40 protein-coding genes and 3 tRNA genes (2 of these 43 only partly in view) are annotated in these 57,671 nt (G+C 59.9%); 23 read left to right on the top strand and 20 right to left on the bottom strand.

Going from position 1 to position 57,671, the window contains the following annotated elements; genetic code table 11:
- From KQI84_03495 to pgsA, 9 genes are all read left to right on the top strand, one after another.
- Positions 1 to 67 carry the 3' end of an RsmB/NOP family class I SAM-dependent RNA methyltransferase gene (locus KQI84_03495; GenBank protein MCB2153922.1) on the top strand. 1,361 nt of this gene lie to the left of the window's left edge, so 67 of the gene's 1,428 nt are visible here — the last part of the coding sequence; the start codon falls outside the window, past its left edge; it ends in the stop codon at positions 65 to 67.
- Positions 68 to 72: 5 nt separating this feature from the next.
- Positions 73 to 732: a phosphoribosylanthranilate isomerase gene (locus KQI84_03490; GenBank protein MCB2153921.1), complete on the top strand. Its 660-nt coding sequence runs from the start codon at positions 73 to 75 to the stop codon at positions 730 to 732.
- Positions 733 to 769: 37 nt separating this feature from the next.
- Positions 770 to 859, top strand: a tRNA-Ser gene (locus KQI84_03485).
- 143 nt (positions 860 to 1,002) lie between these two features.
- Positions 1,003 to 2,034 carry a hypothetical protein gene (locus KQI84_03480; protein MCB2153920.1) on the top strand — a complete coding sequence of 344 codons (1,032 nt, stop codon included), beginning with the start codon at positions 1,003 to 1,005 and terminating at the stop codon, positions 2,032 to 2,034.
- 49 nt (positions 2,035 to 2,083) lie between these two features.
- Positions 2,084 to 3,202 (top strand): cysteine desulfurase, encoded by a 1,119-nt coding sequence (locus KQI84_03475; protein MCB2153919.1) that lies wholly within the window; start codon positions 2,084 to 2,086, stop codon positions 3,200 to 3,202.
- An 18-nt stretch (positions 3,203 to 3,220) separates the two neighbouring features.
- Entirely contained in the window at positions 3,221 to 3,667 is a 447-nt protein-coding gene (locus KQI84_03470; protein ID MCB2153918.1) for a hypothetical protein, read from the top strand.
- A 347-nt stretch (positions 3,668 to 4,014) separates the two neighbouring features.
- Positions 4,015 to 5,718 (top strand): hypothetical protein, encoded by a 1,704-nt coding sequence (locus KQI84_03465; protein ID MCB2153917.1) that lies wholly within the window; start codon positions 4,015 to 4,017, stop codon positions 5,716 to 5,718.
- Positions 5,719 to 5,905: 187 nt separating this feature from the next.
- On the top strand, positions 5,906 to 6,994 hold the full coding sequence (locus KQI84_03460; GenBank protein MCB2153916.1) for an aminomethyltransferase family protein: 1,089 nt from the start codon (positions 5,906 to 5,908) through the stop codon (positions 6,992 to 6,994).
- Complete coding sequence (gene pgsA / locus KQI84_03455) at positions 6,994 to 7,614, top strand: CDP-diacylglycerol--glycerol-3-phosphate 3-phosphatidyltransferase (GenBank protein MCB2153915.1); 621 nt, start codon at positions 6,994 to 6,996, stop codon at positions 7,612 to 7,614. The genes KQI84_03460 and pgsA overlap by 1 nt, the downstream gene beginning before the upstream one ends.
- 1 nt (position 7,615) lies before the next feature.
- On the opposite strand, the gene KQI84_03450 is transcribed toward pgsA, so the two are convergent.
- The 3 genes from KQI84_03450 to KQI84_03440 are packed head-to-tail and all read right to left on the bottom strand — an operon-like array spanning position 7,616 to position 10,914.
- Entirely contained in the window at positions 7,616 to 7,963 is a 348-nt protein-coding gene (locus KQI84_03450) for a hypothetical protein (protein ID MCB2153914.1), read from the bottom strand.
- Between the two features lie 3 nt (positions 7,964 to 7,966).
- Complete coding sequence (locus tag KQI84_03445; GenBank protein MCB2153913.1) at positions 7,967 to 9,391, bottom strand: insulinase family protein; 1,425 nt, start codon at positions 9,389 to 9,391, stop codon at positions 7,967 to 7,969.
- Positions 9,388 to 10,914, bottom strand: coding sequence for an insulinase family protein (locus KQI84_03440; GenBank protein ID MCB2153912.1), 1,527 nt, complete (start codon positions 10,912 to 10,914; stop codon positions 9,388 to 9,390). Before KQI84_03440 ends, KQI84_03445 begins: the two co-directional genes overlap by 4 nt.
- A gap of 249 nt (positions 10,915 to 11,163) precedes the next feature.
- On the opposite strand from KQI84_03440, the gene KQI84_03435 reads away from it, so the two are divergent.
- Positions 11,164 to 11,646 (top strand): Lrp/AsnC family transcriptional regulator, encoded by a 483-nt coding sequence (locus KQI84_03435; GenBank protein MCB2153911.1) that lies wholly within the window; start codon positions 11,164 to 11,166, stop codon positions 11,644 to 11,646.
- A gap of 35 nt (positions 11,647 to 11,681) precedes the next feature.
- Positions 11,682 to 12,839, top strand: a complete 1,158-nt coding sequence (locus KQI84_03430) for an aminotransferase class I/II-fold pyridoxal phosphate-dependent enzyme (protein ID MCB2153910.1) — start codon at positions 11,682 to 11,684, stop codon at positions 12,837 to 12,839.
- 3 nt (positions 12,840 to 12,842) lie between these two features.
- On the opposite strand, the gene KQI84_03425 is transcribed toward KQI84_03430, so the two are convergent.
- From KQI84_03425 to KQI84_03415, 3 genes are all read right to left on the bottom strand, one after another.
- Positions 12,843 to 14,198: a hypothetical protein gene (locus KQI84_03425; GenBank protein MCB2153909.1), complete on the bottom strand. Its 1,356-nt coding sequence runs from the start codon at positions 14,196 to 14,198 to the stop codon at positions 12,843 to 12,845.
- A gap of 128 nt (positions 14,199 to 14,326) precedes the next feature.
- Entirely contained in the window at positions 14,327 to 15,322 is a 996-nt protein-coding gene (locus tag KQI84_03420) for a radical SAM protein (GenBank protein MCB2153908.1), read from the bottom strand.
- A 2-nt stretch (positions 15,323 to 15,324) separates the two neighbouring features.
- Positions 15,325 to 15,729 (bottom strand): YkgJ family cysteine cluster protein, encoded by a 405-nt coding sequence (locus KQI84_03415; protein ID MCB2153907.1) that lies wholly within the window; start codon positions 15,727 to 15,729, stop codon positions 15,325 to 15,327.
- A 170-nt stretch (positions 15,730 to 15,899) separates the two neighbouring features.
- Here KQI84_03415 and KQI84_03410 point away from each other — a divergent pair, with 170 nt between their 5' ends.
- Together KQI84_03410 and KQI84_03405 are read left to right on the top strand one after the other, a co-directional pair.
- The gene (locus KQI84_03410) at positions 15,900 to 19,895 is read left to right on the top strand and encodes a serine/threonine-protein kinase (protein MCB2153906.1); all 3,996 of its coding nucleotides are present in this window, start codon (positions 15,900 to 15,902) and stop codon (positions 19,893 to 19,895) included.
- 20 nt (positions 19,896 to 19,915) lie between these two features.
- On the top strand, positions 19,916 to 20,287 hold the full coding sequence (locus tag KQI84_03405; protein MCB2153905.1) for a hypothetical protein: 372 nt from the start codon (positions 19,916 to 19,918) through the stop codon (positions 20,285 to 20,287).
- A 4-nt stretch (positions 20,288 to 20,291) separates the two neighbouring features.
- Here KQI84_03405 and KQI84_03400 read toward each other — a convergent pair whose 3' ends face one another.
- Positions 20,292 to 21,272 (bottom strand): NAD(P)-dependent oxidoreductase, encoded by a 981-nt coding sequence (locus KQI84_03400; GenBank protein ID MCB2153904.1) that lies wholly within the window; start codon positions 21,270 to 21,272, stop codon positions 20,292 to 20,294.
- Between the two features lie 187 nt (positions 21,273 to 21,459).
- Between KQI84_03400 and KQI84_03395 the strand changes: the two genes are divergently transcribed.
- The 3 genes from KQI84_03395 to KQI84_03385 all read left to right on the top strand — a co-directional run bounded on the left by KQI84_03395 (position 21,460) and on the right by KQI84_03385 (position 22,425).
- A complete protein-coding gene (locus tag KQI84_03395; GenBank protein ID MCB2153903.1) occupies positions 21,460 to 22,203 on the top strand; it encodes a class I SAM-dependent methyltransferase in 744 nt (247 codons plus the stop codon).
- 44 nt (positions 22,204 to 22,247) lie between these two features.
- A tRNA-Gln gene (locus tag KQI84_03390) sits at positions 22,248 to 22,323 on the top strand.
- Positions 22,324 to 22,347: 24 nt separating this feature from the next.
- Positions 22,348 to 22,425: transfer RNA gene (locus KQI84_03385), tRNA-Glu, on the top strand.
- Between the two features lie 73 nt (positions 22,426 to 22,498).
- Here KQI84_03385 and KQI84_03380 read toward each other — a convergent pair.
- The 5 genes from KQI84_03380 to KQI84_03360 form a co-directional block, all read right to left on the bottom strand.
- A complete protein-coding gene (locus KQI84_03380) occupies positions 22,499 to 23,482 on the bottom strand; it encodes a cytochrome c (protein ID MCB2153902.1) in 984 nt (327 codons plus the stop codon).
- 212 nt (positions 23,483 to 23,694) lie between these two features.
- Positions 23,695 to 24,480, bottom strand: a complete 786-nt coding sequence (locus KQI84_03375; protein MCB2153901.1) for a formylglycine-generating enzyme family protein — start codon at positions 24,478 to 24,480, stop codon at positions 23,695 to 23,697.
- A 120-nt stretch (positions 24,481 to 24,600) separates the two neighbouring features.
- Positions 24,601 to 27,249 carry a hypothetical protein gene (locus KQI84_03370; GenBank protein MCB2153900.1) on the bottom strand — a complete coding sequence of 883 codons (2,649 nt, stop codon included), beginning with the start codon at positions 27,247 to 27,249 and terminating at the stop codon, positions 24,601 to 24,603.
- Between the two features lie 156 nt (positions 27,250 to 27,405).
- Entirely contained in the window at positions 27,406 to 28,755 is a 1,350-nt protein-coding gene (murA, locus tag KQI84_03365) for a UDP-N-acetylglucosamine 1-carboxyvinyltransferase (GenBank protein MCB2153899.1), read from the bottom strand.
- A 206-nt stretch (positions 28,756 to 28,961) separates the two neighbouring features.
- Positions 28,962 to 29,627 (bottom strand): hypothetical protein, encoded by a 666-nt coding sequence (locus tag KQI84_03360; GenBank protein ID MCB2153898.1) that lies wholly within the window; start codon positions 29,625 to 29,627, stop codon positions 28,962 to 28,964.
- A gap of 185 nt (positions 29,628 to 29,812) precedes the next feature.
- Here KQI84_03360 and KQI84_03355 point away from each other — a divergent pair, with 185 nt between their 5' ends.
- On the top strand, positions 29,813 to 29,980 hold the full coding sequence (locus tag KQI84_03355; GenBank protein MCB2153897.1) for a hypothetical protein: 168 nt from the start codon (positions 29,813 to 29,815) through the stop codon (positions 29,978 to 29,980).
- A gap of 51 nt (positions 29,981 to 30,031) precedes the next feature.
- On the opposite strand, the gene KQI84_03350 is transcribed toward KQI84_03355, so the two are convergent.
- The 4 genes from KQI84_03350 to fusA form a co-directional block, all read right to left on the bottom strand.
- On the bottom strand, positions 30,032 to 31,795 hold the full coding sequence (locus tag KQI84_03350) for a nucleoside kinase (protein ID MCB2153896.1): 1,764 nt from the start codon (positions 31,793 to 31,795) through the stop codon (positions 30,032 to 30,034).
- A gap of 153 nt (positions 31,796 to 31,948) precedes the next feature.
- On the bottom strand, positions 31,949 to 32,509 hold the full coding sequence (lepB, locus tag KQI84_03345; protein MCB2153895.1) for a signal peptidase I: 561 nt from the start codon (positions 32,507 to 32,509) through the stop codon (positions 31,949 to 31,951).
- 57 nt (positions 32,510 to 32,566) lie between these two features.
- Positions 32,567 to 35,473: a hypothetical protein gene (locus KQI84_03340; protein ID MCB2153894.1), complete on the bottom strand. Its 2,907-nt coding sequence runs from the start codon at positions 35,471 to 35,473 to the stop codon at positions 32,567 to 32,569.
- A gap of 206 nt (positions 35,474 to 35,679) precedes the next feature.
- A complete protein-coding gene (gene fusA / locus KQI84_03335; GenBank protein ID MCB2153893.1) occupies positions 35,680 to 37,785 on the bottom strand; it encodes an elongation factor G in 2,106 nt (701 codons plus the stop codon).
- Between the two features lie 366 nt (positions 37,786 to 38,151).
- On the opposite strand from fusA, the gene KQI84_03330 reads away from it, so the two are divergent.
- Positions 38,152 to 39,465, top strand: coding sequence for a hypothetical protein (locus tag KQI84_03330; protein ID MCB2153892.1), 1,314 nt, complete (start codon positions 38,152 to 38,154; stop codon positions 39,463 to 39,465).
- Here the strand turns inward: KQI84_03330 and KQI84_03325 are convergent.
- Both KQI84_03325 and htpG read right to left on the bottom strand, forming a co-directional pair.
- The gene (locus KQI84_03325; protein ID MCB2153891.1) at positions 39,462 to 41,447 is read right to left on the bottom strand and encodes an FG-GAP repeat protein; all 1,986 of its coding nucleotides are present in this window, start codon (positions 41,445 to 41,447) and stop codon (positions 39,462 to 39,464) included. The genes KQI84_03330 and KQI84_03325 overlap by 4 nt on opposite strands.
- A gap of 37 nt (positions 41,448 to 41,484) precedes the next feature.
- Positions 41,485 to 43,344 (bottom strand): molecular chaperone HtpG, encoded by a 1,860-nt coding sequence (gene htpG / locus KQI84_03320; protein ID MCB2153890.1) that lies wholly within the window; start codon positions 43,342 to 43,344, stop codon positions 41,485 to 41,487.
- 243 nt (positions 43,345 to 43,587) lie between these two features.
- Between htpG and KQI84_03315 the strand changes: the two genes are divergently transcribed.
- The gene (locus KQI84_03315) at positions 43,588 to 50,109 is read left to right on the top strand and encodes a right-handed parallel beta-helix repeat-containing protein (protein ID MCB2153889.1); all 6,522 of its coding nucleotides are present in this window, start codon (positions 43,588 to 43,590) and stop codon (positions 50,107 to 50,109) included.
- 62 nt (positions 50,110 to 50,171) lie between these two features.
- Here the strand turns inward: KQI84_03315 and hisC are convergent, their stop codons facing one another.
- Complete coding sequence (hisC, locus tag KQI84_03310) at positions 50,172 to 51,284, bottom strand: histidinol-phosphate transaminase (GenBank protein ID MCB2153888.1); 1,113 nt, start codon at positions 51,282 to 51,284, stop codon at positions 50,172 to 50,174.
- 79 nt (positions 51,285 to 51,363) lie between these two features.
- Positions 51,364 to 52,656, bottom strand: a complete 1,293-nt coding sequence (gene hisD / locus KQI84_03305) for a histidinol dehydrogenase (protein MCB2153887.1) — start codon at positions 52,654 to 52,656, stop codon at positions 51,364 to 51,366.
- A gap of 338 nt (positions 52,657 to 52,994) precedes the next feature.
- Between hisD and KQI84_03300 the strand changes: the two genes are divergently transcribed.
- From KQI84_03300 to aroF, 4 genes are all read left to right on the top strand, one after another.
- Positions 52,995 to 53,591, top strand: a complete 597-nt coding sequence (locus KQI84_03300) for a UvrB/UvrC motif-containing protein (protein MCB2153886.1) — start codon at positions 52,995 to 52,997, stop codon at positions 53,589 to 53,591.
- Between the two features lie 5 nt (positions 53,592 to 53,596).
- On the top strand, positions 53,597 to 54,658 hold the full coding sequence (locus KQI84_03295; GenBank protein ID MCB2153885.1) for an ATP--guanido phosphotransferase: 1,062 nt from the start codon (positions 53,597 to 53,599) through the stop codon (positions 54,656 to 54,658).
- A gap of 169 nt (positions 54,659 to 54,827) precedes the next feature.
- Positions 54,828 to 57,344: an ATP-dependent Clp protease ATP-binding subunit gene (locus KQI84_03290; GenBank protein MCB2153884.1), complete on the top strand. Its 2,517-nt coding sequence runs from the start codon at positions 54,828 to 54,830 to the stop codon at positions 57,342 to 57,344.
- Positions 57,345 to 57,529: 185 nt separating this feature from the next.
- Positions 57,530 to 57,671, top strand: partial view of a 3-deoxy-7-phosphoheptulonate synthase gene (gene aroF, locus KQI84_03285; GenBank protein MCB2153883.1) — the 5' portion only. Its footprint extends 875 nt past the window's final position; 142 of the gene's 1,017 nt are visible here — the first part of the coding sequence; the start codon lies at positions 57,530 to 57,532; its stop codon lies off the right edge, out of view.

Here is a 57,671-nt window from a genome sequence, read left to right as displayed (position 1 = left end):
GCAGCTTTATCCGCATCGCCATGGAACGGATGGTTTTTTCCTCTCAGTCCTGACAAGGCGGAGCTGATTCGCATGACGCCGATTCGCGTCAAGAGCTGCTGCATCATGTCGGTCGAAGAGGCTCGCCTCGCGATCGATGCGGGCGCATCGGCGCTTGGACTCGTTTCCGCGATGCCGAGTGGCCCCGGCGTGATCGACGAATCGACAATCTCCGCCATTGCGCGAATGACTCCTCCCGGCGTCACATCGTTCTTGCTGACAAGCCTGACATCCGGTGACGAACTCATTGCGCAGCAACGCCGTTGTTGCGCCGGCGCGCTGCAGCTTTGTCGACGGATCGATCCGGCGCATTATGCCGTGTTGCGTGAGGAATTGCCTGGCATTCGACTCGTGCAGGTTCTGCACGTCGAATCTGAGCAATCCTTGCGCGACGCGGAAGCAATCGCACCGCACGTCGACGCGTTGCTTCTCGACACGGGGACGCCCTCGGCGACCACCCCGGAACTCGGCGGAACCGGTCGCGTTCACGACTGGACGATCAGCGCGCGAATCCGTGAGTCGGTGGACTGTCCCGTGTATCTGGCGGGCGGCCTGAATCAGGAAAACGTGGCCGAGGCCATCTCGATCGTTCGCCCGTTCGGAGTCGACGTATGCAGCGGTGTACGGACCTCCGGCCGGCTTGATCCCGAGAAACTCCGAGCATTTCTCGCCGCGGCGGCTCAATTGGCTTGATCGCCGCGGGCGTTGTTGGCTACGACTTCCCCTCCGCGGAGGCGTGGCCGAGTGGTTGAAGGCAGTCGCCTTGAAAGCGACCGTGCCCGAGAGGGTACCGGGGGTTCGAATCCCTCCGCCTCCGCCATCGATTTCCCTCCTCATCGAGGAGGGCTCTTTTTTTGGCGAGGCCCGATTTTGAAGGCTTTTCCACGCAAACCGAATAATGTGATCATGGGTTATCGGGGAAGATGACTGACCAGAAGGTTCAGATACCGATGGAGGCGTACTATGTTCAAATGCTGCCGCTGCTGTGATTCCAGCCGAACCCTTGGCTGGCTTATCGCCGTTATTGTCGTTCTGCTGTTTGCGTCCGGGTGTTCAAGCAGTGTGACCACTAAGGGTTTCCCCGATCGGCCGATTCCCAATGATGATGGCAAGGTTCCCCTGTCCGTCTGGCAGGACATCGCGCCCGATGAAGACGGCGATTTTCCGCGCCAGGAGAAGGAGATCCTCTGGCTTCTGCCGGATAACCTCTACAACAAAACCAAGGTTTTCAAGTCCGCCGATGAGCTTGAAATCACATCGTTCGGCTACAATGGGCTTGGACTTCCGTTCCTCCTGCTTCCCATCAGAGCAAGCCACACGCAGACGATCTACACACCTGATTCCGCCTCACCCGAGGCGAAGCAGAAGGTGTACTGGTCGCCCTTCTGGGCTGGAGCGAGTCACGAGAATTGGCCGGATGACCGCACAAAGGTTGAGGCCTGCGGCATTCCGCTGTTCTTCGGCAAGATCAAGGGAACAGCCCCAACCGACGTGGACGAGAAGGCCGATTTCGGATTCTGGCAAGTTCTGTGGAGTCTTGGTCCCGCTTACCTGACATTCGATGTGAGGGACACCGACATCATCGATGATGAAGAAGTTCCGGACCAGGTGAAGGGGTACATGGGCGCCCCCCTCGCGCTCGGCGGCATGATCGGGACAGTCCTTTGGTTCGATCTCGGTGTCGACGTCGAGGACAGCGACGACTCCGTTTCGGTCGGCCTTCACGGTCCGCTCTTCGGTTCTCTCGGCTTGATCAACGTGCATGTCTTGGAGCGGGATGAAGGCGACGAGGCCCGCATTCGTTTGCTGCTGTCGGGAATTCTGTGGACGGATCTGGCAGAGCGCGAAGACGGAGCGAAGCACTGGACGGATTCGCGCCACGGTCCACTGTGGGGTATCGTTGGCTGGGGCCGCAAGAACGGCAAAGCGAACGTCCGCCTCCTTTGGGTTCCGATCACATTGCCCTTCCAGGGCGACGGAGATTCGAGCGACTGACAACAAAGCGCCTTGCGCGGCGCGCCATTGGCCTGAGAAAAGGTCTGTTATGGCAACCGCACGCGCATACTTCGATTACGCGGCCACCACGCCGATGGATCCGCGAGTTTCCGAGGGCCTCTGCACCGATCTGGCAGAGGCCCTCAATCCGTCCAGCATTCACCAATCCGGCCAGCGCGCGCGGCGTCTGCTTGAAGATGCGCGAGAGCGGCTTGGCTCTCTCATCGGCGCCAATCCCGGCGATATCATCTTCACATCCGGAGCAACGGAAGCCGCGAACCTCGCGTTGCGCGGATTCGTCGATTCGACGGATCGGCCGCCGCGAGTTGCCTCCTCTGCGATCGAACACTCCTGCGTGCGCGATACCGTGCAGACGCTCGCTGAAGCTGGCCGTGCGGAAGTCATCGAACTGTCGGTGCAATCGGACGGGCGAGTTGACTTACCCGATGCCCCTGTCGACCTGCTGTGCCTGATGCACTCGAACAACGAGACAGGCGTTGTTCAGGATGTTCAAATGGCGCAGCAGTGGCGCAGATCAACCGGCGCAGTCTGGCTGTGCGATGCCTCACAGAGCCTCGGCAAGCTGCCGATCTACTGCGAGGAGCTCGGCGCCGACCTTGTGGTCTTCTCGTCTCACAAAATATATGGACCCCCGGGAGCCGGGTGCCTGGTCGGGCCCCTGGTACATCGGCTCGTCTCCCAATTGACCGGTGGGCCGCATGAGCACGAACGCCGCGCCGGGACCCCGCCGGTGGCGCTGATTCGAGCATTCGTTCACGCAGCCGAACTGGCGGTGGGGGAGCAGCAGGAGCGTGCAGAGAGGCTGCGCGAGCTGGAGACACGCCTGTTGGAGAGACTTTCCGCTCGCGGAGTGGCCTTCCTTCGAAATGGAGAGGGCGAATGTCTGCCGGGGTTTCTGAACCTCTCCTTCGCTGGATTCGAGGGGACCGATCTGACGATCGCGCTCGATCAGCGCGGGATCGACGTTTCGCCCGGATCAGCCTGTTCCACGGGCGTCGTTTCCGTTTCGCCGGTACTGGAAGCAATGTTTCCGCTCGACAGTGAGCGTGCCGCCGCCGGATTACGCATTACAATGGGGCACAAAACCTCGGAAGCTGAAGTGGACCGGCTTGCCGATGCGCTCCGCGACCTTGTTGTGCCGACCTGAGATAGAGGAGTCCGCCACATGAGCGCATCCATAGTCTTCATGGGAATTAACATCGGCTCCCCCCTGTATCTGGCGATCGTCTGGGGGCTTTCTGCGGTTCTTGTGGCCATTGGCTGCCTGATTTTCCGCAAGAACATCCGGGTCAAAGGATTCATGTCCTGGATCGTGCTGCTGGCGCTGGCCGGGGTGGGAGGACTTGTGACGATGCCGCTGATCGACCTGATGAACATCGGGATCTGGTACGCCATTCCCTACTTCGCGATCTCCACCATCATCTCGATCCCCTGGATTCACTTCGGAATCACCAAGATCGCCCCTGATCTGAATATCGACGTCTTTGCGGCCAGTTTGATGTTGGGGCTCCTCGTTGGGATTGCCGTTGTGGTTGCGGGATATTCGGCCGGTGAGGTTCTGGAACTGGGGCCGATCGATCTCTTCAACTGGGGTGGAATTCCGCAGGATTGAAGCGGAATTCCGCCGCTATCCATAGCTTTGTCCTGAACAGGCGTTTTTCTGTTTGCTTTGAACTTGACGCCAGCCCCGTTTTTACCCATCAATTGAATCACAGAAGGAAATGCCAAGAAGTGTGGAAAACTGTTGAGGGAGGGACGCTTCTTGCGTTAGTAAACCCCTAAAAGGGCGTGGTTCTATATGAACCGCGTATTGTCTTGTTTCGGATTGACGGCTATTCGCCGTTGGGCGAGGCTGGGGACGTGAGAGCGTACACAGAAGCAGGACGTTCAATTTCAGTGGTTTCAAACAGGGTCGGATCTCGGCTCTGACTCGAAACATCGACTCAGTTCGAGGAGAAAATGATGACAGGATCGGCTCGCAAGATCACCAAGCTACTGGCCCAGGCGGGCGTCGTAGCTTTGGCCGTCAGCTCGATGGCCTCCGCGCAAAGTTTCTCATTCGGTACGACGTCCATGTCCGGCGCGCCGGGCGAGACCGTCAATATCCCCATCTACCTGGATGCAGCCGGCGACGTGGCGGGCGCCAATTTCACCGTCCGCGTGTCCCAGGCCGACGATGACAAGCTGGATATTCTGGGCTCGACCAGTTCCTCCGGCCTTGCCTCAGGAAACTTCGTTTATGCCAATAACGCCCTGAGCCGTTCGGGCGCCACCGGTGGTGCGATCACCGGCGACGTCGTCGAGCACCGCGGCGTGTTGTATTCCAGCGTCTCTCCGGCGGAGACTTTTAACGCCGCTTCGCAGACACAGATCGCAACAATACAGGCGACCATCGATCCAAGCGCGACCGGTTCGGTCACGCTGGAATTGGTTTCCGCGATCGACAACAACACCGGCCTCCTTGGCATCTCTGACGCCAGCGGCAATTCGGTTGTCCCCGGTGGCCAGACGCGCCCGGGCGGTGCAACCCTGATTCTGGACATCACTTCCAGCGGATTCCCGATCAGCACCGACTTCCAGACGACCGGTGCCGATCCGAACTGGACCTACGAGGCTATTCTTCCCGTCGGTGGCAGCCTGCCGGTTGGTACTGCCGTGGCCGGTGAAGGTGCGAAGATCGAAGGCCAAGTGATGGACTCCTTCGGCTTCTGGTACGGGCACAAGGACAACCCCGCTACCGTCTGGCGTACGCCGAACACCGGCATGATCTACGTCACCGACTTCAAGATGAAGTCCGACGCGACCGGCTTCAATGTCCCCCCCATTCGTATTCGTACGGACTCCGGCGACAGCTTCTACGCCTCCTACGCTCTGTTCCAGGATCTGCCCGGTAACGGTGCCGATGGCGTTCAGGTCGTTCCGGAATCCACCCCGAAGACGATGCGTCTGCTCAACCACGTGCAGGCCACGAACAACAACGGCGTCGGCCCCGACGGCTTCAACGTCGCCGCCGACCTGTTCCTGTTCCTGCTTGGTGCGCCGAATGAAGGCATCTACCTGCAGAACCTGAATGAGAATGTCGTCGATCCGGCCACGCTGACGGGTGAGACGGTCATCTACGATCACACCTTCACCGGTGCGGACGTTGACGTGTTCCAGCACGAGGCCGATAACCTGACGGGCAAGCAGGTCACCTACTCGAACGCCGACGGCCTGGGCATCCAGACCGGCGGTACCTACGAGTCCGGCACGGGCATCTTCTCCTACGGCTCCTGGTTCTCGACATTTGGCCAGCTTTCCAGCCAGGGTCTCGTCGCCAACCAGAGCAAGTGGTACAAGATCGAAGCCACGGTGACCAGCGATGCGACCGCTGCTGCCCGCACACCGGTTATCCGTCTCCGTCTCGCCACCGAGAATCTCGAGTGGATGTATTACTTCACGATGACGGCGGCCGCCGGCGATGCGACCGACGCGGCTTACAATGCCTCCGGCGCAAAGACCTACACGAGTTGGGCAGCCACGCCGCCCGAGGTCGACACCCTGCCGATGGCGATCGCCTTCGAAATGTACGACATCTATGCAAACGTTCCGGACGAGAACCCCACGGTTCGCCTGAAGACCCTCAAGATCACCCAGTACGACTCTCCGTTGGCTCTTCCGTGATCAAACCGAGCCGATCCGGAATGCCTGCGGGCCGGGGATTTCCCCGGCCCGCTCTTTTTTTGTCCCCCGCCGATAGAAGCACCGAATAGGGTTCAAGTGGACTTGCGCCCGGCCGTTCGTTTGGGCACACTTCCTATTCAGGCCTCCGGGCCGCGCACGATTCTCGTTCGCAAGGATGGCGATTATCATGGCTGGCCGCAGGACTCCCCTTGGCAGTTGGCATGAAGCGCACGGAGCGCGATTCATCGAAGAAGGCGGCTGGGAAATCCCCGCTTATTACAGCTCCGTGGAAGCTGAGTACGATGCGCTTGGAGACAGCGCTGGACTGATCGATCTTTGTCACCAGGGACGATTCAAAGTCAGTGGCGAAAAGCGCGAAGAAGCGCTCAATCGCCTCGTGACAATCGATCTCAAACGTCTGCCGCAGAACAGACTCGCACACTGCTTCATGTGCAACGAGCGCGGTGGCATCATCGATGAAGTCGCGATCTACAAGGGCGACCAATTCTTTCTAATTCACAGTCACGGTGGCGCTCGCCAGCAGGTGCATCAGTGGCTGCGCGACGAGATGGAGGAGTTCGACGTCGAAGTCGCCGACTCCAGCGTCACTCAGGGGGCGCTCGATATCCGAGGTCCTCTTGCGCGTTCCATTCTCGATGCATCCGTCCTCGACGGATCACCCCCACCGGAACCGAATACCACCTCTATCGTGCAAATTGGCCAGGCCCGTTGCCTTGTCTTTAACCGGAAGATCGGCAGCAGCCAGTCCTTCGAAGTCTATGCGGGTTCGCTCTACGTCGAGAGCGTGTGGGAGCGCATCTACTCGGTCGGTTCCAAGATGGGTCTTGTGCCTGTCGGTTGGTTGACATTGGACGTTCTTCGTCTCGAAGCCGGCGTGCCGCGCTATGGCCGCGAAATCGACGACGACACGACGCCGATTGAGATCGGCGCCGCGATGCGCGTGGACTTCACAAAGCGCAAGTTCCTTGGAAAGCGCGCGTTGCTCCACAGCACATGCGGCGAGTTCAGCCGGCGTCTCGTGACATTGCGCTTCGACGGCGTGAAGATCCCATCAAAGGGCGACCCCATCGAGGTTGACGGCACACCCGTTGGTTTCGTTACAAGCGGAGCGCGCAGCCCGCGAATCGATCGCGCTATCGGGATGGGATTCGTCGACGCGCTCAAATCCACCGTGGGAACACAGCTTCAGGTGCGGATCGAGGATCAGACACACCTTGCCGTTGTGACTGAGTCCGCCCTTGGACAGGCGACTTAATGACATTACCGAATAAACTTAGTCTCAGCCGCATCTTCATCATTCCGTTCTTCCTGGTCGCGCTGCTTGTTGGCGGTGCGTTCCCCGAGGAGCCTGGCTTCTATGCCTGGTTTCGGCTCGTGGCCTTACTGTTTGTGATCGCCGCGTCGATCACGGATTGGCTGGACGGCTACATTGCAAGGAAGACGGGTGAGGTTTCGACGCTCGGAATCCTATTGGATCCGCTCGCGGACAAGCTCCTCGTCACGTCTGCATTCGTGGCTTTCGTGGAACTTCAGCTCTTTCCCTCGTGGTTGATCATCATCATCCTCTGCCGCGAGTTCCTCGTCACCGGTCTGCGGACTGTCGCCGCGAAGAGAGGCATTGTGATTGCCGCCGATCGTTGGGGCAAACACAAGACCGGGTGGCAGCTTGCGACGATCATCACGACGCTCGTCTTCCTGACGGCGCGCGAGTTTTTGCGGCACTACGGCATGTGGGAGAATCCGCTGGTCAGCAATTGGGCCGCGGACCAGATCTTCCACTGGACCTTGCAGGCACTGCTGATCATTACGGTCATCCTGACCTTGATATCCGGTACGCTTTATCTGGTAAGGAATCGCCAACTGCTCGAGGAGTGATTCAACCGATCGGGAATCGTGCGCTGGCAAGAGTGCTCAAGAGACCCAGCGCCCACACGATCATTCCCCAATCGCGCAGGCGCCGAAACGTCCAACTGATCCAAAGATAGTAGATCAACTGAATGCTGAGAAATGCCACGCCGGCGAATTGCAGATCGGCGTGGATCGTGTTCGTTGCGAGGTCTTCCAGTCGCTCCGGCGAGGCGGTCATTCCGATTGCTGCGTAGATCGCATTCGCGATGGTGACAACAATCAGAATGATCCGCCACGGCCAGAGAAACAACTCCTCGCGCCGCAGCCGCTCGGGGCTCTTCACCGGTTCCGTGGGCAGTGGCGCGGGAGTCGTCATTTCTTATTCGGGCTCACTCACAGTCACATTGCCAAGGCTCTCGAACTCGGATTCGAGCTCATCCGCGGGGCCAACGAGGACCGTCAGCATCTGGTCCGGATGCGTCAGTTCCTGGGCGACGCGCTGAACATCTGCAGCCGTCACGGCATCCAGACGATCCAGGTACGTCTCCAGGTAGTCCGCCGGATAGTCATCCATGTCCAGGTCCATCTGGCGGTTGACGATTTCGTGAACGTTGTCGAACTGGAAGACGAAGGAGTTGCGAAGCGAATCCTTCGCCCGCTGCAGTTCCTCCTCGGTCACCGGAGCTTCGCGCATCGACTCCATGACATCAACCATCACGTCGAAGGCCAGTCGCGCGGTCTCGTTCTTCGTCTGTGTCAGGGCGATGTAGATTCCGCCGCCCTTGCCGTCGAACAATGCGCCACCGACGCTGTAGGCAAGGCCGCGATTGCTGCGCACTTCCTGCATCAGGCGAGAACTGAATCCGCCAAGGCCGAAGATCTCGTTGTATACCTTGATCGTCAGCTCATCCGGATGGTGCAGCGTCACGCCCTGGTGACCCATGCGGAGCGTCGTTTGCGTCAGGTCCTTGTTGATGACCGCAACGCCGGGATTCACGGACTTGATCGGCTCGGGATACTTGAATTCGATCTGATTCGAGCCGTCCCAATTGCCATAGACCTTTTCGAGCTTCTGCATCAACTCGTCGGGATCGAAGTCGCCGGAGAAACCAATGCAGGCGTCTTTCGGGCCGACGTTTTCACGGTGCCACTTCACGATGTCATTGCGGGTGATCGAATCAAGCGATTCCATCGTGGGTTCCCACGCAAACGGATTCTCGGGGCCGTAGAAGCGTTGACGGAATTCATAAGCCGCCAATTCCATCGGATCGTCCGCGCGGCGGCGAATCTCGTCTTTGATGCTCTCCTTGGAGAGCGTGATCATCTCTTCCGGGAACGCCGGATGCATCACGACGTCCGCCATGATATCCAGCACGCGATCGGTGTCACGAGACAGGGCGCCCATATTGATCTTGATCGTGCGGGCGCTGACTCGCGATTCCACGGAAGCGGCCAGGAACTCCAGCTCTTCATCCAGTTCGCTGCGCGGAATATTCGTGGTGCCACCCATGCGCATTGTCTCGCCGACGATGCGGCCGAGGCCCTTCTTGGCCTTGGGATCCGCCAGTTCACCGGCCGGGATCACGAGCGTACCATTGATCAAAGGCAGTTCATCATTCGGCAACAAGTAGACACGCATGCCGTTCGACAGCGTACGAATTTCAGGAGACGGAGGAGAGAACTCCAACGGCGGCGAGACGATATCGCTTGGGCTGCTCGGAATCGAGGAGCACGCAGCCGTCAGCACCGCGGCCAGCATGAGCATTGTAATGCCGGCGTTCTTGATCAGTTTCGTCATCTTCATTGCATTGCCTCCATTCCATCCGCCTGGCCTTCAGCGGTTTCCGACTCGCCTGTGCGGTAAACAACCACGCGGCGCTCCGGAGTCAGATATTCCTTCACAACCTGCTGAATCTCTTCCGGAGTGATGGAACGCAAGAGCTCCAGTTCCTTCTCGATTGCATACGGGTCCTTGTACAGCGTGTAGGAGCTGGCAAGGCGACGGGCCAAGCCGTTGTTCGAACGCAGGCCGCGCAGATTGTAGGCATCGTACTGATTCAACACCTTCTCGATTTCGCGCTCGGTGACGCCTTCTTCGGCGATGCGATCGAGCTCTTCATAAACCGCCTGCTCCACATCGAAAATCGTGTACGGTGGAAGCGGGCTGAAGCCGATGATGAACGCGTTGTCGTACTTCGATCCTGGGCCGATGAACGAGTAGATCTCGCTGGCCATGTGATCTTCCAGGACCAGCTTCTTCATCAGTCGCGAGGACCGCCCGTAGCTGATGATCGAATCCAGCAGCGAGAAGGCGGCGTCTTCGCGCGTCGGGATACCGGGCTTGTTCCATCCGATATACATCTTTGGCTGAGCATCGCTCTGCAGTTCAATTCGCCGCTCACCGTTCTTCACGGGTTCCTTGGTCGGAACGCGGTGGGGCTTTCCGGGGGCATCCCAATCGGCGAAGTACTTCTCTGCCAGCGCGATGACTTCATCCGGATCCACGTCACCCACGATGGCGGCAACGGCGGCCTTCGGTCCGTAGCGTTCTGCGCGGAACTCGCGAGCCATCTCAGTCGTCAGATTGCGAACATCCGTCGGCCATCCGATGATGGGCTGGCCGTAGGGATGCGCGTCGTACAGCACAGAGCTGAAGACTTCAAACATCTTGCCGTCGGGATCGTTGTCGGTGCGCATGCGGCGCTCTTCGACGACGACGTCGCGTTCGCTGTAGAACTCGCGGAGCACCGGGTGCTTGGCGCGTTCGCTCTCCATCCAGAACCACAGCTCCAGCTTGTTGGATGGAAGCGAGATGTAGTAGTTCGTGGCGTCCCAACCCGTCGATGCGTTCAGGCCCGTTCCGCCGGCCTGCGTGTAGATCGCATCGAACTCGTCTTTCACGATGTACTGGCTCTGCTCTTCCTGCAGTTCGGCCAGCCGTGCGCGCAACTCGTCGAGTCGCTCCTGGTTCGGCTCCAGCTTCTGCAGTTCCGCCTGGGCCTCGTCCTCCACGACATCCATCTCGGCCATGATGGCCTTCTCGGCTTCGTAGTCGTTCGTGCCGATTTTCGGCGTTCCCTTGAACGCCATGTGTTCGAACATGTGAGCGATGCCGGTCTGGCCGAGCTGCTCGTCCGAGCCGCCCACGTCGAAGGTGATTACCGTGCTGAACACCGGTGCGCCCTCGCGCGGGTAAATCAGGAACATCATTCCGTTGTCCAGTTGGTGGACAACCAGGTTGTCGGAAATCTTCTGCGCGGGTGCCGCGGCGACCCCCAGCAGCAGAAGCACCCCCATCCAAAGCGGGGCAAATCGTCTGCTTCTCATTCGTGACCTCCAAGGTTCATACGGTAGGAATGGTCTGGCGCGCGGCCAGGCCATATGACAGAGCAACCGTGGTTATACGGCGCTGCCGACGCAACCCTTCATCCAAGATGAGAAATCCTGATTTCGGCGCCGAATCTCTTTCGGCGACACCTGTTCGGGCAATCCTCTGTCATCTATTCCGATCTCCCATTGCCGCAGGTCGGGTAATCGGGCTAGGACGCGGAAAATCCCGACGCGAGGGCCAGGTCCATGCTGGAACGCATCATCAAACTGCTTCACGAGAATGCTCGATTGAGCGAGGAAGAGATCGCCCAGCGTGTGGGGGCCAAGCCCGAGGAAGTCGCCCGCCTGCTGGAAGAGGCCGAATCCGGGGGTCTGATCAAGGGTTATCGCGTCATCACGGCAGATGAGGCCCAGCCCGACGATCGCGTTGTCGGCATGGTCGAAGTCGGCCTCTCGCCCGAGCGCGATCGCGGCTTCGACCGCATTGCAGAGCGCATCGCTCGCTTTCCCGAGGTGCTCTCCTGTACGCTGATGAGCGGGACCTACGATCTGCTCGTGACGGTCAACGGCAGCGATCTCCGCAGCGTCGCCGCCTTCGTCAGCGAGCGCCTCGCCACAATCGAGGGAGTGCGGTCGACGCGGACGCATTTTGTGCTCAAGCGCTATAAGGAAGACGGAGTCCTGCTGTTCAAGGACTCCGTGCCGGAACGCCTTCCGATCTCGCCCTGACAGACAGCTAACTCATTGAAAGCCAGTTTCCTGCGATGACAAACCGACTTGCAAAGACTGTTGTAGATTTGCCGCCTTCCGGTATTCGCCGCTTCTTCGACCTGGTGGCCGCGCGCCCCCAGGTGATTTCGCTCGGTGTCGGCGAGCCCGATTTCGTGACTCCCTGGTCGATTCGAGAGGCCGGCATCTTCTCGCTCGAGAAGGGCGCAACCAGCTACACGGGGAATCGTGGCCTCCCGGAGTGCCTGGACGCGATCGCTGCCTACCTGAGCGGCCGGTTTGGCGCAGAATACTCGCGGGACGAGCTTCTGATCACCGTCGGCGCCAGTCAGGCCATCGACATCGCGCTTCGGGCGATTCTCGACCCCGGCGAGGAAGTCGTCGTGATCGATCCCAGCTATGTATGCTACGAGGCGCTGATTCGCCTGGCCGGCGGTGTGCCTGTTCCCGTGGCCGTGGATCCGAAGCGCGACTACTGCCCCGATCCCGCTGCCATTCGCGCCGCCGTGACGGATCGCACCAAGGCGATCTTTCTCAATTACCCAAACAATCCGTCCGGGGCGACCTATTCCAAGGAACTGCTTGAGCAAATCGCCGCCATCGCGCGCGGCCGGGATTTGCTCGTGATCAGCGATGAGATTTACGCCGAACTCACCTACGAGGGCGAACACGTTTGCTTCCCAACGCTGCCGGGCATGCGAGATCGCACGATTCTCGTCTCCGGCTTCTCGAAGGCCTTTGCCATGACCGGTTGGCGGCTGGGATACATCGCTGCCCCGGCGGAACTCGTCGCGGGTATGCTGAAGATTCACCAGTACGCCATGTTGTGCGCCCCGATCACGGCCCAGATGGCGGCGATTGATGCGCTGGGTCGCGTGAACACCGATGTACGAGAGATGCGCGACAGCTACTCGCGTCGTCGTCGCATCCTTGCCGACGGGCTGAACGAAGCAGGTCTGCCCACCCCCATGCCGCGCGGAGCGTTCTACTGCTTCGCGGATGTGCGCGAGACGGGTCTGGACGACGTGGAGTTCTGCGAGCAGCTGCTCGAGGCCCAGGAAGTCGCCATGGTGCCGGGATCGGCTTTCGGCGCCGGCGGACGCGGATTCGTGCGCGGCAGCTTCGCGACAGCGGAGCCGCTTCTCGTCGAAGCCGGCCGTCGAATCGGGAAATTCACCGCAACGCTGAAGTAGAATCTACTCGTCGAGTTTGTCGTCGGATTTCGCAATGGCCGTCTCGGCCATTTCGAGCGCCCGCGCCAGCACGATGTCTTTCACGCGAAAGTCGCCATCGACTTCGACGTCCGGCGCGATGCCGACGCCTTCCCATGGCGAGCCATCGGGCGTCAGCGTTTGCCAGCGCGGGAGAACGACCATTGTGCCGTTGGGCAATGGCCACGAACGCGGATTGGCGGAGCTTCCTCCGCTTGTTGCACCGATCGAGACGGCTCGCGGTGCCTGGCGCATCATCAACAGGAATGCCTCGTTGCTGCTCAGGCACACAGGGCCCTGCAGCACAAACACCTGACCTTCGTAACGGCGCTCGGGCGGATTTGCGCGCACCCAACGCTCGCGCACGTCGGTCCAGCCCGTTGGCGATTCCGGATCGCGATTGCGGTGACCGGCATAGTGGCTGTCTTCCTGCAGAAACCAACCTGCCATTGCGCGCGCGTCGGTTTCCACACCGCCGCCGTTCCCACGCACATCCACGATTAACGCATCGGTTTCCTCGCACATTTCCTTCATGATGTGCGCGATGATCTCCAACTGCTGGTTGTCGTTGTTCCACGCGTGAACTGCCAGGTAACCCACGCGCCCCTTTGTGGCGCTCCAGACGATATTATTATGCTCCTGGAGATTCGGCAACTGGCGCTTCAGATCCTCGATGTTGCCGTTGTACTCTGCGTGACGGCGATACGTGCTGTAGCGCTTCCCGCCAGGATCGCGCAGGTACAAGTGCGCGTCCTCTGCAGGCGCCAGCAGAATCGACACGCGCAGCAACCATTCCTCGGTGGTGGGGGAGCGTAGAACCCACCCTTCGGCATCATCGAAAACCGATTCCCAATCGGTTCCCGTGCGTTCGTAATATGAGTAGCGTTCACGGAAGAGGCGGCGAAACTCCTGCCACGACTTGTAGTTGTCGCCGCGCGCCATGACCATCTCATCGCCGCACGACGTTGTGAACCGAAGGAGGGTGGGCTCGACTGCCTGACCCTCCGTGGAGCGGAAGCCCTGAGCCGACGGGCAATTGATGTTGATGAAGTACATGCGCTCCGGCTTCAGCTTCACCGGCAGCACGGCCGTTCGGTCGTCGCGATAGGATGGTTGGCCTGCGAGTTCAGGATAGTGCTCCCCGCCGCCGCACCAGGACCAGGAACCAGGAGCCATGGGGCGATCGAACCGCACGACGATTTCGGAAAGAGACGGATCAACTTCGCGCGCTTCCATCGTCGGCGTTGTTGCCACAACGACGGGTTTTGTTGCTTCTGCCCGAGCGGTAATCGGCCCGAGCATCAGAAGCGCGAGCAGCGAGAGCAAACTACGAAGTCCCATTACCATCCCTCCTGCCGTGATTCTCATACGACATCACCGGGGGAGCAATTTGAAAGGGGATCGCTATCCTGTTCTTATCGCAAAGGCGAAACAGGCAGCCGGATTGTGGAACGTGGGTACTCCGTGATTCACCGCGTAAACGGTTCGTCCTGAGTGAAATCCGGGCGGTAGTACTCCGACGAAATCGGTTCCTGCGTCAGGACGTTCTCGAGTCCGAAGCGCTCGCAGGCGCGGAGCGCGCGACCGTATTCGCGCATCGAGATGCGACGTGATAACAGCACATGATTCATCGCCTGATGCGCCGGAAAGTACTGTGCCATCAGCGAGATCGAAACGTGCGGGCTCAGTTCCGTCGCGATCCACTCCAGGCAGTCTTCTGTGCCTGACAACTCGTTCGGCAGGACCAGGTGGCGGATGATCATGCCCCGCCGAGCAGCGCCATCGCCATTCAGCAGAACTTCATCGCCGACCTGGCGGAACATCTCCTTCAGTGCAGCGCGGGCATGCGTCGGATAGTCGCGAATGTGCGAGTACTTCCGCGCCGCATCCGGATCGGCGTACTTCAGATCTGGCAGGTAGATATCCACGATGCCTTCGAGTTGGCGCAGTACATCCAGATGATCATAGGCGTTCGTGTTGTAGACGATCGGGATATGCAGCCCGCCGCGGGCAGCGATCAGCAGCGCGCGTACGATCTGCGGCACGAAGTGCGTCGGGGTAACTAGGTTGATGTTGTGGCAACCGAGGCGCTGCAGCGCGAGCATCCGATCGGCCAGTTGTGGGATCGTGCATTCGTGGCCGCGCGCTTCGGCAACGTCCTGGCTGATCTGGTAGTTCTGACAGAACTCACAGCGTAGATTGCAGAGGCCGAAGAAGATCGTTCCTGAACCGTGTTTGCCGGAGATGGGAGGTTCTTCGCCGAAGTGGGGGCAATAGGAAGAGACGATGGGATTGATGCCGGCGCGACATCCGCCCGTTTCCCCTCCGGGGCGATTGCTGTGGCACTCGCGCGGGCACACGCAGCAATCCGCCAGCATCTCCTCCAACGCCTGTGCTCGGCGTTCCAGTTCACCACTCTCCAGCAGGGCCAAATAGCCCGGCCGCCACCCATCGTCCCGCGCCATATTCAGTCCTCGGACATTGTGCGTTTGTTCGCCGGGGGATGGCCCGCCGCGGCGCGCCATCCCTCGCAGAAATCCATGATGTTTTCCGGACGCCACCGCGCCGGGAAGTCTCGGCATTGCTGCGGCTTGACCGGATTGATTCGACAGGAATTGTCCTGCGCCAGAAAGATGCAGCTCTTTAGGTCATCCGACTGGTCGATCAGGTGCCACTTGTGGGTCGGGCGATCATATTGACAGTAGGTGTCGAGGAAGGACTCTCGGCTGAGGCCGAGGAACTCGGCGATCTCGTCGATGTTCTTCTTGTTCAGCTCGACGTAACCTTCGCCGCGGCAGCAATTGCCGCATTGATGACAAACGAATTCGCCAACTTCGTAGGGCCACTCTTCGGCCCGCTCGCTGGTGCTCATACCACTCATCCCTTGTTGACCGCGGCGCTAACAAGCCCGCTCGCGTGGGAGAAAATGTGCGGAGTCTGCCGACGTCCTGTCAATGCCGGTGGGGGCAAATCCGCTTGCTCGTGTCTCCGCCAAGCGCCCATCATACGCATCAAACGATCAGCCGCCCCAGGAGGGGATCAATGGCCAAGGACCCTGAAGAGCTCAGCGAGGCTCCGACGGAGATGCCGGAGGAGGAACTGCCTTTGTCGCCCGAGCAGATGGCGACTTTGACGCAGTTGAATCCCAGCCAGACATTGTCCTTCGAAGCTCCGCGCACCGAAACCGCCCCGGCGGGATTCGACGCGTTGGCCTCGTTGCCATCGCGTCACACGATCCAGCAGCCGTCCGGCGAATCCAACGCCATGACGGTTTCGAAGAGCGAGATTCCGACATTCGGCGGCAAGGCCACTCCGCCGACAATGGGACCGGGGACCGAAACGGCCGGCGCGGAGGGTGAACTGCCGGAACGGCTCGAAGAACGCAAGCCGCAGCAGGATCGTCCGGACTTCGTGCTGAAGGAAGTCATTGCCCGGGGCGGCCAAGGCGAAATCTGGCGCGCGTGGCAGTCCTCACTCGCGCGCGAAGTTGCGGTGAAGTGTCTTTCCGCCGGCGAGGTTTCCGCTTTCCTGCAGGAAGCGTTCACCAGCGGCGAACTGGACCATCCGAACATCGTTCCCGTCTACGATCTTGGGCGCACGGCGGCTCGCGGCAAAGAGGAACCGCTGCTGGCGATGAAGCTGGTTCGCGGCACGCCGTGGCACCATCTCATCGTCGCCGATCGACGCGCGGCGGACTTCAACCTGGATGCCTACCTGGCTCGGCATATGCGCATCCTGATCGACGTTTGCAATGCCGTTGCCTACGCGCACGCGAAGGGAATCATCCATCGCGATCTCAAGCCGCAGCAGGTCATGATCGGCGACTTTGGCGAAGTCTTTCTGATGGACTGGGGCTTGGCCGTCAGCATCCAGTCGGAAGTCCCGATGCACTCGAGAGAGAACGTGCCGAAGTTCCTGTCTTTGGCGACGGCCACGAATCCGTGTGGCACGCCGGCGTTCATGGCTCCGGAGCAGACATGCGAATCGCCGGATGGGCTCGGATTTCACACCGACGTTTATCTACTCGGCGGCATCCTCTACGCGATCGTAGCCGGAAAGCCTCCCCACACCGCCCCCACGGCACAGGGCGCCTACCTGCAGGCCGTTCACAATCAGATTGAAGAACTACCAAGCTGGTGTCCGCCGGAGTTGTCGACCCTGGCGTTCAAGGCCATGGCCACGAAGCCGGAAGACCGCCCCGCTTCGGCGCGGGATTTTCGACTCGCGATTGAGGAGTATTTGAGCGGTGCAGGTCGGCGGCGCGAGAGTGTGGAGATCACGAACGAAATCGAGAACATCCTCGAAGGCACCGGCGCGTTGATCATCGCTTACGAGCGACTGACGGAACTGGAGCAGCGACTTGTGCGGGCGCTGCAATTGTGGCCCGGCAACGAACGCGCAGAAACAATGCGCCAGCAGGTTCTCGAGCGCCACGCGCACCAGGCATTGTACGCCGGGGATCTTCAGTTGGCACGGACGCTTGCCGGTGCCGTGGAAAACGAGGAGAAGCGCGAGAAGCTGATCAAAGGCGTTGAGGCGGAAGAAGTGCTGCGTCTTCAAAAAGACCGGCAGCGCAAGCTCTTCCTGGTCGCCAGCATCATCCTGATCATCCTGATGAGCGGTTCGCTCGTCGTGGTGTTCGGGTTGCGACAGGCAAACTCGCGCAAAGACCTTGAGCGTCGACTCGCTGCGCAGCGATTGGAAGTTCACCAGGAGCGCGCAAGCAAGCTGGCACAACTAACTGCTTTGCGAGAGCGCGAAGAAACGCTGGCACCACGGCTTGGACGACTAGCGCCATTGCCGGATTCTATCACCCCGAGCGCTTCCACTACGCTCGATGAAGAAGCACTGGCGCCGCTCTTCACGGAACTGAAGGAACTTGAAGCAGAGCATTCTCGCCTGGCGGAAGCCGGTTATTCACTCGGCCCTCCACCATATCAACTAACGCTCGCAGAGGCGAATGTTCTGCTCGCGCGCAGTAAGTCCACGGATGAGATCACGCGCGCCTATGGCCTGTATCGTGACGTGCATGATCAATTGCCGGCGCTTCCCGAGCCACTAATCGGAATGGGCGTTGCCGCGGCACGGGCAGACAATTTGACATCCGCGACGCAATTGCTTGAGCAGGCAGTCGATCGCACGCGCCAACTGCGCGGGGCCGATCATCCGGATACGGCGCGGGCCCTGGCGCTGACGGCTAGTGCTTACCAGAAACTCGATCCCGATGCGGATGCCTATCGCACGTTGTATCGCCAGAGTCTCAACATTCTCGAGCCGCAGTGGGCGGAGTTGTCGCTCACACTTGCCGATCAGTGGGATGCTCTCGGAGAGCCTTATCGAGCGGCGGAGTATTCCACACCCACTTTGCCGCTTTATCAGCGACTCTATGGCGAAGAGTCGCCTGAGGCGGCGCGTGCTTACAAGGAAGTCGGCGATGCGTTGAATGCGGCCGGGCGCGCTGCCGAGGCGATGGCGTACTTCCAACGCTCGCTGCAGTTGCGCGAAGAATTGCTTGGTGAGCAGCATCCTGAAACCGTTGAAGCGTTGGCAAGCGTTGCCCAGCAACTCTTCGGCGAAGGGCGGTACGATCTTGCAGAGGAAGAGTTCCTGCGTCTGCTCGAGCTGGAGACCGAGCTGTATGGTCCCGACTCCACCACCGTTGGTGCGACGAACCACAGCCTGGCACAGTTGTATCGATTCCACCGTCGCCCAGACCTGGCAGAACCGTACGCGCGACGCGCTTACGAGATTGCGCTCAAGAATCACGGCCCGGATCACCCGGAAGTCGCCGATGCGACACACACGTTGGCCATGACGCTGGGTGCGCTTGGGCGATACGACGAGGCAGAACCGTTGGAGTATCGAGCGCTCGCGATTTATCGCGCTACCAAGGGCGAAGATCACCCGGACATCGGCTCCTTGTACCATGACGTCGCCTGGGAGTTCTTCTTCACGCGCGGACGTCTGCCGGAAGCGGAATCCATCTGGCGGCACGCGCTGCACATTCGTCTGAAGCGGCTCGGCCCCGATCATCCCGACACCGCATCGCTTTACAACGCGCTTGCGATTGCAATTCTCGACCAGGGGCGCCTGGCCGAAGCGGAGCCTTTCTATATTCGGTCCATCGAGGCACAACGGACGGCGTACAAGACTGACACTCCGGAAATGCAGGCCGCGTTCTTCAATCTTGGCGAGAACCTCTGGCGCCAGGAACTTCGCAAGGAAGCGACGCCGATCTTCCTCTGGTCGTTGGCGCTTTCGCGTGAGGTCCGCAGTCACGAAGGCGTCTTCAATGGGCGCGTGATCTACTACCTTCTGAGAAACTTGATCGACGAGTCGCTCGCAGGCGATCGCGACAACGGCCGTAACATGCTGATCTTGAGCAAGTGGCTGCAGGATGATGCGTTCAACACTCCTGTTTATCCGCCGCGATACTTGGCGATGGAGTTGACGAGTCGATACCAGGGCATGATCGAGGCGCTGCGAAGCAACGATCTCAATCGGCCGGACCTGGTTGTCGCGCCGATCCTTCGAAGCGAGTTGATTCTGCAAATGACCGATGCTCCCACAACGCATCCGTATCGGCTGCGGCGCGTTGATCCGTATGTCGAGCAATTCGGCCTTCAGGGCAAGGTCACCGCGTTGCCCGAGCCACCATTGGAAGAACTGACCACTGACGAAGGCGATTTCCTCACGACTGCTGTCCTCGCATGGCTGGACACGGTGGCGCCCCTTCCGGATTGGCAGAAGGAATTCCCTGGAAGTGGACTGACACTCGATGACCTGCGCCCGGCGGGGGAGGAACTGCACGAAGCGATGGAGCGCGTGCTTGCAGAACGAAAGGCAAGCTACCCGCCGGAACTCCTGCATCCGCCGGAGTGGATGCAATTGCTGCACGACGCCCGGGCGTTGGCGCTGACACACGCTTACCCCGAAGCACGCGCGATATATCTGCAGGCCATCGCCGCAGCCGAAGCAGCGGGCGCCTCGGCGGAAGATGTCAACGCCGCACAGGACGAACTGGCGGCAGTGCCGTAGACCAGCTTTGAGGATGACCTATGAAGACCTGTCCTTCCTGCTATCGCAAGCACCCTGACGAGGTGGAATTCTGCGACTGCGGCACGGACTTGCGGTCTGTCGCTCAGATGGCGAGTTCGCCCGCACCTTCTCCAGGCGGTGTGTACGGAAAGCGTGGGCCTTGGATGTATGAGTTCGTGCTTCCGCTCTGTCGAATCCTTGTCATGTTGGGAGCGATTGGCTCGACCGGCTACGGAGTGCTCGCCTTCTTGAAAGGCATGTTCGGAAATCACCAAAGGGGCTTTGGCGAGTCGCTCGTCGTCCTGCTCTTCTATCTCGTGATTGCGGTTTTGCTGGCGGGGTTGAATTGCGTCTTCTACGTTGTCCAGGACTACCTGGAGGAACGCTGCTAAGCGCTTACAGCCAATCGTTTTCGCGGTACCAGCGAATCGTCTGGCGCAGTCCTTCGGGCAGCGCCCATTGAGCTTTCCACCCGCATTCGAGCGTCAGCTTTCCACTGTCTGCGATCCACGATCCTGCGGCCAGTTCGCGCATCTTGTCGCGTCCGAACGGAGAGAGCGGCCGACCGGCGATTCGTCCGGCGGTATCGAGAACTGCACCCACTGCCCAACCCGCAGCCAGCGGAATACGAATCTGTCGAATGCGCCGTTCGAGCGCGTCGCCCATCAACTCCATCACGCGCGAGTAGGGCCAGGTCTGCGGATCGTTGACGAAATACGTCTGGTTTGCCGCGGCGGAATCGTTCGCTGTGACCACGAGCGCAGAAACCACGTCGTCGACGTGCGTCATCTGAAGGTCGATATCCGGACCGGCGGACACAGAGATGCCCGTCTTCTTCAGCGGCTTCAGGATCTCGTAGATTTCGTGCTCCCGCGGTCCGTAGATCGCGCCGGGGCGAAGGATCGTCACGGGAAAGGCCTCTCGTGCGCGTGCGGCGAATTGCTCGCCCTTCAGCTTGCTGCGCCCGTAAAGGCTGACCGGCGCGGGGAGATCATCCTCGGTACGCGGCTTGCCTTCGACTGCCGGGCCTGCCGCCGCGAGGCTGCTGAGGTGCAGAAACCGCCCCTTGAAGCCCGCCTCGTGCGCGCCGAGCAGGACATGCTTCGTACCCGAAGCGTTGACCTTCATAAACTCCTGCGGGCGGACCGCTTTCGTCAGTCCCGCCAGGTGGAAGATCGCATCCGCATCGGCCGTCGCACGTCCAATGGCTTTCTCGGACTCAAGCGTGCCCTGAACAAACTCACACCCGATCTTCTCCAGAAAATCCGTCCGGGAGGTCTTTCGGACAAGCGCGCGAACCTCCCACTCTTCGCGGCGCAAGCGCTCGCAGAGATTCTGGCCGACAAAGCCGGTCGCTCCGGTAACAAACGCAATCATGACGACCTCCGCCGCGATGGAAAGACGCATCGCCCAACAGTGGCAAGCGGAAGCGGACGCCTTAGAGCGGAATAGAGGCATCGCAAGAGCCGCGGAAAGTCTTCTCTTGTAACCTCCCGCGCTTGATCCTCTCATCAGGGGTTTCGGAACGATAACATGCCAAGACCACGAATCAGGACCAACCCTCATGGCCGACTTTCAGAAAATCTACGCCACCCAGGCAGACGACTACGACCTCCTCGTTTCGAGGGAGGACTTCCAGGGCAATCTGCTCCGCGCAATTCGAGAGATCGCCGACCCGGCAGGATGCGACGTCGTCGAATTCGGGGCCGGCACCGGCCGCCTGACGCGCCAGATCGTTCCGCTTGCTCGATCGGTTCAGGCATTCGACGCCGCAGATGCCATGCTGGCCGTCGCGCGCGAACGCCTCGCGGGCCTTCCCGAGAACTGGACGCTTGCCGTGGCTGACAATGCTGCTTTGCGCTGCGAGGACAACTGCGCCGATCTCGTCCTGGCGGGTTGGACGTTCGGGCACCTGGCCGGGTGGTATCGCGACGCCTGGGGCGAGAAACTCGCAGCGGTCATGGCGGAGATTCGCCGCGTTCTGCGTCCCGGCGGAGGAGCCGTGATCATCGAGACCCTCGGCACCGGAAATACCGAGCCTGCTCCTCCGGTGCCGTGGCTGGCGGAGTTCTATCAAGCCTTCGAAGAGGAGTACGGCTTCTCTCGTCATGCCATTCGGACCGATTATCGATTCGAGTCCGTCGACGAGGCTGAACGGCTGACGCGATTCTTCTTCGGCGACATCCTGGCCGATCGAGTCCGCGACGAGCAGTTGGCGATTTTGCCCGAGTGTACCGGCATCTGGTTCCGCCGGTTTGGCGAAAAAAACGCGGATTCTAGCCTTGACGAGCCGCAAGGGTCTCCGTAATGACCTTCACACGCTTGCGGCAAGGATGTCGCAGGCCCTCCTGCTGGGGAGTGGTGCAGCTGGTAGCACGCTTGACTCTGGATCAAGATGTCGGGGGTTCGAATCCTCCCTCCCCAGCCAACAAGTTTCTCTTCATAGGATTGGGGTCCCATCGTCTAGCCCGGTCCAGGACGCCGCCCTCTCACGGCGGAAACAGGGGTTCGAATCCCCTTGGGACTACCATCGGAAAGTAAAATCGCCCCCGGCCGAACGGTCGGGGGCGATTGTATTCTCAGGGCGTGAATGATGGCCGCGCTTACTCCACGTCGCGGTATGCGATATGGCATTCGAGACACGAGAACTTCAGTCCCTCCCATGCCTCGCCGATCGCCTGCCTGTCCTTGATTTCGACAGCTTCCTGAAGCGCACGCGCCTTCTGCGCCGCTTGCTCCATGAGCTCTCGCTTGTGTGCGTCCGAATCCCCGCTCAGCAGACCAAGGCGTTCGAGGCTCTGCGCAATGCTCTGTGCTTCCGCCGCGGGGGAGGTCTCCGTGTAGTTCGGAGGCGCATCCCATCCGAAACGCGCCGCCTCGCGCAGCACGGCGAACGACTCGTTCATGTGCTGCATCCACCAGATCGTCGGGGGCATTCCGACCTTCTCGGGAAAGTCCTCCGGCACCCAATCGATTCGAGCCCGATCGATGTAGTAATAAGGCCCGGCAATATCGGCCCACACGGCGGACCTGGAGATGGGATAGCCCGCGCGGCGAAGGAGGAAAAGCGCTCGTTCGGAACTGCGATTTTCCAGCCACCCCGCCGTGATTGCCGCCACGGGCAGCGCGCGGATTTCTCCCGGGGCGGCGTGAATGTAGTAATTGCCCTCCATCCAACTGGCGACTCGGAGCAGATTGTACAGCTCGCCGCTGTTGATGTGCCCGTACCTCATCGGGACGTGGACGTAAGCCATTCCATGCGCTGCCGCCGCATAGAAATCCGGCGGAGCGAAGTCGATGCTGATCAGCGTGCGAACGCCTTCCTTCCGCAGTGCACGCAACGCCTCTTCATTCGGAGGAGCCGATCCGGCGATGACCAGTTCGTTCATCCGCCAGACTTCAGCGATCCCCGGGACGTCCAACTGCAGCGGTGGGCTCGTATCGGTCGCGGCCACCATCAGCCGATCGACCTCGGCCCCCGACGGCACACGAAACAGCGGCAAATGGACCTCGGGGGCCGCCCGTGCCTCTCCCCACACCGCCATGACGGCGACGAGCAGAATGGCCTGTAAGGTGCGCAAAATCAACGAGTTGCGGTCCTCGCGCGGAGGGTCGGTCAAACAACGGACCGCACGGTCCGGGCAGATGTTAGAATCCAATCAGGCCCGAAGCGCAACCCCGACGCGCGAGTTGTGTGGCTTGCTATCAAAGGTTCCGGTGATTTGGAGAGCCATCTACGCCTGGGTTTCGACCTCGGAGAGGCCGGCTTCGGTCTCGATCTCCTGCCAGTATTCCCCGGCTACTTGACCGCCGATTCCTTCATCTCCGCCAAGATGCGAAATCCCATGTGGCTATTCGAGTCGCCTGCGTGCAAGGCCCATGTCGTGTCGCAATTGAGGTGGAGATCATTTGGCAGCCCCCATTCACCCCCTTTGCACTGTCGGATGTCTTGGCCCTTGAATTCCTTCATCCCCATTCGCATCTGATCTTGATCCAGACACCATTCCTGCACATTCCCCAGCATGTTGTAGAATCCCTTTGGATTCGCAGGCTTTGTCCCGACCGGATGAGGACCATCTGGGCTATTGGGTTGATACCATGCCCAGAAAGGCGCTGGCGCCTCCTCGAAATCCGGATATCCGGTACAGTTGCAGGCGCTTTCCCATTCTGAGACAGAAGGAAGCCGAATTCTGACAGGAAGGTCCTTGAAGGAGTCGCAGTAGTCGTTGGCATCGTACCAACTGACGTTCGTTACGGGCAACTCAGACCCCGTGTGCTCCGAAGGGCAATCCGCCATCACCATGAGCCACTGAGCTTGACTAACTTCCGTGACTCCAAGCCACTTCGCGTTCTCACCGGCTTCCGGCGTAGATATCCTACGGAAGTAGATCGCTGATCCTGAAGAATGAATCAGGACTGCTCTCTCTCCGAAATCCTGCCAACTGAACTGCCCAGTTGCTTGCCCTCCTGCGGCAATCGCAGGCGTTGATTGGCGATCGTGAGGCTCGGTGGAAACCGCCTCGTCAGCGTGAGCGATCACGCAGGTAATAAGAAGAAAGGCGACAGTAGTTAATTCTGTGTGCATGCAAGCGCCTCCAGCCAGCCAAGAACTCTTATCACACCGCCATGACGGCGACGCGCGGAATGTCAGCATCGATGCGCATCGTCCCGGGCATCTTATCGATTGCCCGGGACGACTTCGCGTCTATTCGTAGAGCATCCACCCGTTGGGATCGGCTGACGCAACGGCCGCCAGTTCGGCAACGGATACTGATCCGCCGAAGGCTGCGAATAGAAGGCCCGACGGGCTTCTTCGAGCGCTGGGAGGCTGGTACTCAATGACTCCAACGCTATCGAGGCCCTCTTCGAGCAGAGTCCAGGAATCGCCCGCATCGGTGCTCTCGTAGATCCTCGATCCCGTTGTGAAGAAAATGTGGGACGAGTCCGATGGGTCGATCTCGATGTCACGAATGACCTCGTAGACCTGACCTTCCTCCAGCGCCGGGCCGATGTCTTCCCAGGTATCCCCGGCATCGACGGATTTCTCAAGGAACAAGACGTCTGTGGACTTGCTGCGTTGTTGCAGCATCAGCGTCTCATTCCCGGCGACGCCTGCAAACACATTCCTGGAGCCGGCTGTCAGCGTCTCGCGAACCATCAATCCTGCCTTCGACCATGCTGTTACATCTGCAAATCCGACAAGGCGAGCCGTGATGACGCCATCGCCCGAGAGCTGTTGATAGGCATAGTGGAACGCATCCTGGCGGCCGTAGATTTCATGCCCATACGCAGTGATTTCATACTGTCCCGCGGTCTCGATCACTCCACCGGATTTGGTGTGCTCCCCGATGTCCATGTTGCTCCATGGCGCCGCCGTTGCCCATGTGACGTTTTCGAAGGTCGCGGTCGTGGAGACATTGTCGAAATTGGCAGAGACCGCGAGACCGACATAGACATCGCTCGGCAGGTCCATATTCAGGCTCCCGTAATCCTGCCACGTTGAGCCGTCGCTCGACAATCTCGCGGTGAAATCGTTGCCAGACCGTTCGAGCTGGAGCCAGATCGGGAGTTCTCCGGTCAGGCCGGCCCACCAATCACCGCCATCGGTGTACCCCCCGCTTCCATTGCCGGCATAGACCACATTCCCATTGTTTGGATCCACCGCAATGCTGTGGCCATAGAAGTAGTACATCTCGCCCTGGTAGCCGGAGAGAACTTCCCACGTATCTCCCTCATCCATGCTGCGCAAGATGCCGCCGGGATACCCGTAGATCGACTTGCATCCTGCGTACAGAATCCGCGAATTCCCGACCGGACCCCATTCCATCCAACTGATTGTCCCGATTCCGGCGGGAGCAGCAATCGTGTAGGGCGCCGTCCCACTGCTTCCGGAGGTGAGCAGCTTAGCCACTTTGCTGTCCCAATCTGCGCCGGCGAAGATCACACGACCGGGGTCGTTCTCCGAGGCATAGATCGAGTTCAAGTAGGTCGTCTTGTCGCCGGGTCCCGCATTGTAGATGTTACTCCAGGTCTCACCATAGTCCAGGCTCTGATGAATCCAACTGAACCCAGTGCAGAGCATCTCGCCCCCGGTTCCCGGCAGCGCTGTCAGCGTCGTGGCCTCGTATCTGGAATCCGTGACGATCTCCCAGTCGACCGGATCGCCTTGCGACCAGGTGCCCATGTCGGCGCGGAATGCTCCGCGCTGTGTCCCGAGGAAGACCAGATCGGGGTTCTCCGGATGGACATAGACATCGGAGACGTTGATTGCCGAAAGGCCCTCGTTCATAAGTTGCCATGTCATACCCTGATCGGTGCTCTTGCTCACGCCGTTGTCATGGTCCATCGCAGCCAGCAGTGTCCCAGTCGTGGGCATGGCGGCGGCACGAACACGCTGAGCCAATTCCGGCAGGTGCGTACACTGATCATCCCAGGTTTGGCCGCCATCGTAGCTGAGATGCACTGTCGAATTCAGGACATCGGTTCGATCAGAGAAGGCATAGAATCGGCTCGCGACATAGGGATCTGGCAGAAGGTACATGATGGCCCCATAGTGCGTTTCCGTCCAGGAGTCCCCCGAATCCTCTGAAAGATAGATTCCTCCGCCTCCTCCCCAGACGCTTGCCAGCAACCGTGTGGAGTCGCCTGGATCGATCACGACTCGATCCAGCAGCGATTCATGAAGGATGGAATGCAGCGGAGTCTTGGCCCAAGTGTCCCCACCGTCGATTGACTTGAAGACGCCGAAGTTATCGATCGCCCCGACCCCTTCGTAGCTCAACAGAGTACAATACAGAACGTCCGTGTCGTTCGGATCGAGCGCGATTGACGTGGGAGTTCCAACCCCACTTTCTGGCACTGGGCCGACTTCATCCCACGTGGCGCCGCCGTCGGTTGTACGCATGAAGGGGTAGTATGGTTCGCGCCAATCGTAGTGATTCTTGCGATACATGATGTCGGGATCGCTCGGGTGAATTGCGTAGATCGGAGTCGAAAAACCGTGATACTCCCACGTTTGGCCGCCATCGGTGCTGATGTGTCGCCCGACATAGATGGTGTTCGGATCTCCGGGAAGAAAGTGTACCTCCCGAAACGTCCCGCTCCAATCCGTCACACCGACATCCATGACCTTCTGCCAAGTCGCCGCCCCATCCTTGCTCTCGAAGAGGTAGGGCGGCCATTCACCCCCGATTGTGGCGACAAAGTAGATGTGGTTCGGATCGGATGGGTCTACAACGAGGTTATCCCCTCGCACAGTAGCACCCGTGATCTCCAGGTCCTCCCAGGTCATCTGCGCCCATGCGGGCGCGATCGTGACAAATAGAAGAGCGGTCATGCACGACAGGAACTTCATGTCTTTCTCCTCCCACCAAGATACTTGAGACAATATGCAGATGGCAGTCTTCCGCCGAGAGGTCAAGCTAGAAGCCGGTGAGGAGTCATGAGGACAAAGAACGCCCCCCGGGGAAGCGGGGGGCGAGATTGCTTTTCGTTCTGTGTGGCAGGGGGCCTACGCCTGGGTTTCGACCTCGGAGAGGCCGGCTTCAGTCTCGTTCTCTTCCCAGATATCCAGGCCGGGGTCGCGTTCCTGTTCTTCGGCGCGGCGAATCTTGGCTCCCAGAGAAGCGAGCTTCTGCTCGAAGCGCTCGTAGCCGCGTTCGACGTGGTAGATGCGGCGAACCTGGCTTTCGCCCTTAGCGGAAAGGGCCGCCAGCACCAGCGCCGCTCCGGCGCGCAGGTCGGACGCCATCACCGCGGCGCCCTCGTATTGCTTTGCGCCCTCGATCGCCACCATCGAGCCTTCGCGGCGCATGCTGCCGCCCAGGCGGTTGAGCTCTTCGACGTGCATAAAGCGATCGAAGTAGATCGTCTCGCGAACCGTTGACGAGCCGGGGGTCAGCCCGAGCAGGGCCACGAGCGCCGGCTGGACATCCGTCGGAAGGCCCGGATAGGGCTCCGTAACCAAGTGGAGCGGGTTGCCGGGCTCGCCCTCGGTGCGACGGACCCGCATCGACGTTTCCGAGGTGTGCGTGATTTCCGCGCCCCAGTTACGAAGCGCCCACAGCGTGGAGGTCATGTCGGTGCCGTTGATATTCTGCAGCAGGACATCGCCGTCGGTCATCAGCGCGGCAGCAGCGAACGTCGCGGCTTCGATGCGATCGGGCATCACACGCCACTTGACCGGTTCCAGGTGTTCGACGCCGTCGATCGTCAGAGTTTCGGTGCCGACGCCGTCAATCTGGGCGCCCATGGCGGTCAGGAAATTCGCCAACTCGACCACTTCCGGTTCGCGGGCGGCGCCATTGATTACGGTGCGGCCCTCGGCCAGAACGGCGGCCATCAGAACGTTGCAGGTGGCACCGACTGAGGAACCATTCGGGCCCAGCAGCGACATCTCGGCGCCCTTCAGGCCGTTGTGGCGGGCATGGACGTAGCCTTTGCGTTCGACCATCTCAACGCCGAGGGCGCGGAAGCCCTTAAGGTGGAGGTCGATCGGGCGGTTGCCGATGTTGCATCCACCCGGCTTCGAAACCGCGGCCCGCTGGAGCCGGGCGATCGTCGGTCCGAAGGCGTACATGGACGCACGCATCTTCCGCATCATTTCGTACGGGACCCAGTCGGTATCGAACTGGCGCGAATCGATCACGAGGCGACTGTTCTTGAACACCACCTTGGCGTTCAAATGCTCCAACAGCGAGATCATCGATCGGATGTCGCGGAGATCCGGAACATTCTCCAGAACGGTCTGGCCATCCGCCAGCAATGCCGCACACATCAGCGGCAGGCAGGCGTTCTTCGAGCCGCTGACGAAGACTGTGCCGCGAAGCGGCTGTCCTCCTTCGACGACGTACATATCCATTGGGTGAGGTGCTCCTTCGGCCACGAACGAATTGGCGGCAGCCGGGCAATATCGGGCAGGGCCGCCATCCCCGCCGGGCCCTGCGGATGGGCAGGGCTAAGCGCCACTCGATCTGTTTCAGCGGAACACTGTCAAGAAAAGCCAATCGGCAAGAAGCAAGAAAGTGATTCTGTGAGGCCGCGCCCATGCGATCCCAAATCCCAGTCTCAAGACATGTACTGCGAGAGGTTGGGTTTCTCTTTGATGCGGTCGGGGCGGCAGAAGCAGTACTCGAGGTTCCCCGACTCCACTTTGTGGCAGAAGTGCAGCAGCAGATCGATCCGTTCCTTGGCGGCGAGAGCGATGTCAGCATCGAATGCCTTGATGTATTGAGGCTTCATCGAATTGGTCACGAGACGGGGCACGGCGCAGAAGATCCTCTTGATGGCGCCCTCTTCGCCCATCTCACTCCCGGCCTTGGTAATCAGGGATTTGAGGAGCAAGAAGAGGTTCGTGTATAGATTCACAACTGTTGGGGAAAGGAAGGGCTCCGCGAGGAAGACTCGCGCCAGGAAGATCCGGGCATCTTCATGAAAATCCTCCGGCGACGCCTCCCAAGACTCGTTTCCTTGCAGCAGAGCATGCTCCGCAGCTACGGCACAGTACCATGTGAACATGGCATTCATCTCGGCCCGTTTGCCCGAGACGATGCGATCGAACCCCGAGACGATGCGGAGGGCACCGCCATCCTTCTGGGTTCGGAACTCCTTTAGGACGTAGCTGATGGCTGTCGCGAGCGCGAAGAACTCCGGCGGTGCGAAGATCTCGTCGATCTTTTCGCCCGCGTGGTCGCCGTTCGTCTGGTAAATCGGTATCGTGGGTGCCGAGGCCATCGAGTTCTCCTTCTTTCCCCCAATCTGCCAGTACCTTCAGCCTTGGCGGACACTCTTCACCGTCGCAAGAAGAAACGAATCGACCACCCCATTGCCGGCACATGCCGAATTGCGAGATTCCTGTCGCCCCAGGACTGAACGCGGCATCTCATTGAGCCAGCCCATTGTGAGGAGAGGAAAGGGCCATGGCTTGCGAAAACTGCACACTGCGATCGAAGTACGACGACAACCCAGCGTCCATTCTTGCGAGGCTCTGGAAGTGGCATACGAAGTGGTGCCCCGGCTGGAAGAAGTACATCGCTTCGCTGTCGGAAGAGGAACGGCAGAAGGTTCTCGAGAAGTACGCCAAATAACAAGGCGCCCCGTTTCCAGGGCGCCTTTGATTCAGCGTTTGTTCGTTTGCATCAGTACGTGAAGCACGATCCACCGATGAACTCGCGCAGCAGTGAATGACGCGGGACGAAGTCTGGATCGATCTCGCGGAAGTAAGACAGGAATTTCATCAGGCGCGCAGCCTCGCTCATTTCCGGGTCGCTGCGCTTGACGCGCTTGAGGACGGCCTGAGCAAAGGTCTTCAGTGCGGCGATCTCGTACGGAAGTGCCGAGTTGAAGATCACGTCGGCGTTTTCCTGGTACGGGAAGATGTTCTTCTCTTCACCACGGCGCACCGACGGCCAACGCTTCAGTGTCTGCACCGCGTCGTAACCACGATAGTTGAAATCGCGCACCAGTCGACGGATCAACCGCGCGTCGCTGGAAGGGATTCGGTTGTGATCGTCGATGTTCAAGTGCGTCAGAGGGCTTGCGTAGATCTTGAACTTCAAGCCATCCGGAATCGTCGGCAGCAGGTTGTCGTTTAGGCCGTGAATGCCTTCGAGCAAGATCAGTTGATCCTCATCGATTTGCATGGTCTCGCCCGGACCGCTGCGACCTTTCTGGAAGTTGAACTTCGGCAGTTGAACCCTCTCGCCTCGCAGCAATCCGCGAATCGCTTCCTGCAGACGTGCCACGTCGATTGCGTGGAACGACTCAAAATCGTACTCGCCCTTTTCGTCGCGCGGGGTGTCCTCGCGGTTGACGAAGAAGTCGTCAAGGTTCACGACGACCGGGCGTTTTCCGTTCACGCGCAACTGAATCGCCAGACGCTTCATGCTGGTCGTCTTGCCGGAGGACGATGGGCCGGACAGAAGGATGATACGCGGGCGACGTTCGTGCGTCGTGATTCGGTCGGCGATCGCAGCCAGGCGCTTCTCGTGCAGCGCTTCCGCGATCAGGATGTACTCCCGAACGCGCCCGGCATCGATCAGCGCATTCAAGTTCGGAACCGTGCGCCACTCGAGGATTCGCATCCAGCGCTCGTATTCGCTCAGAACGCCGAACATCTTCTCCTGGTGAACGAACGGCGGCGTATCGAGCGGTTTGCTGATCGTCGGAAAACGCAGCACAAAACCGGGTTCGACCGTTTGCAATTCGAACGTCTTCAGATAGCCCGTCGAGGGCGCGAGTTGGCCGTAGAAGTGGTTGATCTCGCTGCCGAGCTGGTACACTGACACCGGGCCGGACGCACTGTACTTCAGCAACTCGACCTTGTCGTGCAGTTCCGCCTCTTCAAAGATCTTGATCGCCTTCTCCAAAGGATACTCGCCGCGCTGGATGGGCTCATCGGCGTCGATGATTTCCTGCATCCGCCTTTCGATCGAGCGCATATCGACTTCGCTGACCTGCACCGGGCCGTCCTTCTGATACTGCTCACAGTACAACTCGCAGTAGTAGCCCTGGTCGAGCGAGTGATTGATATAAATGCGCAGATCCGGGAACAGTTCGGTGACTGCACGGATCAGAACGAAGCTCAAGCTGCGGCGATAGATCAGCATTCCGTCGCGGCTGCCCAGGTGAACGGGCTCGAGCAGACCCGCCTTATCGAGCGGGCGCTCCATCGAATAAACTTTGTTGCGGAAACGCACCGCAACGATCGGGTACGGCGCCTCGACTTTGCCGAGTTTCATCGCTTCACCGGCCGGCGTATTGAGCGGCACGCGAATGGAGTTCCCGCCTGGAAGGGTAATCTTCACCTTCGGGCCGACGGACTTCTTCTGAGAAGCGGCGGCTTTCTTTGAGCCGGCGGCCTTCTTGGCCTTTGCGGCCGGCTTCTTGGTTTTCTTGGTCACTTTTTCTACCATCGATCTTATTTCTCCTTAGACATGCGAAGCGGAGCAGTTTCCGGAGCAGGAGGCCGACTGTCAACTCCAGTCGACGGCTGCCCTCCAGAAAAGAAAGTCATGGTGAACTGGTGATTATGGGGATGTTTGTAAGTAGATTCTTCAGACAGAGCCGAACCGCGTCAGGGGAGCATAGCGCAGGAGGGGCTTGCCAACAATGGTCTCGCCTTTGATCGGGCCGAAATAGATGGAATCCCAACTGTTGTCGCCATTATCGCCGAGAACGAAGTACTCATCCTCGCCCAGCATGTAGCCCTTCACGTAGCTGGGAGGCCACGCCCCACGGCTTTCGAGCTCCGAACGCGATGGCTTTCGATTGATGTACGCCATGTGATTCACAACGACGACCATGTCCCCAGGAACCGCGGCAACGCGTTTCACCATGTTGGGGCCATTGCCATCGGGCGCCTCAATGACAACGATCTGGCCGCGGTCTGGAGTGCAGTCAGTGCACTCGCGTACAATCAGGCGATCGCCAATTTGCAGAGTTGGAATCATCGAGCCGCTGATTACTTCGTCTGCCCGCAGACTCCCCCCAATAAAGAGCCCCCACAGGACCATCAAAGCGAGCAGGATCAGGCTCGTGATCAGCAAGCGCCGACCCGTTACCTTGTTGGGATGTCGCGGCTCTTGCCGTGGTTGCGATACTGCTTCGGCTGTCATCGGGCACGAGACCTCCGGGTATCTCACCAATACCCGGAGAGAATTTCGTGCCATTTCCTATCGAAGGATCCATCCGTTCGGGATCGGCCCATCCTGACAGGGACTCAGTCCGACCACGATGTGGCGGTATTCCGCGCCATCGAGATCCCCATCTGAATCGAGACTGGCGGGCGCCTGGCCGAGCAGTGGCTCGCTGTCGTTTGTGCCAAACAGACCCAGCGCCGCGTAGGTTTCGGTCTCTCCAATCAGGGATAGACGGATTGCACCTTCCAGGATGGTGCCACTCCGAGCGTGCACGTAGAGGTTCGAGTCGTCGGTCAATCCCGTCTGGTTGCTGCTAAACCACGAACTATAATCATTGTTCGATTCGGCGGCCAGGAAGTAGTCCCACTTGCCGACTTGTCCGGCTTTGCCCCAGTTGGCGCTTTGCAGCGTCGACGGATCTGCAGACACGTACAGGAATCCGTCGACCGAAGTCACCTGGTCGGTTGCGATATAGAGCCAGCCCTCGGCAACGGCCAGGTAGAGACCGCCGGTGATCTCGCAAGCGGCGGCATCGATTGTTCCATCCATTACGAAAGGCTGATCCGGTCCTGGAGTGGGGGTGGGCGTCGGCGTGGGTTGCGTACTTCCCTCGACGGCAAAGTGCCAGTCGTTGCCGCCGTTGTTATCCCACACATTCGGCACGCAGTCGTTGAAGACGAAGTCGAGTTGGCTCGTGTCCGCATCGAGCGTAATCGTCGTGATCCAATCGTTGCCCGCGACATGCGTCATCGGCTCGTCCACGAGCGACTGCCAGTCGTTCTTGCCGCGATGGATGCAGACATCTGCCGCACCATCCAGCGATGTGCTCGACGCATCGTACGTGATTGTCAGTGTCTGTCCTGCCTGAGGCGGATTGGGATCGAGTGTCACGCGATCGGTTTCTTCTCCACCGCTCCCACTGCCATCGCCGATGTAGACGTGATAGATGTCCGTCTTCTTCACGTTACCGGCGGTGTCGGTGGCTTCCACGTAATAGTCGATCAATACATCGCGCAGATCTTTGACTTCCACGCTGTAGTGATCGGCGATGTAATCAGGCAGTTCGAAGAAGTCCAGGCTTGGGTTATTTGTCGGATCGTCTTTGGGGAATGTGCGCTGATTCATCGCCAGTGTCTGCCATTCGCCTCCTTCTGCGCCACCGGCGAACGTCTCGTTCTGCGACGAGTCCAGTGGATTCACTCCGTCCACATCGATGCGGTACTTCAAGTTCACACTCTGCATGCCGCTCACATCAGAGGCGAACGTCCAGATCACGAAGTCACCGTCATCGTAGTAGATCTGGTAGCCATGTGCGTTGCCGAAGTTCTGTCCACCCGGATTGTACGGCCAGCGCTGCAACGTCCAGACGCTCGGAGGCGTAAGATCGGCGGCGCGGCGCGCGTTGATGATCGCGTCAGCATGCTCGACTGCTTCGTTGCAGCCGATCGTCGCCTTCACTTCCATGTCGAGCGCAGCGCCGTAATACACGTTCCCTGAGTCCAGCGATCCCAGGAAGTAATGCCACGCGCGATCGACGTCGTGCGTCGATCCATCGGGATGCAGAATCTTCTGGAGATCCGGCGTATGCCCGCTCATCTGCTCCGCCGTCAGGACGCGATTCAACGCCGCCGTGAAAATCGCATAATCGCGCGGTTTCTCGTGCCAGCCGTTGATTGGATCGACCTTGTAGCTGGAATCCAGCAACGGGTAGTTCCAGTTAATGTACGTCGGCGAACCAAAATCACCGTCCGCGTTCACCCAGGCGCCGTCCTCGACGTGAATGACACTCGACGTTGGGGGCGTGAAATCTTCGAGATACTGTTCGATGGTCGAGACGGCAAACCCCTCTGAGGCGGCGTCGTTTGCGAAGTTCGGCACGGCTTCATTGTAGTAGCTGCTGCCGCCGCCCCAGGCGTTGTCACCATCGTGCGCCATTAGAACGAGAGATGGCTGCGCGGGATCATTGCGCGCCGTTAGATCCTTCATGAATTCCGCATCGTGCGCGGCGTAACCGTTGCGCCAACTCCAGACCTGATCCGCCGGAATGGAAATGACCGAGGACTCCGTCCCTGTTTCCGGATCGATGTACTTCACATAGGCAGGTTGGTAGGAAAGCGGGTTCGCGTTCACGGGGCTGCATCCGCGATCGATCTGATCGCGAGTGAATATCACGCCGTTCGGGTTGATCTGATCGGCGGGATTCGGCGGTTCGCAATTCACACCGCCGGTTCCCAGGATGAGCGGGAAATCCGGGCAGGCTCGCGCGATGTGTTCGCCGGACACGATCGACCACTCGATGCCAACTTCTTCCAGCACCGGAATGAGTCGCGTCGAGAACGCCATCTCGGTCGGGAAGAGCCCGCGAGAAAGCGCATCCGTTCCCCAGACTTCCTTCACTTTCTCGCGGTGGAGGAGAAGTTCCATGCGAACGGTTTCCGCGTCGTGCAGCGGCAGTAGCGCGTGATGGAATGAGAAGTTCACAAGGTCCATGCGGGGATGACCGTCGGTGGTGTTCCACTCGTTGGCTTCGTTGATCGCCGAACTCCAGTTCGTCTGATAGCCCAACTGCTGTGCGGCGCCGAGGCTGCCGACGTTCTCCGCCAGCGCTCCTGAGTAGCTCACAGATGCGCCTGAATCGGCATGGCCGCTGATTCCGGCCAGCGAATCTCGCATGCCCCACTGGTAGCCGATGCGGCGATCGTCTTTGCCGAAGATCTCGCGGAGGTTGTTCTCCGGGTGGGCGCGCCCGCCATCCGTTGCCTGGATCGAATCCCATGCGTATTCATAGCGATCTGTGCCCGACTCCAACTGGTCGTTCCAGTAGATCGGCTGGTGCATGTGCCAGTGCCACGTCGCGTGCGGATTAGTATTCTGAGCCGCCAGCGGAGCGGCGGCCCCCGCAAGCAATCCGAGGGTGAGCAAATGGGCGAAACGCTTCATGGGGATCCTCCCGAAGTCAGGCTACAACTCGGCCGGGAGTTTATGGCGTTGCCCCGCATCGGTCAAGGGAGGGTTTGCGGGGGAGAAGTGTGTCCCGGTTCTCGATTGTAACGCATTTATTGCCATTCGGGAATGCCCTGAAACAGAAAGACGGCGCGGACCGAAGTCCGCGCCGTCTTGTTTGTGTGTTGTTGATACTACAGGGATTAGCGGGTGCTGCGGGTGTTGGTGCCCTGGCGCTCGCCGATGATCTTCTCGGCCACGGCATCGGGCACTGGCTCGTAGTGGCTGAACTGCATCGTGAAGTTCGCGCGACCGGAGGAGATGTTACGCAGGTCCGTCGCGTAGCCAAACATCTCGGCCAGCGGAGCCAGGCACTTGATGTTGCCAAGGTGACCGCGCTGGGTGATCGTCTCGATCTTCGCGCGACGCTGGTTCAGGTTGCCAATGACGTCGCCCTGGTAGTCTGCCGGGGTAACGACCTCGAGTGCCATCATGGGCTCGAGCAGGATCGGGCCGGCCTTGCGGCAAGCATCCTTGAACGCCATCGATCCGGCGATCTTGAAGGCCATTTCCGAAGAGTCGACGTCGTGGTAGCTGCCGTCGAAGAGGGCGGCCTTGATATCGACCACCGGGTAGCCGGCGAGGACGCCGTTGTTCATCGCTTCGATCACACCCTGCTCGACGGCGGGGATGTATTCGCGGGGAACGCTGCCGCCGACGATCTCGTCCTTGAACGTGAAGCCGTAGCCCGGATCGTTCGGCTCGAGGCGCATATGCACGTCGGCGTATTGGCCGCGACCGCCCGACTGGCGAACAAACTTGGCCTGCGTCGTGGACTGGCGCGTAATCGTCTCGCGGTAGGCAACCTGCGGACGGCCGATGTTGGCTTCGACCTTGTATTCGCGGCGCAGACGATCGACGAGGATCTCCAGGTGAAGCTCGCCCATGCCGTGCAGGATCGTCTGGTTCGTTTCGTGATCGACGTTGACGCGGAACGTCGGGTCTTCATCGGCGAGGCGAGCCAGCGAAGTCGACATCTTGTCCATGTCGGCCTTCGTCTTCGGCTCGATCGCGATCGAGATCACCGGCTCGGGGAACGCCATCTTCTCCAGCTCGATCGGATTGTCCGGATCGCAGAGCGTGTCGCCCGTGCGGACGTCCTTCATGCCGACCAGCGCGACGATGTCGCCCGTGCGGGCCTCATCGACGCTCTCGCGGTTGATGGCGTGCATCAGGTAAATGCGTCCGATGCGCTCGTTACGGTCGGAGGACGCGTTATAAACGTAGGAACCAGCCTTCGCCACACCCGAGTACACGCGGATGTAGGTCAGCTTGTCGACGCCCTTCGGGTCGCGCATGACCTTGAACGCCAGGGCGCTGAACGCCTCTTCGTCGCTGGCCTTGCGGATCATGTCCTCGCTCGTTTCGACGTCGTGGCCCTTGACGGGCTTCACATCGACAGGGGCCGGAAGGTACTCGATCACCGAGTCCAGCAGCAATTGGACGCCCTTGTTCTTGAAGGCGGAGCCGCAAAGAACCGGGGTGATCTTACAACGCAGCGTCGCGTCGCGGATGCCCTTGTGGAGCTCTTCCTGCGTGAAGTCGGTTCCGCCAAGGAACTTCTCGGCGAAGATATCGTCGTAGTCGGCGATGGCCTCGAGCATCTTCTCGCGCCATTCCTCGGCCAGATCCTTAAGGTCGTCCGGAATCGGACCGTGGCTGAAGTTCGCGCCGGTCGCATCTTCCGAATCCCAAATACGAGCCTGCATGTCGACCAGGTCGATCAGCCCCTGGAACTTATCCTCGGCGCCGACCGGAATCTGGATCGGAACCGGATGGCAGGCGAGGCGCTCGCGCATCATCTCCACGCACTGGAAGAAGTCCGCGCCGATGCGGTCCATCTTGTTCACGAAAGCCAGGCGGGGTACTTCGTACTTATCGGCCTGGCGCCAGACCGTTTCGGACTGGGGCTCGACGCCCCCGACGGCGCAGAAGACGGCGACCGCGCCATCGAGCACGCGCACGGAACGCTCGACCTCGACCGTGAAGTCCACGTGACCCGGGGTGTCGATGATGTTGATCTCATGATCTTTCCAGTAGCAGCGCGTAGCGGCGGAGGTAATCGTGATGCCGCGCTCGCGCTCCTGCTCCATCCAGTCCATCTCGGCGGCGCCCTCGTGGACCTCGCCCATCTTATAGGACTTGCCGGTGTAGAACAGGATGCGTTCCGTGGTCGTGGTCTTCCCGGCATCGATGTGGGCCATGATGCCGATGTTGCGAATCTTGCTCAAATGCGTTCTCTTCGCCATCTTCTCTTCTATCCTTCAGGGTTTGGTTTCTGCGTTCTGGGGTCCGCCGGAGAGGCGCCGCCGGGCATAAAAAAGTGCCCCGGGCCAAGAAACGCGAGCGGAGCGAAATCTCGCTGCTGCCTGCGGAGCGCGTGCGTGGTATGGAACCTTCGGCCCCCCGTCAAGGCGGAATGTGGCGTTTCTGCCACAATTCGTCAGAAGTTGGGGACGGGCACACGCTTTCGGCGGGCAAGAGTGCCCCTTTCATGATTCGTGCCGGAATTCTCGGCACCGCCATTATGAATTCGTTAGCGACCCCCATTGCATTTCCGCTTTTCGCCCTCGAATCCCGGAACCATACTACAGGGAGTCTCGGAGGTCTCTGCCGTGGCCCAGCCGGATAGTGTCCTGGATCGCGAATACGCCCGATGGCTCGGGCGGGTGGAGTCCCGTGCGATTCTGCCCATGAAATGGGGCATCCTCCTCATTTCGGGGATTTACTGGCTCTGGCTCCACGACTGGGAACTTCCTTCCACGCTGGTCTTCTCGATCTTCTTCATCTACGGTGCCTCGACGGCGGCCCAGCACTACTTGTTCTGGCGCGATCGCATCTCCTCCCAGCAGGTCCGCCCAGTGGTCTACACATCGTACGTCGTGGACCTGGTGTTCATCACCGCCATGATCTGGCTCGATTCCCGGAATCAGACAATTGCGACAACAGCCGTGGGCCCGTCGCCCGTCAGCGACTACTACCTGCTTTACTTCCTGCTGATCCTGCGGGGGTTTGCCCTCTTCCGAACGCCCATGGAGAACCTCGTCATGGCCTCGCTGATCAGCCTGATCATCCTGGCATCGATGGCCTGGTACGGCGAAGGGCTCGGCAGCGGGGCCGCGAAGGCGATTCTGCTGCGGATTGCGCTGATCTGGGCCATCATGGTGCTCGCGACATTCATCATCGACATCGTGAACAAGCAGAAGGACGAGGTCATTCGCGTGCGCGAGCGCCTCGTGCGTTCCGAAGGCCTCGCCGCCCTGGGCGAACTGGCGGCCGGTGTGGCCCACGAGATCAACAACCCCATCGGGATCATCAAGACCTACGCCGAATACCTGAAAAAAGCCGTCCCCGAGGACGATCCGACGCACGACGATTTCTCGACCATCCACAAAGAAGCCGAGCGCTGCGAGACGATCGTCCGTCGCATGCTGGATTTTGCGAATCCGAACGTGAAGGGCATGGAGGAATTCGACGTCGGCGGAACCGTGCGCGAAGTCGTCGAGTTCGTCTTCCACAAGAAGGGCGCCGACAACTTCAAGGTGGAGACCGACATTCCGGACGGGCTGCCCCCGATCCTCGGCGATCCTCAGCAGGTCCGTCAGGCGATCTTGAACATCGTCATGAACGCGCGTCAGGTGCTGAAGGACAGTTCAAAACCCGAGATCGGCGTGCGTGTCCGCCAGATGCCGGGGCCACGCGCCCCGATCGAGATCTCTGTCCACGACAACGGCCCGGGCATCAGCCCCGAGGACGCCGAGCACGCCTTCGAGCCCTTCTTCACACGCCGAGACGGCGGCACGGGCCTCGGCCTCGCCATCACGCGCCGCATCATCGAAGCGCACGGCGGCTCCATCGACATCTGGCCCGCCGCAAACGGCGGAACCAGCGTCGCGATTACCTTCCCAATCGCTGGGGAATCGGACTAATTCGCCATCCAGCCCGACGGCGCCGCGGGCGTTGGTGTGGGCGTGGGGATCTCTGGGCCGCCAGGGACTGGGACCCAGACGGAGGTTTCGTTGCGCTGCATCGCTGAGCGAACCGCCGAAGGGGCCAGAGCCGCGGGATCGTAGGTGAACTCCGTCGCGGGGCCGTCTGTGGGCACGATCGTGCTCGAATCGTCGGACAGATCTTTCGCCAGCACCTCGTAGCGCACAACCGGCCCGAAGATGGGCTGTGAGGCGCTCCACATGACGAGCGAATTCGTCGTCTGCACATCCATCGGCGCGGCCGCTCGCCGTGCGAGTTCGTGCCCATCGAAGACGTGGTATTCGCTCGCGTCGCGGTACTGGTTATTGAAGCCGTCGCCCTGCATGCAGTTCGCCAGATAGTCCGTCACGCCATCCAGGTTCTGATCTCCCGCGCCAGCGGAGTAGGCGAACAGGTCCCCTGTGTCTGCGGCGAACAGGCGCGTCCACATCACGTCTCCGACACTTCCTGTCTCGAAGTCTGTCAGCAGACGCGCGTTTGGTCCTGTGCGCCACTGAGGACCGCCGAAGAGCACGTGCGTCAGCCCATTGAAGGCCTTCCCGCCCGCAGAGGCCTGCGGCGAAGCCCAGAACAGATCGTCCGCACCATCGCCGTTGATATCGAAGGCATCGATCGTGTCTGCACTGATGCCATTGCTCCAATGGCCTTCGATGCGAAGCGCCGCCGTCGTCGGGGCGTCCGCGAGATCCACGTCATCGAGCGCGCGAAGGCCTTGCCCCCCCCACAGCACCCAGCCGGCTCCTCGCGCGTTATCGTAGTTGAATGCACCGATCAGCAGATCCTCGATCTCGTCGCCATCGAAGTCACCGCTGGCGACCTCTTCGCCCATGAGCGTCGAGGCGTAGGGACCATAGATCGTGGAGAGTTTCAGTTCGGGCGGAAGCGATGCGAGATCCACTTCCGAAAACGACTTCAGTTCCGCGGCGTTCCAGAACACCGACACCTCGCCGGCGTTGATTCGCATGTTATCCGGGCCGTCGCCGCCGCCGCTCGCGCTGTAGCTGAGCCCATCGATGCTCGCGAGGCCGCTGCGGATCACGCCTGCCGCGACGGCAAGATCGATCTTCCCGTCTCCGTCCCAATCGCCGGCGTAATGCGTCGCTCCAAGCATGTCGGCAGCATCGCGTCCATGGATGATGGTAAGAGTCGCTGTCGTCTGCGGATCGCCGATATGTGTGACGACCTCTTGCGGCTCATCCATGCCCCAGGCAATCGCCACGCCGCCCGCGCGATCGCGGCTGTTGGCCGGCCCATCCGCCTGGTCCATGCTCATCACGATATCGAGCAAGCCATCGTCATCCAGATCCCAGACCTTCACCCAACCACCGAGACGATCGAGGATTTCGTGGCCGGTATAGAAGCGCACCGGCTGATTCGGCGGCAGGTCCGCCATGTCCAACTCGGTGACAGCGTTCCCCCATTCCGGGCGTCCGAAGAGGATCGCGACTTCGCCGGCGCCGCGCGTCGATGGATCGCCGACGTATGTGCCTTGCGTACCGCCGAGAACAAGGTCGTCGCATCCATCGCCATTCAAGTCCGCGACGATGAATTCGAGACCGAGCTGCGCGTAATCCCTCGCGCCCCACGCGACCAGGCGACGCCCGATATACGTAAACGTATCGATCTCGCCTTCGATTGTTCCATCGCCGAAGATAATCTCCAACTTGCCGCAGTTCGCGCGGAGAACATTGCCGCGACTATCGCGCATGCTGGAGTAAAACGGCGTGCTGGCCACGTCGGGAAACCCGTCGCCGTCGAAATCGCCGGACAGCACCGGCGCGCCCCGTCGCCCGCCATCGAGATCGTAGAAATAGACGCTTTGCACGCCGTCCGGCGGGTCGGCCAGATCGGTCGAAACACCCTGAGCCATAAGGGCGATCGGCGTCAGTAGGAGGAAGAGGAAAAGAAGGGGGCGATCCATGGCGTCTCCGAGAAGTCTTCCAGATCGCCCCCTTGAATCATGCACCGGCGGCTTTCGCCAGCAGTTTGTTGAGTCGCTCCACCATACTGCGTGGATCGGTCAGAAGCCCCGCCGCCAGCAGCGCGTTGTCGTACAACTGCTCGGCCAGGTCCTTCGCGAAGTCTTCGTTCTCCGTGCGCAGTGCGTTCAGTCGATGAACCAGCGCATGCCGCGGGTTGATTTCCAGGCTAAGGAACTGCGTGTTCAGTTCGCTGTCGCGGTTGATCGACATCATCATGCGCTGCATCGCGCTGCTCATGGGGCCTTGCGTCGTTGCCGCAGCCGGGCTGTCGACCAGGCGCTTGGAAGACTTCACTTCGTGCACGCGAGTCTCGCCAAGGGTGCTCTTCAGCCAACCGCACAATTCGCCTGCAGCTTCCGTGGAAAGCTCCTCGCCCTCAGACTTCGCTTCACCCGGCAGTTCCAGATCGCCGCGGTCGGCGGAAACGAGTTCCTTCTCCTCAAACGTGCCGAGGTTCGACATCACGAAGTCATCGATCGGCTCGTAGAGATAGAGAACTTCCAGATCGCGGGCCTTGAAGGCCTCGACATAGGGGCCGGCCTCGATCGCTTCGCGCGACGGTCCGTTGATGTAGTAGATCTGCTTCTGATCGTCGCCCATGCGGCTGAGATACTCGGCCAGCGACGTCATCTTGCCCTTTTCGGTCTTGGAGGACTCGAAGCGCAGGAGCTTTGCCAGGTCCTCGCGGTGCGCGAAGTCCTGCGCGGCGCCCTCCTTGATGAAGCCGCCGAACGTCGTGAAGAACTCCGCGTACTTCTCCTCGTCGGACTTCGCTTGCTCGGCCAGGAACTTAATGAAGCGCCCCGTGATTACGCGCGACAGCTTGCGAACCAGTGAGCTGTCCTGCAGCGTCTCGCGCGAGATGTTCAGCGGCAGATCTTCGCTATCGATCACGCCCTTCACGAAGCGCATCCATTCCGGCAGCAATTCTTCCGGCTGCTTCATGATCAGAACGCGGCGACAATGCAGATCCACGCCCGGCTTCGTGCGGCCGAATCCGAAACGTTCGAAGTTATCCTTCGGCACGAACAACAGAGCATTGATCGCCAGCGGGGCGTCCGCCGAGAAGTGCATGCGATAGCTCGGTTCATCGGTCGAGTTGCCGATGAACTTGTAGAATTCGTTGTATTCCTCGTCCTTCACGTCGTTCTTGTTCCGCAGCCAGATCGCCTGGATCGTGTTCACCTTCTCCGAATTCACCAGGATCGGGAAGGCAACGAAGTTGGAGAACTGGCGGACCACATCCTTGATGCGGAAGTCATCGGCGTACTCCTCACAGTCATCCTTCAACTCGACTGTGATGCGCGTGCCGCGCGGCAGGTCCTCGGCGGGGGAGATGGTGTACTCGCCGGCGCCATCGCTCTCCCAGCGCCAGCCGGGTGAGTCGGGATGATACGACTTGGTTTCGACTGTAACCTTCTTGGCCACCATGAAGGCGCTGTAGAAGCCCACGCCGAACTGCCCGATCAGGTTGACGTCCTGCTGGGCACTGTCGGCCAGGCGGGACAGGAAAGAGCGCGTTCCAGAGTGAGCGATGGTACCGAGATTCTCGGCCAACTGCTCTCGCGTCATGCCGTCGCCGGTGTCCGTAATGCGGAAGGTCTTAGCCTCCTTGTCGAGATCGATGTGGATCTCCAGCGGTGCCTTGTCGTATTGTAAGTCTTTATTTACCAATTGTTCATGGCGGAATCGCTCCAGCGCGTCGGCGGCGTTGGAGATGAGCTCGCGTACGAAGATCTCGCGGTGCGTGTACAGCGAATTGATGACGATATCCAGCAGGTGCTTGATCTCTGCCTGGAACTGATGGGTCTCGGGGGATTTTGTTTCCGTGGCCATGTTTCTGGTCTTCCTCCTGATGATTCCGGTGTTTTCCGTCGGTCGGAATTGCAAACGGGGGGCCACTTGGAATGATTGTCATCTTGACCTCCGCCCCCGGACATATACTATGTTAAGGATAAAGGAATCGTTGACCTAATCACGGCATGAGCCATCCAGGGGGAATTGACAGCCACTCAAATATCGCACCTTCTGGGACGAAGGAACCGGGGAACCAAACAGCCAAGCGGAGGGAGTGATCCCATGAGTCGTGTGTTTGCAGCGGCGCCGGATTCGTGTGCCGCAAACCAGGGGGGTACGTGTAAGAAGCAGGCGGGATGGGTTCTAGCGGCAGCAGTTCTTCTCTTCATTCTCGGAGTCTCCGGGCCGGCCGCGGCCCAGACTATCACCGAAGACACAATCTGGACATCGGCAGACAGTCCCGTTCACACCACGGGCATTACTGTTGCAGACGGCTTCACGCTGACCATCGAATCAGGCGTCGAGGTGCGTTTTGCCGACAATGGTCGCCTGCTTGTTCAGTCCGGCGGCGCCCTGGTCACCGCAGGCTCTGAGGCTGAACCGGTCATCTTTACGCATGATTCCGACACGCCGACATCCGGTGGATGGATCGGTATTGTCGTAGCGCAGAGTGGGACCCTCGAGCTTTCTCATGCGATTGTCGAGTACGGCGGAGCCTCCCACGATCCGTGGCAGGAATCGGGAATCATCTCGACGTCTTCACACGACACAACACTCGAGAATTGCGTCCTGCGCTACAGCTATCAAGACGGCATTGTCACGGTCGAGAACAACTCGGCGGACTTCCCGGCAATGATGGAACTCTCCAACGTCGAGATCAGCGACTGTCCGCGCTACGGAATCCAGTTCCAAGGTTTCAACCATCCCACCCAGTCAATCTTGAGTGAGGTGAACATCCACGACTCCGGCGATTCGGCGATCAGGTTCCCCGGATTTGACCGGAATCCTATCATCACGTCGCCGACATTTGCGAACAACGGATTCGATGGAATAGACGTTGTGGCCTCCAACAACGAGACGCGCGACTATACGATCGGTGGGAACACCACCTGGCGCGTCCCCTACATCCGAACGCCAAACGGAATCACCGGCCGCATCGAGGAAGGCGCACGCGTTCTGATCAATGGCCAGCTGTACAACTACGATCTCTTTATCGAAACAGGCGGGACGCTGGTTGTTGAGGGAACCGAGAACAACCCAGTTGTCTTCACGTCCGATGATGAGAATCTCACGCCGGGCAGCATGCGTGAATCCATGTTCCAACGCAGCAGCACCATCCGACTCTCTCACTGTCGATTCGAGTACGGCAATACCATCTACGTTGTGACGAGCGACTTCGAGGCGCGCAATGTCACCATCGATCACTCCGCTGGGCGAGGATTGTACTACTCGCCTGACACGCGTGAACCCTGGAGCCGGGCATTGATGATTGATCTGACGATCAACAACTGCGCCGCGGAACCCCTCATTCTTCCAAGCTACATGATTTGGACTCCGGTGTTGCAGGGGCTTTCGATGTCAGGCAACCTGCACGACTGGATAAGTCTCGAGGGTGTCAGCTACTTGAGCATGCCCACAGGAATCGACATCACAATCGAAGATCCCGGGTATCCATTCTACACAACCTACGGAATTTCACTCTACAGCGAAAACACCATTACATTCGGGCCAGGTCTTGAGGTCATTCTCCGGGGTGGAACCACGGTACATAACGGCCTTTTGAGGGCGATCGGCACGGCGGAAAACCCCGTGAAGTTCCTGGATTCCGAGTTCGATGCCGGCATCCCGTCGACGTTGAATGTGAACAACGGCGGGCGCGTCGAGTTCTCACACTGCATCGTCGAAGGATTCGTCTCGATTTCCGGTGGGCCGACATACGGATACAGCGCATTCGATGCAGATAATTGCATTTTCCGCAACACGACCGGGTCCTACGGCGTTCACGTTGACTCGGGTGCGCGCACCTCATTTGCGAACTGCGAATTCACGGGGCACGACTATTCCGCCCTGTCGCTGCAAGGGTATGTGGCCGACTTCGATGCCGTTGTTGAGAACTGTGTGTTCCACGACAACGGAGACGTGGGACTCGACCTGTATGGTCCCGCGCGCGCATACAATTGCGACTTCTATGACAATGCAGGAATCGGCATTCGAGCCTACGCATTTGTTGGAGACGAGTTCCCATCCGTGATCGAAGGGTGTCGTTTCTCCGGCAACGGCACCTACGCCGTGCAAAACGCATCGACCTACCAACCCACGCCGCTTCCCGCGCGCAATTGCTGGTGGGGCGATCCCAGCGGTCCCTATCATGCCTCGTTGAATCCGGACGGCCTGGGCGATCCAGTGAGCAACAATGTGGCATTTGTCCCGTGGGCGACTTCGCCCGATGAAGCCGGCTCATCCGAAGTCCAGCCATTCGGATTGGACTCACCAACGAGCGCCACAACCGCAGGAACGGACTACTATGTTCTGACCCTGCAAAGCGGCGACGTCGAGAATCTGCTGATTCGCCTGACTCCGAACTCGGGCGATGGAACGTGGATTCTGACGGAACGCGATGGCGAACAACCAACGCCGGCCTTCTATGATCGGCGGGGACACGAACGCGACGGCGGCTGGAACATTGTTATTCCCTCACCGCCGACCGGCATTTACTACATCGCCGTGGAATACAACAGCCCCAGCGGCTCAGGCAGCTATCAGCTTCAGGCAACCGATGAGCGGTACTACCTGGAAAGCGTTGAAACCGAAGCCGCCGGTAATGCAGGGGAATTCACGCAGGAACTGACCGGCGCAGGGTTCACATCCGGCATGTCGGTCGAGCTGCGCGATGGCAGTCGCGCTGTTCTCGGAACATTCACACCGAGTTCCTACACAGCGACCAAGCTCGTTGTTCCGATGGATTTGACCGGCTTGCCGGTTGGGACGGCGGATGTCGTCGCGGTATGGCCCGACGCGACAGAGCGTATTCTGTCTGCCGCATTTGAAATCACCCAAGGTCTCGGCGCGGAGTTCTCGGCAAGCTTCCAGCATCAGACGTGGAGCTTCCGTGCAGGCCGTCCGCAGATTGCATCGCTCACCTATCAGAACACCGGCGATGCAGACGCCGACGCTCGAATTCTGGTTATTTCCGCCACGGTGGATGATGCAACGCTTCGGACATCTCTCCTTGAAGAAGCCGGAACGGACAACCTTCAGATTCTCTCAATCGGACCTAGCAATAATGCCGGTTCGATGCCTCCCGAGTTCCGCAAGACGATCGACGTGTACTTCCAGCGCCAATTGAATGAATCCTTCCAACTCGTCCTGGAGCAGAAGCTCGCGGACAGTTCCGTGATCGATTGGGACTCGCAGAAGGACACGCTGCGCCCTGAAGTGATCGACACTGCAACTTGGGATGCAGCATGGCCGACGCTTAAATCCCGCCTCGGTGCCACCACGGCGGACCACATCGATATGTTGAAGGATGCTGCCCAACGCATCAGCAATCGCGGCACGGCGTCTCCGGATCCGGCCTACTCGGTCAGTCACCTGATTGACCTGGAGGCACGCCTGGCCGCCGGCGCACCAGCCGCTGCGATCAGTGGCCGATTGCTGCTGCTGCCCTATGGAAGGCCCCAGCCTTCGGCCGCCGTGAAGCTCTACGACATCGCCGATCCTGACAGCGCGCCTCTGGTCGCGCGTTCGAATAGCAACGGCGAGTTCTGTTTCAGCAATCTGCCCGACGGTGACTACGACCTGTACGTGAACGGGTACTTCCTCGATTCACCCGTGATGTTGACTATCTCCGGTCAGATCGATGTGCAGGCCGGCGACATTCCGATCTACGACACCGATCCAACGATCCAGGGACCGGATAACGTGCTGCTTGGCCGCTCTCCATCGCTCACCTCGGGCGGTTCCGGCAAGGCGATGCTCGTGTGGGATAACGGCGGCGAACTCTATTCGCTGGCGTGGCAGAATTCGACGTGGCAAGGTTCGGCGGCTCTCGCCGACACCGTTGGATCTGCCCCTCACGTTGTCTACGATGCGAACCTCTTCGGGGCTGGTCAGGATGGTATGCTGGCCGTTTGGGAAGAGATGGACGCGAACGGTGTGAACACGCTTGTCTGGTCCGCCGGTGACTGGGATGGGACCGCGTTCCAGTGGACTGTCCCGCAGGCCCTGACCAGCGACGCCAACGACGATCTGGCGCCGCGTTTGACGTTGGCTCCCGACGGAACCTGGCGCGTGATTTGGATGCAGCGCGCCAACGGCACGGCCGACGACACGGATCTCTACATGGCGGCCGTCGATCCTTCCTCGGCGGGGGATTGGTACACGCCGCCGATCATTCTTGAGAATCCCGCCCGCGATACGTGCGACAGCTTGAACTTCGCGACGAAGATCGAGATTCCGCAGCGCCTGCAGGAAGTCTTCGGCAAGAGCTACGCCGCCGAAGTTGGCTTCGAACTGTGTGAAGGGCCGAAGACCTGTGGCGAGTACAAGAAGAGTGGTGGCGCGAACATCGCCATCGAGTTGGGCGATTCGCTGAAGGCCAACGGCAGTGGCACCATCGAGGCCTCCTACCGCCTCTCCTGCAAGCCTTGTCGCTACATGCCATGGACGATGAAGATGACAGCCACGGGCGGTCTGGAGACGGAGTTCGCTCGTCCGTTGCCGATTATTGTCGGCGGTGTTCCCGTTGGGAAGGCGACCTTCTCCATCCCGGTCGCCGTCCAAATGAAGGGCGCGCTGTACTGGAATCACGAGTTCACAGGGCTGCCCGACACGGGATACATCGGAATCGACTGCATCGCCGGCGGACGCGTTGTTATCGAGGATAACCTCGGCGTCGGCAAGGGCCAGGGCGATCTGAACATCACCGGCTCGTATCAGTGGAATCCGAACGAAGGCTTCAAGGTCGACGGCGCATGCGTTACGCTATCCGGCGAAGCTGCGATCTTCGGCGGATTCGCGAAGCGCAAGATCAGCAAGCAATGGGGCGATGCCTGTCGCCGCGGTCTTCCAGATTTCCGCGAAGACCGTTGGGTGACCGATAAGGTGATGCACTACTCGCGCACGTATATCGATGGCGATCTTGTTGTAACTGAATCGCTCGAGACAGTTGCCGAGCCTCTGACGGGAACGGGTGGCACGTACGAAGGCACACCTGTGCTGAGTACGATCGCCTCCGATCTGTACGACGACGGTCAGCCTTCAGCGCTGCGCAATGGCACCGCAGGTGAATCGCTCATGATCTGGACCAAGGACGTTGGCGACTACGCGAACGGCCTCGGCAACCAGGTTGTGTTCTCCGTCGATGACGGAACCGGCTGGTCGGCACCGTCGCCGATCCAGACGGAGCGACAATTCAATCGCGATCCGCAGATGATCTTCGATGCGAGCGGCAATCTCTTCGCCGTCTGGTCGCAGGCCTCGGCTACTGGGCTCGATTCCAACTCGCCAATTGCAACTGTCGATGCAACTGCTCAGCAGTCCCACATCGTGTTCTCGCGCCGAATTGCCGATGTCTGGTCGACGCCGATCGCGATCGATACGCTGCCGGGACGCAACGAACAGCCCGCTATTCTCCGCATTGGATCGAAGATCTTCGCGGTCTGGGTGCAGGTTGTTTCCGACACGCAGTCGAACATCGTTTCGTCGACATGGACTGGAAGCTTCTGGAGTACCCCAACTGTCGTCAGCACGTCTGCCTGGTGCGACGGGCCGACGATGGCCGCGGTGGACACGATGGCGCTGTTGGTTTGGTCCGAGGATGAGGACGGCGATCTCGATACACCGGCCGACACGCGGCTTCGTTACGCAACGACCGGAAGTGGAACCTGGGCAGGTGTTTCTTACATCCCGGCTACACTCACCTCTGAGGTTTCCAACACGACGACCGCGAAGGTTCTCACTCGCGCTGACATCGCACGCGTTGAGCGCGCTATTCCGCGGCCGGACGATGTATGCTGCGGCGATTCCTGTAAGCCGACCTACAAGAAGCCGCGTCCGCGCAAACCGCCCGAGCCGCGCGACGAAGTTGATCGCACGCGCATGAATGAAATCCAACCTACCGATCCCAACGAGAAGCAGGCGCCGCTTGGCTGGGGCGTTTACCACATCGTCGAACGAGATGACGAGCTGGTCTACACGATCCTGTTTGAGAACAAGCCCGAAGCGACGGCGCCCGCACAGGAAGTGTTCATCACCGACGACTTGGCTGCCGATATCGATTGGACCACGTTCCGTGTTCAGGAACTGGGATGGGGAGATCAGCAAATGAGCTTCCCCGAACGTCCGGCTGCAATAAACGAGTACGTCAGTATCGCCGACTACCGTGCGGACGTTGGGGCGGAGTGGCTTGTCAACATTCGCGGCAGCGTCGACGATACGTCCGGTCGCGTTGACTTCACGTTCCGCACGCTCGATCCGGAAACGGAGGAACTGCCGCTGGATACGTTGGCAGGCTTCCTGCCTCCGAATGACGAAACGCACCGCGGCGAGGGCTACATCGTCTTCTCCGTGAAGCCCAAGGACACGACGGCGACGGATCTTTCCGTCACGATCCGCAACATTGCCACGATCATCTTCGATCTGGAAGACCCGATCGTGACGAACGAAGTCGGCAATGCCATCGGTGATATTCCTGCGCTATGGAGCGAGGTCCTCTCCGATGTGCTGGCAATCGATGACGGCAACGAACCTACCGATATTAACGGCGATGGAGCAATTGATGTCGGAGACATGATGGGTCGTTAGGCTCAACCCGACCGCATGAAACGAATCGGCCCCTCTTCTTTGTGAAGAGGGGCCGCAGTTTCTTACAGCGTCTGCTCGACAGGTTGTGCGTCGGGTTGAGTGGGTGGATCCGGCAATCCCACAATGGGTCCGCGCAGCAATTCGATCAATGCCGTCACTTCGGCCAGCGTCCCAACTGTGATGCGCATTCCGTCGCGCAACTCTGGGGTGTCGAAGTAGCGAACGAGGATACGGTTATTGCGGAGTTCTTTGAAGAGCGCCGGCGCATCGCCACCGCGCGCGAAGACGAAATTGCCTGAGCTGGCAGGCACCGAGAAACCAAGATCGTGCAATTCGGAAGTCAGCTTCGCGCGCGTCGAGCGAATGCGGCCGATAATCTGCTCCGTGTATTCTACATCGTTCCACGCGGCCAGACCCGCCGCCAGGCCTGCGGCACTGACGTTGTAAGAATCCTTGATGCGGAACAGCACATCCATAACGCCCGGAGATCCGGCTCCTAACCCGACGCGAAGCCCGGCGAGACTATGGCTCTTGGAGAAGGAGCGAGTGACGAGGATGTTCGCCAGTTCTTCGTGAAGCAGCGGAACCGACGACTCGCCCCCGTACGCGATGTAGGCTTCATCCACGACGATCAATGTCTGGGGGAGCTGCTCGGCCACGCGGCGGATGATCTCGACGGAGACCTCCAGACCGACTGGCGGATTCGGATTCGTGATGAACAGCACCTTCAAATCTTTCGGTGCATTCAATAGTGCTTCTTCCTGCGTGCGTCCACCGACGTTCCAGCCGAGGCGAACCTCTTCCGCTCCAGCCTTTGCGACAAACACCGGGTATAGCGAATATGTCGGCCACAAATAGCCGACGCGCTCGCCTGGCTCAACGTACGCCTCAACTGCCAGGCGCAGGATCTCGTCGGAGCCATTCGTGATCAGAATCTGCTCCGGTCTGATCGTCAAATCGCGTGCGATCGCTTCGCGCAGCGCATCCGCCATTGGCGGCGGATACTTGCGTGCGGCGTTCGGATCCAGATTCGCGAGCGCTTCCATCACCGCGGGCGAAGGCGGATAGGGGTTCTCATTCGTGTTCAATTTGATCAGATCGGCCGTCTTGGGCTGCTCTCCGGGCGTGTAGCCCGTCATCGCGGCGACGCTGGCTCTCGGAATGGGACCGGTCATCTCAGTCTTCCGTCTTTCTTTGATGGGGCATTCTTGTGTCTCGCCTGAAGTGATACAAGGACGAACTTGTCTTCCCGCGTCACTGCTTCTTCAGCCGCTTCCGGATGGAGAGGGCGTGCGCTTCCAGCCCTTCAGAGTCGGCGAATCGTGCGGCGGCTGGGCCCACAGTTTTGAGCGCCTTCGGCGGGCACTCGATCATCTGGGTCATCTTGAGGAAATCCTGGACAGAGAGCGGTGAGAAGAATCGCGCGGTTCCGCCCGTCGGCAGTACGTGATTTGGCCCGGCAATGTAGTCGCCGATGGCTTCGACGCTATGGCTGCCGATGAAGATCGAGCCCGCATTGCGCAGTCGCTTCGCAACCGATCGTGCTCCGCGCGTGAGAATCTCAAGGTGCTCTGGAGCCTTCTCTTCCGCGAGCGCAATCGCTTCGTCCAGGGTCTTTACCTCGATCACGACGCCATGGTCTCGCAGCGACTTTTCCAGGATCGTGCGGCGCTTGGCTGGCTCGACCTGGCAGCGAACTTCTTCGGCCAGTGCCTTCCCATCCTTGCGACCAATGAGGATCGCGACTGACTGCGCATCGGGATCGTGTTCCGCCTGAGCCAACATGTCCGCCGCGATCCACTCAAGGCGCGCCGAATCGTCGGCAAGGATGAGCACCTCGCTCGGTCCGGCAACCATATCGATTCGGATCGTGCCGTAAAGCAGGCGCTTGGCTTCGGCGACGAACCGATTGCCAGGGCCGACTACCATGTCCACGCGCGGGATTGATTTCGTTCCGTACGCCAACGCTGCCACGGCCTGCGCGCCCCCGATCTGGTAAACTTCATCCACGCCAGCCAGGTGAAGGGCCGCCAGCGTGGCCGTGGAGTCGAAATCCTTTCGCGGTGGGGGAGTGACGGCGACAAGGTGCTCGACGCCCGCGACGCGTGCCGGGATGGCGTTCATCAGCACGGTGCTCGGGTAAGCTGCCGCTCCACCTGGAACGTACAGGCCGGCGCTTGCCAGAGGCATCCACCGTTGACCAAGCCGGAACCCGGCTTCGTCCGTGAATTCCCACGACTCCCGCAACTGACGGGAGTGAAACTCGCGGATCCGCTCGGCGGCCAACTCCATTGCCTCGCGCAGATCGGGGGCGAGCGCGTCCCACGCCTGTTTCAGTTTCTTTGCCGGCAGGCGCAACTGGCGGGGGCTGAGCCGAACGCCGTCAAACTTCTCCGTGGCTTCCAGGAGGGCCTTATCGCCGCGGGTGCGAACATCGGCAATCAGCGCTTCCACCGTCCGGTGCGTCGCCGCGTCCTCCGTCGGCGCATGCGTCAGGCGCTCACGGATGGCGGTTTTGTCCTTGGGAAAGCGATAAACGGGAATCACGGCAGCCTCGATAAACGAATTCGCCCGGCGTTGGGGGCGCGGGACTTATGTCCCTGGAACGGCCCCCTCGGCAACCGCAATTGATGTCATCTGCCCAGGAGACATCGACTGGCCGGAGGCTTGGGTGGGATTCATAACGAAAGGGCCTTGTGGGCATGGCACTCATCTGGCATAGATACACCTTGAAGAGGGCCGGAAAGGCCGGAAATAGGCTCGGAATCTGACCTTGACCCAATTTCGGCCCGAGTGGTCTCGTTTCTTCAATCGGGCCGTTCGCAATGCCGCTTCGGCGAGGTTCTGGCGGCAAGTCGAGCATTCTCCCTCGCAAGGTGAGACAGATGAAGTGTGAACGCTGCGGAAAGGATGAAGCGCACATCAAATTGACCCGGATCGAAAACGGTCAGGTGTTCCAAATCCACTTGTGTCAATCGTGTGCTGCCGAGGCCAGTCCGTATCAGAAAAAGATCCTCCAGAAGCAGGCCAGCATCGATTTGCTGCTGCAGGAGCTTCTGAAGAGCCAGAAGGTGAAGATTGCCGGCAACGCCGTCGAAGGCGAGGAAGCCGCACGCGTTGACGTCGGTCCATGCCCATCTTGCGGCCTGGAGTATTCGACTTACCGGACCACGTTCATGCTCGGTTGTCCGGATTGCTACGATACGTTTGCGGACGAACTCGAAGAGGATCTGCGCAAGATCCACCGCGCCACACGTCACGTCGGCGACGGACCAAGCCCGGATGCCGAACTGGTGGATATTCAGCGTCGCTTAGAAGAAATGCGTGACGAATTGCACGACGCGATCGAATACGAAGACTTCGAGCGGGCCGCTTTCCTGCGCGACGAGATCGCGAAGTTGGAAAATCAGCCTGTCAGCGAAAAGACGGACGAGTCCAGTGAGTCGGATGAGGATTCCGAATCCTCCTCCCCGAAGGAATAGCCGAAGTGGACTATCACGTGTTCTCTGCAACGGATCGATGGCTGGATGACGAGTCACCCATGAGCAACATGGCCGTGACCAGTCGCGCCCGTTTTGCCCGAAATCTGACGGGCTTTCCGTTTGTGCCTCACGCTCGCAAAGATGTTCTGGAGCGCATCGATCAGTTCATCGAGAAGGCGATCCGGAGTTCTGAGGCCTTGAAGGATTTTGAGCGCATCGAACTGAAGACGCTCAGTGCCACAGATCGTAGCTTCCTGAAGGAAAGCCGACTGATCAGCAAAGAAATGGAAAGCGGCAGCGACTTCCTGACCGTTTACATGGCGCCGGATGCAATGGCTTCGATTCTGGTGAACGAAGAGGACCATCTGCGCATTCAAGTTCTGGAGCCAGGCCTGCAGATGGAGAAAGCCATCCAACGTCTGCAAAACCTGGACGACGCGTTGGGCGATGTGCTCGCTTTCGCGTATTCGGATCGATTTGGATACCTGACTGCATGCCCGTCAAACGTGGGTACGGGGCTGCGTGCCTCGGCGATGATGCACTTGCCCGGACTAACAATGCTCCGCGAGATCGAGTCTAGTCTGCAAGGAATCGCACACTATGGACTGACGACACGCGGATTCCACGGAGAGAACACCGACTTTACAGGGGATTTCTATCAGATTTCCAACGAGGTGACGTTGGGCAAAACTCCGGAACAAATTATCGATGTCTTGAATGGCGTCATTGAACGCATCATGGATCGCGAAGAAGAGGCACGTATCAACCTCTTCAAGAACCACTCGACAGTTGCGAACGACAGTATCTGGAGAAGTTATGCCTTGCTGTCGTATGCTCGCAGGATCGATTCCCAGGAGGCAATGCGGCTGCTCAGCCGCTTGCGGTTGGGCATCGAGCAAGGTTACTTCCCATCGTTGTCACATCACGAGTTGAACCGTCTCGTGATGGATGTGCAGCCGGCTCATCTGGAGCGACAGAAGGATGGATGGGGAGCGACAACGTCTCGCGATGAAGCGCGTGCAAACCTGTTGCGCGAGCGAATTCGCAGCGCCGTAGAGAAGAACTGAACGAAGAAATCTGGGGAACCAGCCTGTTGTGGCACGAGAGTTGTTGTCCCCGATACATTGACAGGCGGCTTCATCTGCCCCAGGATAATCTCAGAAAAGAACGAGGAGTCCGCAGAAGCCGCATCGCCACACACCCCGACACAGCGGATTTCTCAGGAGGACAGTACTAATGCCGATCAATGACACCCCATTCACCCCAGGCTGGAAAGAAGTCATGCGCCAGTCCCGCAACGAAGCGGGTCGCCTGGGTCATGATTACATCGGCCCGGAGCACTTCCTCCTTGGCATCATCCGCAAAGCCGAGGGATTGGCGGTGCAGACGCTGCATAACCTGAACGTCGATCTGGAAGACGTGAAGATGGAACTCGAGCGCATGCTCGAAGTGGGCAAGGGCCCAACCGTCGGCATCTTCCCGCAGAACGTTGAGGCCAAGAAGGTCATCGAATCTGCGCGTAACATTGCGAAGCAGTTGAAGCATAACTGGATCGGAACGGAGCATCTGCTCCTTGCCTTGATCAAGGAAGAGAACACGTTGGCGGCGCGATGCCTGCGCCAATTCAATGTGGACTTCAACAAGGTCAAGCGCGAGGTGCTGAACCTGATCGAGGGCAACGCGCCATCGACCGGCACCGCTCCGTCTTCCGGCAAGGCCGCAGGCGGCGAGGGCACCGAGAAGTCCAAGACGCCGGCTCTCGACACGTTCGGTCGCGATCTGACCCAGTTGGGCCGTGAAGGCAAACTGGACCCGGTGATTGGCCGCGAAGATGAGATCGAGCGCATTCTTCAGGTGCTGTGCCGCCGGACGAAGAATAACCCGATCCTGCTCGGCGAGCCCGGCGTTGGCAAGACAGCCATCGTCGAAGGCCTGGCACAGCGCATCGTAGCCGGCGACATTCCGGACCTCCTTGTGAACAAGCGCCTGCTTTCGTTGGACCTTGCGGCGATCGTGGCCGGTACCAAGTACCGTGGCCAGTTCGAGGAGCGCCTGAAGGCGATCATGCAGGAGATCCAGCGCAGCCAGGACGTGCTGATCTTCATCGACGAATTGCATACGTTGGTCGGCGCCGGCGCCGCTGAAGGCGCGATCGATGCCAGCAACATGCTGAAGCCGGCCCTGAGCCGCGGCGAGATCCAGTGCATCGGCGCCACGACGCTCGAAGAGTACCGCAAGTACATCGAGAAGGACGGCGCGCTGGAGCGTCGCTTCCAGAGCATCGTCATCAATCCGCCGAGCACGGACCAGGCGGTGGATATTCTCAAGGGTCTGCGTCCGCGGTATGAGAGCCACCACAACGTGATCATCAGCGATCAAGCGGTCGACGCGGCCGTGACGCTGTCCGAGCGTTACGTCACCGATCGCCATCTGCCCGATAAGGCCATCGACGTGATCGACGAGGCCGGATCCCGTGCCCGCCTCATGGCGAACACGAAGCCGACCGAGATCAAGGAACTTGAAAAGGAAATCTCCGACCAGGAAGAAGCTCTGCGCGAAGCAAAGAATCGCCAGGAGTTCGAGAAGTGCGCCGAGATCAAGACGAAGCGCGACGAACTGATGGCGCAGAAGGAAGAGCAGATCGAAGCCTGGCACAAGCGCAAGACCGACACGGAATCGTTGCACACGATTTCCGGCGAGGACGTTGCCTACATTATCTCGAAGTGGACCGGCGTGCCGCTCGTCAGCCTCAAGGAAGAGGAGACCGAGAAGCTGCTGCGCATGGAGGATCATCTGGCCCGTCGCGTTGTCTCGCAGCGCGAAGCGATCGAAACGATCAGCAAGGCGATCCGCCGTTCGCGTTCCGGCCTCAAGGATCCGGCGCGCCCCACCGGCTCGTTCCTGTTCCTCGGCCCGACCGGCGTCGGCAAGACCGAGTTGGCAAAGACCCTGGCCGAGTTCCTCTTCGGCAGCCAGGACGCCCTGATTCGCATCGATATGAGCGAGTACATGGAGAAGTACAGTGTCTCCCGCCTGCTCGGTGCGCCTCCAGGCTACGTCGGCTACGAGGAGGGCGGGCAGTTGACCGAGAAGGTTCGCCAGCGCCCGTACTCCGTCGTGTTGCTCGATGAAATCGAGAAGGCCCACCCGGACGTGTTCTCGCTGTTGCTGCAGGTGTTCGACGACGGGCGCCTGACGGATAGCTGGGGTCACGTGGTGGACTTCCGCAACACGATCATCATCCTGACCTCGAACGTCGGAACGCGCCGCATCCGCCAGGGCGGAACGGTCGGATTCCAGGCACAGTCGGACGAGATCGATTACAAGGCCATGCGCGAACGCGTGATGCAGGAAGTGAAGAAGGTCTTTAATCCCGAGTTCCTGAACCGGCTCGACGAGATGGTCGTCTTCCATTCCCTGACGCGCGACGACATCGATCACATCGTGGACATCATGATGGAGCGACTGAACAAGCGCCTGACCGAGAAGAAGATCACCCTGACGTTGGCTGATGATGCCCGCGCTCTGCTGGTCGAGAAGGGACACGATCCCGAGTACGGTGCCCGTCCGCTGCGCCGCGTAATCCAGAACATGGTCGAGGATCCGCTCTCCACCATGATGATCTCTGCGGAGATCGGCGAGGGTGCCGAGATCGTTGGCCACTTGGCGGAGGACAGCGAGTCCCTGCGCTTTGAGATCACGAAGCCCGACGAATCGAAGGAAGAAGAACCGGCCCTGAGCGGCACGACCTGATTCCTTGCCACAGACTGACGATAACCCGCCGGGCGCCTCGTGCGCCCGGCGTTTTTTGACCCCGCGCGGAGGGGCACCAGTTCTGCGTCATCCCGCCTATGCTATTGACGGGTGGCGGGGGCATCGACACCCTGATGGTCCGCTCGCAGCAGCGCAGCCGCAATTCTGAACGGGAGTACCCTTGTATGATTATCGTAATGCGCCATGGCTCGGACCAGGCAGAGATCAGTCACGTTGTCGAAGCTATCGAAAACGCGGGACTGAAAGTCCACATCTCGCAGGGTGTCGAGCGCACGATTATCGGCGCCATCGGCAACGAGGCGCAGA

Source organism: bacterium, from assembly GCA_020444065.1.
Lineage (GTDB): Bacteria > Sumerlaeota > Sumerlaeia > SLMS01 > JAHLLQ01 > JAHLLQ01.
The sequence above is the reverse complement of the archived record's forward strand: the minus strand, read 5'-3'. Positions and strand labels throughout refer to the sequence as shown.

Coding starts and splice junctions, on each gene's coding strand:
- KQI84_03490 (MCB2153921.1), top strand. CDS start 73: ATGACGCCGATTCGCGTCAAGAGCTGCTGCATCATGTCGGTCGAAGAG.
- KQI84_03480 (MCB2153920.1), top strand. CDS start 1,003: ATGTTCAAATGCTGCCGCTGCTGTGATTCCAGCCGAACCCTTGGCTGG.
- KQI84_03475 (MCB2153919.1), top strand. CDS start 2,084: ATGGCAACCGCACGCGCATACTTCGATTACGCGGCCACCACGCCGATG.
- KQI84_03470 (MCB2153918.1), top strand. CDS start 3,221: ATGAGCGCATCCATAGTCTTCATGGGAATTAACATCGGCTCCCCCCTG.
- KQI84_03465 (MCB2153917.1), top strand. CDS start 4,015: ATGATGACAGGATCGGCTCGCAAGATCACCAAGCTACTGGCCCAGGCG.
- KQI84_03460 (MCB2153916.1), top strand. CDS start 5,906: ATGGCTGGCCGCAGGACTCCCCTTGGCAGTTGGCATGAAGCGCACGGA.
- pgsA (MCB2153915.1), top strand. CDS start 6,994: ATGACATTACCGAATAAACTTAGTCTCAGCCGCATCTTCATCATTCCG.
- KQI84_03450 (MCB2153914.1), bottom strand. CDS start 7,963: ATGACGACTCCCGCGCCACTGCCCACGGAACCGGTGAAGAGCCCCGAG.
- KQI84_03445 (MCB2153913.1), bottom strand. CDS start 9,391: ATGAAGATGACGAAACTGATCAAGAACGCCGGCATTACAATGCTCATG.
- KQI84_03440 (MCB2153912.1), bottom strand. CDS start 10,914: ATGAGAAGCAGACGATTTGCCCCGCTTTGGATGGGGGTGCTTCTGCTG.
- KQI84_03435 (MCB2153911.1), top strand. CDS start 11,164: ATGCTGGAACGCATCATCAAACTGCTTCACGAGAATGCTCGATTGAGC.
- KQI84_03430 (MCB2153910.1), top strand. CDS start 11,682: ATGACAAACCGACTTGCAAAGACTGTTGTAGATTTGCCGCCTTCCGGT.
- KQI84_03425 (MCB2153909.1), bottom strand. CDS start 14,198: ATGGGACTTCGTAGTTTGCTCTCGCTGCTCGCGCTTCTGATGCTCGGG.
- KQI84_03420 (MCB2153908.1), bottom strand. CDS start 15,322: ATGGCGCGGGACGATGGGTGGCGGCCGGGCTATTTGGCCCTGCTGGAG.
- KQI84_03415 (MCB2153907.1), bottom strand. CDS start 15,729: ATGAGCACCAGCGAGCGGGCCGAAGAGTGGCCCTACGAAGTTGGCGAA.
- KQI84_03410 (MCB2153906.1), top strand. CDS start 15,900: ATGGCCAAGGACCCTGAAGAGCTCAGCGAGGCTCCGACGGAGATGCCG.
- KQI84_03405 (MCB2153905.1), top strand. CDS start 19,916: ATGAAGACCTGTCCTTCCTGCTATCGCAAGCACCCTGACGAGGTGGAA.
- KQI84_03400 (MCB2153904.1), bottom strand. CDS start 21,272: ATGATTGCGTTTGTTACCGGAGCGACCGGCTTTGTCGGCCAGAATCTC.
- KQI84_03395 (MCB2153903.1), top strand. CDS start 21,460: ATGGCCGACTTTCAGAAAATCTACGCCACCCAGGCAGACGACTACGAC.
- KQI84_03375 (MCB2153901.1), bottom strand. CDS start 24,480: ATGCACACAGAATTAACTACTGTCGCCTTTCTTCTTATTACCTGCGTG.
- KQI84_03370 (MCB2153900.1), bottom strand. CDS start 27,249: ATGAAGTTCCTGTCGTGCATGACCGCTCTTCTATTTGTCACGATCGCG.
- murA (MCB2153899.1), bottom strand. CDS start 28,755: ATGGATATGTACGTCGTCGAAGGAGGACAGCCGCTTCGCGGCACAGTC.
- KQI84_03360 (MCB2153898.1), bottom strand. CDS start 29,627: ATGGCCTCGGCACCCACGATACCGATTTACCAGACGAACGGCGACCAC.
- KQI84_03355 (MCB2153897.1), top strand. CDS start 29,813: ATGGCTTGCGAAAACTGCACACTGCGATCGAAGTACGACGACAACCCA.
- lepB (MCB2153895.1), bottom strand. CDS start 32,509: ATGACAGCCGAAGCAGTATCGCAACCACGGCAAGAGCCGCGACATCCC.
- KQI84_03340 (MCB2153894.1), bottom strand. CDS start 35,473: ATGAAGCGTTTCGCCCATTTGCTCACCCTCGGATTGCTTGCGGGGGCC.
- fusA (MCB2153893.1), bottom strand. CDS start 37,785: ATGGCGAAGAGAACGCATTTGAGCAAGATTCGCAACATCGGCATCATG.
- KQI84_03325 (MCB2153891.1), bottom strand. CDS start 41,447: ATGGATCGCCCCCTTCTTTTCCTCTTCCTCCTACTGACGCCGATCGCC.
- htpG (MCB2153890.1), bottom strand. CDS start 43,344: ATGGCCACGGAAACAAAATCCCCCGAGACCCATCAGTTCCAGGCAGAG.
- KQI84_03315 (MCB2153889.1), top strand. CDS start 43,588: ATGAGTCGTGTGTTTGCAGCGGCGCCGGATTCGTGTGCCGCAAACCAG.
- hisC (MCB2153888.1), bottom strand. CDS start 51,284: ATGACCGGTCCCATTCCGAGAGCCAGCGTCGCCGCGATGACGGGCTAC.
- KQI84_03300 (MCB2153886.1), top strand. CDS start 52,995: ATGAAGTGTGAACGCTGCGGAAAGGATGAAGCGCACATCAAATTGACC.
- KQI84_03290 (MCB2153884.1), top strand. CDS start 54,828: ATGCCGATCAATGACACCCCATTCACCCCAGGCTGGAAAGAAGTCATG.